Origin of the sequence: Actinophytocola gossypii, assembly GCF_025165815.1 — a bacterium.
GTDB lineage: Bacteria > Actinomycetota > Actinomycetes > Mycobacteriales > Pseudonocardiaceae > Actinophytocola > Actinophytocola gossypii.
The window spans coordinates 1-56,046 of the sequence record NZ_JAFFZE010000019.1; the positions used below are offsets into that span (position 1 = coordinate 1).

At 70.9% G+C, this 56,046-nt stretch carries 57 protein-coding genes (1 of these 57 only partly in view); 26 read left to right on the forward strand and 31 right to left on the reverse strand.

All coding sequences use genetic code 11. The annotated features are described in order from the left end of the window. From JT362_RS25325 to JT362_RS25375, 11 genes are all read right to left on the reverse strand, one after another. The coding region (locus JT362_RS25325; protein WP_260194239.1) for an ALF repeat-containing protein at nt 1-813 on the reverse strand (813 nt) is incomplete at its 3' end. Nucleotides 814-896: 83 nt separating this feature from the next. Then, nucleotides 897-2,681 carry a VanW family protein gene (locus tag JT362_RS25330; protein WP_260194241.1) on the reverse strand — a complete coding sequence of 595 codons (1,785 nt, stop codon included), beginning with the start codon at nt 2,679-2,681 and terminating at the stop codon, nt 897-899. A 60-nt stretch (nt 2,682-2,741) separates the two neighbouring features. Continuing rightward, nucleotides 2,742-3,035, reverse strand: coding sequence for a GroES family chaperonin (locus tag JT362_RS25335; protein WP_260194449.1), 294 nt, complete (start codon nt 3,033-3,035; stop codon nt 2,742-2,744). A 40-nt stretch (nt 3,036-3,075) separates the two neighbouring features. Further along, nucleotides 3,076-3,552: an SRPBCC family protein gene (locus tag JT362_RS25340; RefSeq protein ID WP_260194243.1), complete on the reverse strand. Its 477-nt coding sequence runs from the start codon at nt 3,550-3,552 to the stop codon at nt 3,076-3,078. A 186-nt stretch (nt 3,553-3,738) separates the two neighbouring features. Beyond that, nucleotides 3,739-5,943 (reverse strand): translocation/assembly module TamB domain-containing protein, encoded by a 2,205-nt coding sequence (locus JT362_RS25345; protein ID WP_260194245.1) that lies wholly within the window; start codon nt 5,941-5,943, stop codon nt 3,739-3,741. A gap of 20 nt (nt 5,944-5,963) precedes the next feature. Next, a complete protein-coding gene (locus JT362_RS25350; RefSeq protein WP_260194246.1) occupies nt 5,964-6,737 on the reverse strand; it encodes an amino acid ABC transporter ATP-binding protein in 774 nt (257 codons plus the stop codon). After that, entirely contained in the window at nt 6,734-7,552 is an 819-nt protein-coding gene (locus JT362_RS25355; RefSeq protein WP_260194247.1) for an amino acid ABC transporter permease, read from the reverse strand. The genes JT362_RS25350 and JT362_RS25355 overlap by 4 nt, the downstream gene beginning before the upstream one ends. A 76-nt stretch (nt 7,553-7,628) precedes the next feature. Further along, a complete protein-coding gene (locus tag JT362_RS25360) occupies nt 7,629-8,444 on the reverse strand; it encodes a basic amino acid ABC transporter substrate-binding protein (RefSeq protein ID WP_260194248.1) in 816 nt (271 codons plus the stop codon). 118 nt (nt 8,445-8,562) lie between these two features. Further along, nucleotides 8,563-9,669 (reverse strand): MFS transporter, encoded by a 1,107-nt coding sequence (locus JT362_RS25365; protein ID WP_260194249.1) that lies wholly within the window; start codon nt 9,667-9,669, stop codon nt 8,563-8,565. Between the two features lie 103 nt (nt 9,670-9,772). Then, nucleotides 9,773-11,203, reverse strand: coding sequence for a M20/M25/M40 family metallo-hydrolase (locus tag JT362_RS25370; RefSeq protein ID WP_260194450.1), 1,431 nt, complete (start codon nt 11,201-11,203; stop codon nt 9,773-9,775). A 15-nt stretch (nt 11,204-11,218) separates the two neighbouring features. Next, entirely contained in the window at nt 11,219-11,392 is a 174-nt protein-coding gene (locus tag JT362_RS25375) for a hypothetical protein (protein ID WP_260194250.1), read from the reverse strand. A gap of 458 nt (nt 11,393-11,850) precedes the next feature. Between JT362_RS25375 and JT362_RS25380 the strand changes: the two genes are divergently transcribed. From JT362_RS25380 to JT362_RS25405, 6 genes are all read left to right on the forward strand, one after another. Continuing rightward, nucleotides 11,851-13,056 carry a thiamine pyrophosphate-dependent dehydrogenase E1 component subunit alpha gene (locus JT362_RS25380; RefSeq protein ID WP_260194252.1) on the forward strand — a complete coding sequence of 402 codons (1,206 nt, stop codon included), beginning with the start codon at nt 11,851-11,853 and terminating at the stop codon, nt 13,054-13,056. After that, nucleotides 13,056-14,078: an alpha-ketoacid dehydrogenase subunit beta gene (locus JT362_RS25385; RefSeq protein ID WP_260194253.1), complete on the forward strand. Its 1,023-nt coding sequence runs from the start codon at nt 13,056-13,058 to the stop codon at nt 14,076-14,078. Before JT362_RS25380 ends, JT362_RS25385 begins: the two co-directional genes overlap by 1 nt. A 3-nt stretch (nt 14,079-14,081) precedes the next feature. Then, a complete protein-coding gene (locus JT362_RS25390; RefSeq protein WP_260194254.1) occupies nt 14,082-15,389 on the forward strand; it encodes a dihydrolipoamide acetyltransferase family protein in 1,308 nt (435 codons plus the stop codon). 133 nt (nt 15,390-15,522) lie between these two features. After that, complete coding sequence (locus tag JT362_RS25395; protein ID WP_260194255.1) at nt 15,523-15,912, forward strand: hypothetical protein; 390 nt, start codon at nt 15,523-15,525, stop codon at nt 15,910-15,912. Continuing rightward, nucleotides 15,854-16,885 carry a hypothetical protein gene (locus tag JT362_RS25400; protein WP_260194256.1) on the forward strand — a complete coding sequence of 344 codons (1,032 nt, stop codon included), beginning with the start codon at nt 15,854-15,856 and terminating at the stop codon, nt 16,883-16,885. Before JT362_RS25395 ends, JT362_RS25400 begins: the two co-directional genes overlap by 59 nt. Before the next feature lie 134 nt (nt 16,886-17,019). After that, nucleotides 17,020-17,808 (forward strand): hypothetical protein, encoded by a 789-nt coding sequence (locus JT362_RS25405; RefSeq protein ID WP_260194257.1) that lies wholly within the window; start codon nt 17,020-17,022, stop codon nt 17,806-17,808. A gap of 2 nt (nt 17,809-17,810) precedes the next feature. Here JT362_RS25405 and JT362_RS25410 read toward each other — a convergent pair whose 3' ends face one another. Next, nucleotides 17,811-18,104 carry a hypothetical protein gene (locus JT362_RS25410; protein ID WP_260194258.1) on the reverse strand — a complete coding sequence of 98 codons (294 nt, stop codon included), beginning with the start codon at nt 18,102-18,104 and terminating at the stop codon, nt 17,811-17,813. A 99-nt stretch (nt 18,105-18,203) separates the two neighbouring features. On the opposite strand from JT362_RS25410, the gene JT362_RS25415 reads away from it, so the two are divergent. Together JT362_RS25415 and JT362_RS25420 are read left to right on the forward strand one after the other, a co-directional pair. Further along, nucleotides 18,204-19,049: a helix-turn-helix domain-containing protein gene (locus JT362_RS25415; protein WP_260194259.1), complete on the forward strand. Its 846-nt coding sequence runs from the start codon at nt 18,204-18,206 to the stop codon at nt 19,047-19,049. Nucleotides 19,050-19,056: 7 nt separating this feature from the next. Next, entirely contained in the window at nt 19,057-19,233 is a 177-nt protein-coding gene (locus JT362_RS25420) for a DUF397 domain-containing protein (protein ID WP_260194260.1), read from the forward strand. Here JT362_RS25420 and JT362_RS25425 read toward each other — a convergent pair. After that, nucleotides 19,197-19,757 (reverse strand): SCP2 sterol-binding domain-containing protein, encoded by a 561-nt coding sequence (locus JT362_RS25425; RefSeq protein WP_260194261.1) that lies wholly within the window; start codon nt 19,755-19,757, stop codon nt 19,197-19,199. The two genes, JT362_RS25420 and JT362_RS25425, sit on opposite strands and share 37 nt — an antisense overlap. A 40-nt stretch (nt 19,758-19,797) precedes the next feature. Between JT362_RS25425 and JT362_RS25430 the strand changes: the two genes are divergently transcribed. After that, complete coding sequence (locus JT362_RS25430) at nt 19,798-20,433, forward strand: TetR/AcrR family transcriptional regulator (protein ID WP_260194262.1); 636 nt, start codon at nt 19,798-19,800, stop codon at nt 20,431-20,433. Nucleotides 20,434-20,602: 169 nt separating this feature from the next. Beyond that, nucleotides 20,603-21,172, forward strand: coding sequence for a dienelactone hydrolase family protein (locus JT362_RS25435; RefSeq protein WP_260194263.1), 570 nt, complete (start codon nt 20,603-20,605; stop codon nt 21,170-21,172). Here the strand turns inward: JT362_RS25435 and JT362_RS25440 are convergent. Together JT362_RS25440 and JT362_RS25445 are read right to left on the reverse strand one after the other, a co-directional pair. Next, nucleotides 21,141-21,992, reverse strand: coding sequence for a MaoC family dehydratase (locus JT362_RS25440; protein WP_260194265.1), 852 nt, complete (start codon nt 21,990-21,992; stop codon nt 21,141-21,143). The two genes, JT362_RS25435 and JT362_RS25440, sit on opposite strands and share 32 nt — an antisense overlap. After that, complete coding sequence (locus tag JT362_RS25445; protein ID WP_260194266.1) at nt 21,992-23,335, reverse strand: 3-oxoacyl-ACP reductase; 1,344 nt, start codon at nt 23,333-23,335, stop codon at nt 21,992-21,994. The genes JT362_RS25440 and JT362_RS25445 overlap by 1 nt, the downstream gene beginning before the upstream one ends. Nucleotides 23,336-23,444: 109 nt before the next feature. On the opposite strand from JT362_RS25445, the gene JT362_RS25450 reads away from it, so the two are divergent. Then, nucleotides 23,445-24,722 carry an acetyl-CoA C-acetyltransferase gene (locus JT362_RS25450; protein WP_260194267.1) on the forward strand — a complete coding sequence of 426 codons (1,278 nt, stop codon included), beginning with the start codon at nt 23,445-23,447 and terminating at the stop codon, nt 24,720-24,722. A gap of 3 nt (nt 24,723-24,725) precedes the next feature. Here JT362_RS25450 and JT362_RS25455 read toward each other — a convergent pair whose 3' ends face one another. Both JT362_RS25455 and JT362_RS25460 read right to left on the reverse strand, forming a co-directional pair. Continuing rightward, the gene (locus JT362_RS25455) at nt 24,726-25,223 is read right to left on the reverse strand and encodes a CHAP domain-containing protein (protein ID WP_260194268.1); all 498 of its coding nucleotides are present in this window, start codon (nt 25,221-25,223) and stop codon (nt 24,726-24,728) included. 77 nt (nt 25,224-25,300) lie between these two features. After that, complete coding sequence (locus JT362_RS25460; protein WP_260194269.1) at nt 25,301-26,002, reverse strand: CPBP family intramembrane glutamic endopeptidase; 702 nt, start codon at nt 26,000-26,002, stop codon at nt 25,301-25,303. 191 nt (nt 26,003-26,193) lie between these two features. Between JT362_RS25460 and JT362_RS25465 the strand changes: the two genes are divergently transcribed. Continuing rightward, nucleotides 26,194-27,390, forward strand: coding sequence for an ATP-binding protein (locus JT362_RS25465; RefSeq protein WP_260194271.1), 1,197 nt, complete (start codon nt 26,194-26,196; stop codon nt 27,388-27,390). A 120-nt stretch (nt 27,391-27,510) separates the two neighbouring features. On the opposite strand, the gene JT362_RS25470 is transcribed toward JT362_RS25465, so the two are convergent. After that, nucleotides 27,511-27,657: a hypothetical protein gene (locus JT362_RS25470; RefSeq protein ID WP_260194272.1), complete on the reverse strand. Its 147-nt coding sequence runs from the start codon at nt 27,655-27,657 to the stop codon at nt 27,511-27,513. Between the two features lie 250 nt (nt 27,658-27,907). On the opposite strand from JT362_RS25470, the gene JT362_RS25475 reads away from it, so the two are divergent. The 3 genes from JT362_RS25475 to JT362_RS25485 are packed head-to-tail and all read left to right on the forward strand — an operon-like array spanning nt 27,908 to nt 33,825. After that, the gene (locus tag JT362_RS25475) at nt 27,908-32,047 is read left to right on the forward strand and encodes a glycoside hydrolase family 38 N-terminal domain-containing protein (protein WP_260194273.1); all 4,140 of its coding nucleotides are present in this window, start codon (nt 27,908-27,910) and stop codon (nt 32,045-32,047) included. Next, nucleotides 32,044-32,856, forward strand: a complete 813-nt coding sequence (locus JT362_RS25480; RefSeq protein WP_260194274.1) for a peptidylprolyl isomerase — start codon at nt 32,044-32,046, stop codon at nt 32,854-32,856. The genes JT362_RS25475 and JT362_RS25480 overlap by 4 nt, the downstream gene beginning before the upstream one ends. A gap of 39 nt (nt 32,857-32,895) precedes the next feature. After that, complete coding sequence (locus JT362_RS25485; RefSeq protein ID WP_260194275.1) at nt 32,896-33,825, forward strand: bifunctional helix-turn-helix transcriptional regulator/GNAT family N-acetyltransferase; 930 nt, start codon at nt 32,896-32,898, stop codon at nt 33,823-33,825. 140 nt (nt 33,826-33,965) lie between these two features. Here the strand turns inward: JT362_RS25485 and JT362_RS25490 are convergent, their stop codons facing one another. From JT362_RS25490 to JT362_RS25505, 4 genes are all read right to left on the reverse strand, one after another. Then, nucleotides 33,966-34,544: a peroxidase-related enzyme gene (locus tag JT362_RS25490; protein ID WP_260194276.1), complete on the reverse strand. Its 579-nt coding sequence runs from the start codon at nt 34,542-34,544 to the stop codon at nt 33,966-33,968. A 214-nt stretch (nt 34,545-34,758) separates the two neighbouring features. Then, entirely contained in the window at nt 34,759-35,244 is a 486-nt protein-coding gene (locus tag JT362_RS25495) for a hypothetical protein (RefSeq protein WP_260194278.1), read from the reverse strand. A 55-nt stretch (nt 35,245-35,299) separates the two neighbouring features. Continuing rightward, on the reverse strand, nt 35,300-36,097 hold the full coding sequence (locus JT362_RS25500) for an ABC transporter permease (protein WP_260194279.1): 798 nt from the start codon (nt 36,095-36,097) through the stop codon (nt 35,300-35,302). Further along, entirely contained in the window at nt 36,097-37,071 is a 975-nt protein-coding gene (locus tag JT362_RS25505) for an ATP-binding cassette domain-containing protein (RefSeq protein WP_260194280.1), read from the reverse strand. The genes JT362_RS25500 and JT362_RS25505 overlap by 1 nt, the downstream gene beginning before the upstream one ends. An 80-nt stretch (nt 37,072-37,151) precedes the next feature. On the opposite strand from JT362_RS25505, the gene JT362_RS25510 reads away from it, so the two are divergent. Genes JT362_RS25510 through JT362_RS25520 form a run of 3 tightly spaced genes read left to right on the forward strand, consistent with a single transcriptional unit; the run spans nt 37,152 to nt 40,260 of the window. After that, nucleotides 37,152-38,273 carry a TetR/AcrR family transcriptional regulator gene (locus JT362_RS25510; protein ID WP_260194281.1) on the forward strand — a complete coding sequence of 374 codons (1,122 nt, stop codon included), beginning with the start codon at nt 37,152-37,154 and terminating at the stop codon, nt 38,271-38,273. Next, nucleotides 38,270-38,881 (forward strand): transcriptional regulator, encoded by a 612-nt coding sequence (locus JT362_RS25515; protein WP_260194282.1) that lies wholly within the window; start codon nt 38,270-38,272, stop codon nt 38,879-38,881. The genes JT362_RS25510 and JT362_RS25515 overlap by 4 nt, the downstream gene beginning before the upstream one ends. Beyond that, a complete protein-coding gene (locus JT362_RS25520) occupies nt 38,878-40,260 on the forward strand; it encodes a PEP/pyruvate-binding domain-containing protein (RefSeq protein WP_260194283.1) in 1,383 nt (460 codons plus the stop codon). The genes JT362_RS25515 and JT362_RS25520 overlap by 4 nt, the downstream gene beginning before the upstream one ends. Nucleotides 40,261-40,263: 3 nt before the next feature. Here the strand turns inward: JT362_RS25520 and JT362_RS25525 are convergent, their stop codons facing one another. From JT362_RS25525 to JT362_RS25565, 9 genes are all read right to left on the reverse strand, one after another. Further along, nucleotides 40,264-40,851 carry a histidine phosphatase family protein gene (locus JT362_RS25525; RefSeq protein ID WP_260194285.1) on the reverse strand — a complete coding sequence of 196 codons (588 nt, stop codon included), beginning with the start codon at nt 40,849-40,851 and terminating at the stop codon, nt 40,264-40,266. Nucleotides 40,852-40,894: 43 nt separating this feature from the next. Continuing rightward, nucleotides 40,895-41,116 carry a hypothetical protein gene (locus JT362_RS25530; RefSeq protein WP_260194286.1) on the reverse strand — a complete coding sequence of 74 codons (222 nt, stop codon included), beginning with the start codon at nt 41,114-41,116 and terminating at the stop codon, nt 40,895-40,897. A 100-nt stretch (nt 41,117-41,216) separates the two neighbouring features. Continuing rightward, the gene (locus tag JT362_RS25535; protein ID WP_260194287.1) at nt 41,217-43,040 is read right to left on the reverse strand and encodes a phosphoenolpyruvate carboxykinase (GTP); all 1,824 of its coding nucleotides are present in this window, start codon (nt 43,038-43,040) and stop codon (nt 41,217-41,219) included. Nucleotides 43,041-43,364: 324 nt separating this feature from the next. Further along, a complete protein-coding gene (locus JT362_RS25540; protein WP_260194288.1) occupies nt 43,365-44,114 on the reverse strand; it encodes a DUF6802 family protein in 750 nt (249 codons plus the stop codon). Between the two features lie 85 nt (nt 44,115-44,199). After that, a complete protein-coding gene (locus JT362_RS25545) occupies nt 44,200-46,038 on the reverse strand; it encodes a dynamin family protein (RefSeq protein WP_260194289.1) in 1,839 nt (612 codons plus the stop codon). Continuing rightward, a complete protein-coding gene (locus tag JT362_RS25550; protein ID WP_260194290.1) occupies nt 46,035-46,571 on the reverse strand; it encodes a nucleotide exchange factor GrpE in 537 nt (178 codons plus the stop codon). The genes JT362_RS25545 and JT362_RS25550 overlap by 4 nt, the downstream gene beginning before the upstream one ends. A 5-nt stretch (nt 46,572-46,576) precedes the next feature. Then, complete coding sequence (locus JT362_RS25555; RefSeq protein WP_260194291.1) at nt 46,577-48,157, reverse strand: dynamin family protein; 1,581 nt, start codon at nt 48,155-48,157, stop codon at nt 46,577-46,579. 3 nt (nt 48,158-48,160) lie between these two features. Then, nucleotides 48,161-48,610: a GntR family transcriptional regulator gene (locus tag JT362_RS25560; protein ID WP_260194292.1), complete on the reverse strand. Its 450-nt coding sequence runs from the start codon at nt 48,608-48,610 to the stop codon at nt 48,161-48,163. Then, nucleotides 48,607-49,521: a hypothetical protein gene (locus JT362_RS25565; RefSeq protein WP_260194293.1), complete on the reverse strand. Its 915-nt coding sequence runs from the start codon at nt 49,519-49,521 to the stop codon at nt 48,607-48,609. Before JT362_RS25565 ends, JT362_RS25560 begins: the two co-directional genes overlap by 4 nt. A 145-nt stretch (nt 49,522-49,666) precedes the next feature. Between JT362_RS25565 and JT362_RS25570 the strand changes: the two genes are divergently transcribed. The 8 genes from JT362_RS25570 to JT362_RS25605 form a co-directional block, all read left to right on the forward strand. Further along, nucleotides 49,667-50,821 carry a sensor histidine kinase gene (locus tag JT362_RS25570; RefSeq protein WP_446014137.1) on the forward strand — a complete coding sequence of 385 codons (1,155 nt, stop codon included), beginning with the start codon at nt 49,667-49,669 and terminating at the stop codon, nt 50,819-50,821. A gap of 18 nt (nt 50,822-50,839) precedes the next feature. Then, on the forward strand, nt 50,840-51,496 hold the full coding sequence (locus JT362_RS25575) for a response regulator (RefSeq protein ID WP_260194294.1): 657 nt from the start codon (nt 50,840-50,842) through the stop codon (nt 51,494-51,496). A 199-nt stretch (nt 51,497-51,695) separates the two neighbouring features. Beyond that, the gene (locus JT362_RS25580; RefSeq protein WP_260194295.1) at nt 51,696-52,661 is read left to right on the forward strand and encodes an ABC transporter ATP-binding protein; all 966 of its coding nucleotides are present in this window, start codon (nt 51,696-51,698) and stop codon (nt 52,659-52,661) included. 5 nt (nt 52,662-52,666) lie between these two features. Beyond that, a complete protein-coding gene (locus JT362_RS25585) occupies nt 52,667-53,428 on the forward strand; it encodes an ABC transporter permease (RefSeq protein WP_260194296.1) in 762 nt (253 codons plus the stop codon). A gap of 313 nt (nt 53,429-53,741) precedes the next feature. Next, a complete protein-coding gene (locus JT362_RS25590; protein ID WP_311202754.1) occupies nt 53,742-54,380 on the forward strand; it encodes a hypothetical protein in 639 nt (212 codons plus the stop codon). A gap of 77 nt (nt 54,381-54,457) precedes the next feature. Then, a complete protein-coding gene (gene trmB, locus JT362_RS25595; protein ID WP_260194453.1) occupies nt 54,458-55,090 on the forward strand; it encodes a tRNA (guanosine(46)-N7)-methyltransferase TrmB in 633 nt (210 codons plus the stop codon). A 48-nt stretch (nt 55,091-55,138) separates the two neighbouring features. Continuing rightward, nucleotides 55,139-55,771, forward strand: a complete 633-nt coding sequence (locus tag JT362_RS25600; RefSeq protein WP_260194298.1) for a TetR/AcrR family transcriptional regulator — start codon at nt 55,139-55,141, stop codon at nt 55,769-55,771. Beyond that, on the forward strand, nt 55,764-56,046 hold the 5' portion of the coding sequence (locus JT362_RS25605; RefSeq protein ID WP_260194299.1) for a PH domain-containing protein. Its footprint extends 206 nt past the window's final position; only the first 283 of its 489 coding nucleotides appear in the window; it begins with the start codon at nt 55,764-55,766; the stop codon falls past the right edge of the window. The genes JT362_RS25600 and JT362_RS25605 overlap by 8 nt, the downstream gene beginning before the upstream one ends.

The window sequence follows — 56,046 nt, forward strand, 5'->3', positions numbered from 1 at the left end:
CAGGAAGGTGTCGACCGAACCCTCGTCGAGCGCTTCCTGTGCCGCCGCCTGAACATTGGCGCCGGCACCCGGATCTCCCATCGTCCTGAGCACCGTACCGCGCAGATCCATCGTCCAATGGATCCTCCAGGTCGTCTGCAGGAACGCACGGATCTCATCCGCCGAACCCAACCTCAGCTGATCCTGCACAGCGCCGAACAATTGGGTCAACGATTCGACCCGAGCTTGAGCAGCGATCCGATTCGCCAGTTCACGAACCTCTAGATTCGACGCAGTATCCAAATCGATGACGAAAAACTCGCGAATGTCCGTGTATTCTTCGAGAGACCATCCGGCATCAAGCGCGCGGGCGACGTAGAGGCCGTGGTTGAGGAACGCCAGGAAGGTGTCGACCGAACCCTCGTCGAGCGCTTCCTGTGCCGCCGCCTGAACATTGGCGCCGGCACCCGGATCTCCCATCGTCCTGAGCACCGTACCGCGCAGATCCATCGTCCAATGGATCCTCCAGGTCGTCTGCAGGAACGCACGGATCTCATCCGCCGAACCCAACCTCAGCTGATCCTGCACAGCGCCGAACAATTGGGTCAACGATTCGACCCGAGCTTGAGCAGCGATCCGATTCGCCAGTTCACGAACCTCAAGATTCGACGCAGTATCCAAATCGATGACGAAAAACTCGCGAATGTCCGCGTACATGACCGCTTGGCACGTCGTCTCGTCCAGCCTTGACGATTCTTTTTGCGCCACCGCCGGTGACGCCGGGATCAACATGGCGAATACCAACAGCACGCTAGCCGGGATCTTCCATCGCATGTGAGTGTTTCCCCTATCCCAGTCGATACGTATGAAGGTACCGGCAGCGGGATGGCGGAAGCAACGACGCTACCGGCTCGCGCTCAGTCCGGTGGTTTGCAGACGATCTTCGGCTGGGGGTTGTAGCTGACCGTGCGGGTGTTCCGGCTGACCTCGGCTCCGGTGGCGGCGTTCCGGACGATCCGGGTGTCGCTGGTGGTGAAGCCCTGGGAGCCGTTGCTCGCGTGGCAGTTCTCCTTCGGGCCCTGCTTGGTCTCGGGCTCGGTGAAGTCGCTGCGGCCGCCGGTGATCGACTCGACCTCGTAGGTCTTGGTGCCCCAGAAGCGGACGGTGATCGAGCTCGGCGTCCAGATGGTCTGGATCGCGATGCCGGTCTCCGTGTCGTTGGTGAACTTCAGGTCGATGACGCTGCTGCCGTCGGGGTTCTGGAACACCGTGGCCTCGCGGGCGGCCGGGTAGCGGCTGATGTAGTAGCTGTGCTCCTGGTGCCCGGCGTCGGTCATCGCGGCGAAGTAGGCGGCGTTGTAGAGGGTGGTCGCGAACTGCGAGATGCCGCCGCCGACCGCGCGCCCGGGTGCACCGTCCTCGATGATGCCGGCCGCGACATAGCCCTGGGCCTCGGTGCGCGGGCCGGTGTGGCCGTTCAGGCTGAACGTGTCGCCCGGCTTGACGATCGCGCCGTCGACCTCCTCGGCGACCTGGCGGATGTTGACGCCGGAGTCGGGGGCGAAGCCGCCGGTGGTGAACTCGCTGATGACCTCCTTGATGCCCAGCTTGTTGGCCTCCTCGGTGGTCACCTCGGCCGGCCTCGGCACGTAGGTCGCGTCGATCTCCCGGTTCTCGGTCTGCTTGAGCACGTCCATCAGCGGGGCGAAGCTCTTCTTCCAGTCGATGCCCTTGCCGTGGACGCTCGGCGTGACGGTCGGCGAGCCGCCGCTGAAGACGATCTCGGCGTCCTTGCCCTCGATCTCGGTCGAGGCGAGCTGCGGCTTGCACGCCGCGACGACCTTCTTGTGGTTGAGCTTGGCGGTGAGCCCGCCGCCCTCCTCGGCGGGCGCGAAGGTCAGCGCGCGGGCGATGTGCTTCGGGGTGAGTGTCGCGTCCTTGCCCTCGCCGTGCACGGTCACCGGGCCGGAGACGGCGGGCTTCGCGATGTCCTCGATGGCCTGCTGGACGCCCTCGGCGGTGGTCTTCACCGGCGTCGTGTCGACGGGGAGCTCGACGGTACGGCCGGTCGCCCAGCCGTCGACGAGGGCCTGGCGGGCGCCGTCGGCGTCGAGCTTCTGGCCCTGCTTGGGCTCGATGGCGACCGGGGTGACGCCGTCCCACTTGATGCCGCCGTCGGCGGGCTCGCGGTCGGTCTCGGCGCGCAGTGCGTCGACGGCGGCGGTCAGCCTGGCGTTGTCTGTGGTGGTGACGATGCCGACCTCTTCGGTGGTGAAGAAGGAGGTCAGCCGGGTGATCGGGTTGAACGGCTGGTCGCCGGCGCGGTCGAGGGTGGCGACCCAGTCGATGGTGAGGCCGGCGTCGGCGGGTTTGAGCTGGGTGTCGACGTCGCCGGCGCTGATGCCGACCGGCTTGGTGAGGCGGGGCTCGATCTGGTCGCGGAGCATGGCCTCGGCGTCCTTGCGGGTCTCCCCGCCGACGTCGACGCCGACGACGGTGACCCCGCGGGGGACCTCACCGGTGCTGAGGATGAGGTCGACGCCGTAGAGGACGGCCAGAGCGCCGAACACCGCGCCGGCGATGAGGCCGGCCTTGCGCCGGGTCGACTTCTTCTTGACGTCGTCGCCGCCGGTGGGGGGCGGCGACGCGGGCTGGAGACGGACGGTGGGTTCATCGCCGGTCGGCGGTCTGCTGACGGGCATGAGCACGTCGGTTTGCTCCGCGTGCGACTTGGGCCACTGTGGCTCCACGACTCGTTCCCCTTACAGATATAAACCCGTGCCGTGCTCGGTGCGCTCGCTGGCGATGGCGTGGATGTCGCGTTCCCGCGCCACCAGGTAGGTCTGCCCCTGGACCTCGACTTCAAGTTGGTCTTCCGGATTGAACAGGACTCGGTCGCCGACCTTCACGTTGCGCACGTTCGTGCCGGCACCGAGCACGTCCCCCCACGCCAGCCGCCTCGCCATCTGGGCGGTTGCCGGGATGACGATGCCACCGGTGCTGCGCCGTTCCCCCTCCTCGGGAGTGAGCCGCACCAGCAACCTGTCGTGCAGCATCTGGATCTCGAGTTTGAGCTCTGGCACCGAGGAATGATAACTACCGGTCTCGCGTGCTGTTCTCCGCCGCCTGCTTGAGTTGCCGCAGCGTGCGCTCGATGTTCCGGCGGTTGCGCTCGGTGCGGTTGGACGCACCCGTGGCGATGTTCGCGAACGGGACGAACCAGGCGGGCCGGTGGTCCCAGGTGCTCTCCTCGACCAGGCACGTCCGCCCGGTGGCGACGATGTCGTACCGCCAGCGCGCGACCGGAATCCCCCGGAAGTCGACGTCGAAGGCGAAGCACTTGTCCCGGTCCACGGCGGTGACGGTGCCGGTGGTGGACCAGCGAAGCCACCCGCGCCGGTTCCGCCCGGCGAACCGCGCGCCGACGGCTGCCTCGACGGCACCGTCCAGCCAGGTGCCCCGCTCGAACTCGGGGGTGACGGCGGAGAGGTTGGGGATGTCGGTGACCAGCGCGTAGACGGTAGCCGCGGGCGCGGCGATCGCGGTACGAGCGGACGCGCTAGGTGCCTTCATGGCCGATCATTCAACCAGCCACACCCCCACCAAGACCCCACCCCCGCTGCTTCCCGTGAACCCCCTGTACGACAACCCCCACCCGTTCCCGGGGGCGTCCCGCCGTGCCAGTCTATCGGGGGTTTGGGCTGGTGGGGAGGGGTACGGGGGGTTGTGGACAAGTGGGGGGAGCGAATGGCGGGGTTGTCAGCTGGAGCGGCGGAGCATGCGGGTGAGGCCGGCGGCGACGGTGGTGGCGAGGATCCAGCCGCAGGCGATCAGGGACGCGGAGAACCACTGCAGCGTGCTGTTGAAGTGCCACTTGTTCTTGTGGCCGAAGTCGACGATCGGCACCAGGTGGTCGAGGGTGTACAGGAACGGGTTCCACACCAGGTTGTCGTCGGTGTTGGCCTCGGTGGGGGTGGGCATCAGGGCGAAGACCAGGGTGCCGGCGAACAGGAGCACGGCCAGGCACGTCAGCGCGCGCATGGGCTTGTAGCCGTACCCCACGACCGCTCGTTGCAGCAGGCTCCACAACCGCACGCCGGGGCTCAGCACCCGGTAGCCCTCCGCCAGCGCCGCGTAGCGCCACCGCTGCTTCTCGATCAGTACCTCGGCGGCGTGCTCCTCGTTCCCACTCGCTCGGAGCATCGTGGCGAACTGGTCGTACGGGCCGGGACGGTAGCTGCCGCCCATCGCCGTGCGGAGTAGGCGGAGGCGGCGGCGGATCTGGGCGTCATCGTCCAGTTCGATCGGGGCGGCCAGGGCGTCGTAGCGGAAGTCGTCGAGTTCGATGTGGCCGGTGGCGGCCCAGAACTCGTCGTTGTCGTTGAGGGAGGCGCAGCGGGCGTGGCGTAACGTGACTCGGCCTCTCGGTGGGACGGCCACGTCGAGGCGTAGGTCCTGGGTGATCAGGCCGAAGGCGTTGATCGCGGTGCCGCTGAGGCTCGAGCCGACCTCGGCGCCCTGGAACGTCGTCATCCGGCCGACCTCGGTGCGGCGGATGCGGATCTCGCCGTGGGTGGAGAACGACTGGCCCTCGCGTTCGCCGCGCGCGCAGACCAGGTCGCGGCCGATCTGGGCCACGCGCAGGTCGACCGAGGGCTTGCGGGAGCGGTCCCGGCGGTACCGGCCGGGGTTGACGAACCGGCTGGCCCGCAGGTCGACGTTGGCGCCGATCACCGCTTCCGGCAGCACGATCGAGCCGAACACGGTCACGCCGCGCACGTCGAGGTTGCCGCCGGTGGTGAACCGGCGACCTTCCAGTACGTCGCCGTTCCGGTTGCTCAGGATCGCGCCGTCCAGGACGACGCTGCCTCTGGCCCGGACGTCGACCACGCGGATCAGGCCGGCGATCCTGGACTCGCGGGCGTCGATGCCGCCGCTGATCTCGGTGCCGTCCAGGTGCAGGGCGCGCAGGGCGTACGGGCCGGGCGCCTTGCCCGGCACCTCCGCGAACGGCTCCTGGCCGTCCGACAGATCGATCGTCGCCCTGGTGAGGCGGACCGAGCCGCCGATCCTCGCGTTGACGATCCGGAGCGTTCCGCTGCTCTCCAGGCCCTGGTCGAGGTCGACGTTGCCGGACACCTGCACGCGGTCGGCGACCAGCGTCGCCCTCGGGTCGAAGAAGCGGTCCGGGCCGTCGGCGTCCTCGGTGGCCGGGGTCAGCTCCGCGCCGCGCAGGGACAGGTCGCTGTCGATCGTGGCGCTGGGGATGAACAGCAGTCCGGTGCAGCGGAACCGCCGGGCGGCGGACGGGGAGCACTGCAGGTTCCCGCCGACGTGCAGGCCGTTACCGTCGACCGCGAAACCGTCCGGGTTGTGCAGGTGCGCGCCGGCCAGGTTCACGTTGCCGCCGGTGCGCAGGCCGGGGATCCGCAGCTGCCCGTCGACCTCGAGGTTCGACGCCAGCAGGGCACCGTCGAGCTTGAGCCGGTCGGCGTGCAGGGCGTAGCCGCCGGGGTTGTGCAGGCGGCTGCCGGTCAGCTCCAGGGAGCCGCTGATCTCAGCGTCGGTCAGGTCGACGCGGCCGTGCACCCGGGTGCCGCCGATCAGCCGGACGTCGTTGTCGCTGTAGAGGTTGCGGCCCTCCAGGCCGGGCAGGTGGCATCCGGTGAACTCGACGCCGGCGAGCTTGGCCTGCCGCAGGTCCGGCGGGGTGTCGAACCGGCAGCGCACGAACTCCAGCAGGTGCGGGAACTCCACCGCGCGCAGGTCGACCTCGCCGACGATCCACCGGTCGGCGAACCGCAGCACCGGCGGCGTCGTCCCCCGGCGCCGGATGCGGCCGCCGATACCCGGCTCGAACTCCACGACCTGCCGGACGATGTCGACCGCCCGCGACCGCGCCCACTCCGGCGGCTGCTCCTCGAACGGGTCGAGCCGGCGCCCGTTGGTCGCTTCCTCCGTCATCGCCTACCCCCAGAAAACGGTCACTCCTCCGCGACGCGTGCCGGATTCAGCACGCGGGACAGGAACGTACGCGTGCGCTCCTCCCGCGGGGACCCGATGACCTGTTCCGGCGGGCCCTCCTCGACCACCACGCCGGCGTCCATGAACAGCACCCGGTCCGCGACCTCGCGGGCGAACTGCATCTCGTGGGTGACCACGAGCATCGTCATGCCCTCGTCGGCCAGCCGGCGCATCACGGCGAGCACGTCGCCGACCAGTTCCGGGTCCAGCGCGGAGGTCGGCTCGTCGAACAGCATCAGGTCCGGGTCCATCGACAGCGCCCTGGCGATCGCGACGCGCTGCTGCTGGCCGCCGGAGAGCTGGTTGGGCATCGCGCTCTCCCGGCCGTCGAGGCCGACGCGTTCGAGGTTCGCCAGTCCGATCTGCTCGGCCTCCGCCTGGCTGCGGCGGAGCACCTTGCGCTGTGCGATCGTCAGGTTGTTCAGCACGTTGAGGTGCGTGAACAGGTTGAACGACTGGAACACCATGCCGATCCGCCGGCGGGCCGCGTCGATGTCGACATCCGGGTCGGTCAGCTCGGTCCCGTCCACCACGACGGTGCCCGAGGTCGGCTCCTCCAGCACGTTCACGCAGCGCAGCAGCGTGGACTTGCCGGACCCGGACGGGCCGATGACGCACACCACCTCACCGCGCCCGACCCGCAGGTCGATGCCGCGCAGCACCTCGACCGGGCCGAACGACTTGTGCAGGTCGGTGATCTCGACCGCGACCTCGGTCGCCTCCGCCGTGCTCATGCCTTCACCTCGGTCGACTCGGGGGTGCCGATCTTCTTGCCGCCGGTCCGGCGCTCCAGGTACCGGGACAGGTAGGACAGCGGGATCGTGATGGCCAGGTAGCAGAGGCCGGCGACCAGCACCGGGGTCAGGCTGCGCGAGTCGTTCAGTGCTACCCGGCCGAACTGGGTCAGCTCGTACTCGGTGATCGAGGCGCCCAGGAACAGGGCGAGCGAAGAGTCCTTGGTCAGCAGGATCAGCTCGTTGGTCAGCGGCGGCAGGATGATCTTGAATGCCTGCGGGATGACGATCGTGACCATCGTGCGCGCGGGTGACATGCCGAGCGAGCGGGCCGCCTCGACCTGGCCCTTCGGCACGGCCTGGATGCCGGCCCGCAGGGTCTCGGCCATGTACGCGGAGGCGACGATGCCGAGCGCGATCATCAGCGCGACGTACTTGTCGAGGAAGGTGTTGAACGCCAGCGGGATGCCGGTACCGACGGCCAGGATGACCAACAGCGCCGGCAGGCCGCGGAAGAACTCGATGTAGATCCCGGCGAGCCAGCGGTACGGCCGCACGGTCGACAGCCGCATCAGCGCGAGCACGAGCGCGAGGCCCAGCCCGAACGCGAAGCCGAGCCCGGTGTAGATGAGGGTGTTGACCAGGCCGACCGTGATGACTTCCGGGAACAGGCTCGCGGCGACCTCGAGGTCGAAGAACGTGGTGCGGATCTTGTCCCAGTTGGCGGTGAACGCCACCACCAGGATGACCGCGATCAGGATGCCGTACTGCACCCAGCGGATCACTTTCGCGCGCTTGCGCTTGGACATGGCCATCGGGTGTCTCCTCGAGAAGTGGGCCGGGACGAACACAGGGGCCCGCGCGTTGCCGCGCGAGCCCCTGGCGGGCCGGCTAGTTGGCGTCGGGCTTGGTGCCGAACCACTTCTCGTAGATCCGGTCGTACTCGCCGCTCTCCTTGGTCTCGGCCAGCACCCGGTTGATCACCTCCAGCAGCGCGGTGTTGCCCTTGCGGACACCGATGCCGTACTGCTCGCCGGTGTCGAACTCGGCGACGACCTCGAAATCGGTCTTCTCCTTGACCCAGTCGTAGAGCACGCCGTTGTCGTTGATGGCGGCGGCGACGTCGCCGGACTCGACAGCGAGCAACATCAGCCCGAGGTCCTCGTAGTTGACGATCTCGGCGCCGGCGGCGTTCTCGTTGGCGTAGTCGTAGCCCGTCGTGGAGTTCTGGACGCCGAGCCGCTTGCCGGACAGGTCATCGAGACCGGTGATCCCCGAGTCCTTCTTCGTGACCAGCGCCTGGGTGGCGTCGAAGTACGGGTCGGAGAAGTCGATGTTCTGCTTGCGGCTGTCGGTGATCGTCATGCCGGCCGAGGAGAGGTCGCACTTGCCGGCGTTGAAGTCCGCTCCGGACTGGATCCCGTCGAACGGGGTGTCGACGACCACCTGCTCCACGCCGAGTTCCTCGGCCACCAGGTCCATCAGATCGATGTCGAAGCCGATGACCTCGCCGTTCTCCTCGTACTCGAACGGCTTGTAGGGCAGGCCGGTGCAGTTGGTCAGCTGGCCTTCGGCGACCAGCTGCACGCCGCTCTCACCGCCGCCGGCGTCACCGCCGCCGCCACTGTCACCGTCGCCGCAGCCCGCGAGCCCGATGGCCAGGGCGGGCACCAGCGCCCATACCTTTCGCGTGGGTCGACGCGTCACGGTGTTACTCCTCGTCACTCAGATCGGCTTGAGTGAGGGGCATACTGCCACTTCGCGCCGACACCGCCCAACACCAGCACTCATCGTTGCCTGCTCTTAACAGTCGTCGTGGACCGAGTCACTGCCGCCTGGTGCTCGCGACGAAGACGGCGGCGAGCAGGACGTACAGCAGCATCGCCACGGTCAGGCCGTGGTGGTCGGCGATCACCCCGATCGCGAGCGGGGTCAGAACGCCGAGCTGGGCGATCGCCTCGGCGACCGCGGACGTGGTGCCGGCCTGGCCGGGTCGCAGCGTCAGGTACCGCGCCTGCAGGACGATCCAGGCCAGGTTCACCGCGGCGCCGACCGCGGCGATGCCGAGGGCCGCGGCTACGACGTTGGGCACGAACATCAGGGTCAGGACGCCGGCCAGCAGGAGCACCGCGCACGGCCGCAGGCCGACCTTGCGCCGCTTGGTCCGGCTCGCCCACGCCGCCGCGGCGACCCCGCCCGCCAGGCCGGCGCCGGCGGCGAGGGTCGCGATCGCCGGGGTGAGGCCTGAGCCGGTGATGAGGAAGGCCACCGCGAACCCGACGAACGTGTCGTCGAAGGCGGAGATGACCGCGACGAGCAGCCCGGCGACGATCACCCGCCGGTCCTTCGCCACCTCGAGCAGGGCCCGCCACGGCTGGTGGTCGTCGTCCGGTTCGGCCGGGGACGGCAGCGGCTGGCTGGCCAGGAACAGGCCGTAGGCCACCATCAGCGCGCCGGCGGCCCAGAAGGCGGCACGCCAGCCGAGGCCGGTGCCGAGCGCGGCGAACAGGAGCAGCGGCCCGACCAGGTCGCCGATGGCGGCGAGCAGGTTGGACCGGGCGAGGGCCGGTTCGACGTTGTCGCCGGTGGTCTCGACCAGGGCGACCTCGACCGCGCGGACCATGGCGTCACCCGCCACGCCCATGACCACGACGGCGGTGAACAGGAACCAGAAGTCCCCGGCCATCGCGAACAGGCACAGGCCGACGCCGTAGCCGACGCCGCCGACGGCCGCCATGACGCGGCGGCTGACGTGGTCGGCGACGACGCCGAGCGGGGTCGCCAGCAGGCCGATGCCGGGGTAGAGCGCCAGCAGGAACCCGGCCTGCAGGTAGCTCAGGCCGACGTCCTGCCGGATCGACTCCACGGCGCCGTAGGGCAGGAACGCCACCGTCTCGTCGGCGAAACCGACGAGCAGCAGCGACGCGACCAACGCCGCCGGGAAGCGGGGGGCTAGGTCAGTTCACCATCGAAACCAGGCACGCATGATCGTCAGGCTAGCCGGGCGACGATGACCCCGGCCACCGAATTACCGCTCACCCCTCGGCGTGGGCGGCCAGGATCAGGGCGACGGCCTCGGTGACCCGCTTGGCCTGGCCGACGTGCAGCCACTCGTCCGGCACGTGCGGGTTGCTGTCCGAGGCGAGGGCGCCGGTGACGACGAACTGGGCCTCCGGGTACGCCTCGACCATCGTGCCCATGAACGGGATCGAGCCGCCGAGCAGCATCGGGCGCCACTGCCGGCCCTCGAAGACGGCGGTGCTCGCGGTGTCCAGCGCGGCCCGCAGCCACGGCGCGGTCGCCGGCATGTTCCAGCCGGGGCCGTGCTCGGCGCGGGACAGGGTGACCTGGGCGCCGTACGGGACGTCCGTGGTCAGGGTCTTGTGCAGGGCTTCCAGCGCCGCCTCGGGCGAGGCGGTCGGCGGGAGACGGAAGCTCAGGGTCAGCGTGGTCTCCGGGCGCAGGACGTTGCCGGCCTCGGCGGGCAGCGGCAGGCCGGCGGCGCCGATGATCGACAGCGTGGGGCGCCAGGAGTTGTTCAGGATCAGCTCGGCGTCGTCGTCCGCGGCTGGGCGCATGCCGGCGACCAGGGGGAACGCGGCGTGGGTGCCCGGCAACTCGGCCGCGAGTACCTCGACCTCGGCCAGCCGCTCGGCCGGGATCTCGCCGTGCATCTCGGGGATGAGGATCTCGCCCGTGGTCGCGTCCTCGACGCGGTCCAGCAGCTGGCGCATGATCCGGAACGAGCTGGGCACGATCCCGCTGGCGATCCCGGAGTGCTGCCCGGACTCCAGCACCCGCACGGTCACCGTCGTCGACACCAGGCCGCGCAGCGACGTCGACAGCCACAGCCGCTCGTAGTCCTGGCCGCCCGAGTCCAGGCACACCACCAGGGACACCTCGCCCAGCCGGTCCCGGTACTCGTCCAGGTACGCGGGCAGGTCCGGGCTGCCGGACTCCTCACTGGTCTCCAGCAGCACCACGCACCGCGCGTGCGACCCGCCCGCGGCGCGCACCGCCTCGATCGCCGCGGTGGCCGCGTAGCCGGAGTAGCCGTCGTCGGCGGCGCCCCGGCCGTACAGGCGGCCGTCGCGCAGCACCGGGGTCCACGGGCCGAGGCCCTCGGACCAGCCGCCCACCGGGGGCTGCTTGTCCAGGTGGCCGTACAGCAGCACGGTGCCGGCGTCGGGGCGGGCGGACGGGCCGGCGGGCACGTCGAACAGCAGGACCGGGGTCCGGCCGGGCAGCCGCAGGATCTCCGCGGTCGCGCCCTCGATCCCCCGGCCCACCAGCCAGCGGCGCACGTGCTCGACGGCCGCGTCGAGGTGGCCGGAGCTCGCCCAGTCGGCGTCGAAGATCGGCGACAGCGCGGGGATGGCGATCAACTCGGACAGGCTGGTCAGGATCGTGTCGTCCCAGGTCCGTTCGACTGTGCTGCGTACGAGTGCGGTGTCCACCCGCCCGATCCTGCCACGACGGACCTACCAGGCGTCCCGCAAGATCGTCGGCTCCGGCGGCTCCTCCCTCGGCTCCTCGTGAGCGGGCGGTCGGTCCGGCGCGGCGTCCGCGATGATGTCGTCCGCCGTGCGGACGGCCTCGGCCAAGGCTTCCTCCGCGGCACGCACCCGTGCGTCCCGCCACTCGTCACCCGACACGCGGGCCAGCGTAGGGATCGGGCGGTCGTCGACCGGGCCCCGAGCCGAAGCCGGTAGGCTTGATGTGACGCAGATCACTTTACAGTTTCGCAATGTGCGCCGTGCGGCCGGCGCGCGCCCCGGCGGCCCGGAGCGGGTGAGCCGCCGGGGACGACGGCGGCCGGGCTGAGCTGCCGCGTTCGCCGATCGTCGCGAGGAGGTGACGCGTCACCCGAATGCCACCCACTGACGCCCAAATGTCGGTTGTCCAACCGTTTTCGCAGCTCAGCGCGTTCCGGATGAGTGAGCACCGCCGATCGGACCTCACCGGATCGAGCTAGGCCGTGCCAGGATGGACGAAACCGTCAGCGCCACCGACTGCCTGGACCGGCCCTTACCCGGGCAGGCGACAGCCGGTGGCGCGGCCGTCAGCGGTCGTCACGAGCGAACGCCCGGCGTCGACACATATAGGAGTACGCATGTCGTCCCCAGAACAGTGGACGCACCCGGAACCGGGGGTTGGCCCGGCCGCCACCGCGGCCGCGCCGACCGCAGAGCAGGTGATCGCGGGTTTGCGCGCAACAAGCGAGGGTGGACCGGAGCTGGTCCAGCTCCTCACCCCGGAAGGTGAGCGGGTACCGAACCCCGAGTGGGACAGGTACGTCGCCGACATCACCGCCGACGACCTGCGCGGGCTCTACCGCGACATGGTCCTCACGCGGCGGATCGACCGGGAGGGCAACGCACTGCAGCGCCAGGGCCAGCTCGGCATCTGGGTTCCGCTGCTCGGCCAGGAGGCCGCCCAGATCGGCGCCGGGCGTGCGCTCAAGCCCCAGGACATGGCCTTCCCCAGCTACCGCGAGCACGGCGTCGCGTGGTGCAAGGACGTGGCCCCCAGCGACCTGCTCGGCATCTTCCGCGGCACCGACCACGGCAGCTGGGACCCGATCGCCAAGCGCTTCCACCTCTACACCATCGTGATCGGCAACCAGGTGCTCAACGCCGCCGGCTACGCGATGGGCCAGCGCTTCGAGGGCAAGGTCGGCGACGACGACGGCGAGGCCACCATGGTCTTCTTCGGCGACGGCGCCACCAGCCAGGGCGACGTGCACGAGGGCTTCGTCTGGGCGTCGGTGTACGACGCGCCGCTGGTGTTCTTCTGCCAGAACAACCAGTGGGCCATCTCCGAGCCGACCGAGCGCCAGTCGCGCCTGCCGCTCTACCAGCGCGCGCGTGGCTACGGCTTCCCCGGCATCCGGGTCGACGGCAACGACGTGCTCGCCACGCTCGCGGTGTCCCGCTGGGCGCTGTCCGAGTGCCGGCACGGCAACGGCCCGGTGCTGATCGAGGCGTTCACGTACCGGATGGACGCGCACACCACCACCGACGACCCGTCCCGCTACCGGCTGACCGACGAGCTGGAGGCGTGGAAGCTCAAGGACCCGATCGAGCGGGTGCGGGTGCACCTGGTCCGGCACGAGCAGGCGGACAAGGAGTTCTTCGACTCCGTGCAGGCCGAGTCCGACCAGCTGGCCGCCGAGCTGCGCGAATTCTGCGTCAACATGCCGGACCCGCCGAAGGAGCGGATCTTCTCCCAGGTCTACGAGGACGGCAACCCGGTGCTGGCGGCCCAGCGCGACACGTACCTGTCCTACGCGAGCGGCTTCGAGGGTGGTGACCACTGATGGCGACCCCGGTGATGAACCAGGAGCCCGGCGCGGCGGCGGCCCAGACCCGCACGGTGACGCTCGGCAAGAGCCTCAACCTCGGGCTGCGCGCCGCGATGGAGGCCGACCCGAAGGTCATCGTGATGGGCGAGGACGTCGGCAAGCTCGGCGGCGTCTTCCGGATCACCGACGGCCTGCAGAAGGACTTCGGCGAGCAGCGCGTGCTGGACACCCCGCTGGCCGAGTCCGGCATCGTCGGCACCGCGGTCGGTCTCGCGATCCGCGGGTTCCGGCCGGTGTGCGAGATCCAGTTCGACGGGTTCATCTTCCCCGCGTTCGACCAGATCGTCAGCCAGGTCGCGAAGCTGCACTTCCGCAGCCAGGGCAAGATCAAGGTCCCGATGGTGATCCGGGTGCCGTTCGGCGGCGGGATCGGCGCGGTCGAGCACCACTCCGAGTCGCCGGAGTCGTACTTCGCGCACACCGCCGGGCTCAAGGTCGTGTCCTGCTCGAACGCGGTCGACGCGTACTGGATGATCCAGCAGGCGATCCGCTGCGACGATCCCGTGCTGTTCTTCGAGCCGAAGCGGCGGTACTACGAGAAGGCCGAACTGGACGTCGACGCGACGCCAGACCCGCTGTTCGCCTCCCGGGTGCTGCGCCAGGGCAGCGCGGCGACCCTGGTCAGCTACGGCCCGTCGGTGAAGACGTGCCTGGAGTCGGCGGTCGCGGCCGCCGAGGAGGGCACCGAGCTCGAGGTGATCGACCTGCGGACGCTGTCGCCGCTCGACCTGACGCCGGTGTTCGAGTCGGTGCGCAGGACCGGGCACCTGGTGGTGGTCAGCGAGGCGCCGAGCGAGTCGTCGCTGGCGTCGGAGATCGCGGCGCGGGTGCAGGAGGAGTGCTTCTACTCGCTGGAGGCGCCGGTGCTGCGGGTGACCGGGTTCGACACCCCGTACCCGCCGTCGAAGCTCGAGGAGGACTTCCTGCCCGACCTCGACCGGGTGCTGGACGCCGTCGACCGATCGCTGGGGTGGTGAGGAATGCCCGACTACAAGGTGTTCCCGCTGCCCGACACGGCGGAGGGCCTGGTCGACGCGGAGATCCTGACCTGGCACATCAAGCCGGGCGACGAGGTCACGGTCAACCAGATCATCGTGGAGATCGAGACCGCGAAGGCCGCGGTGGAGCTGCCGTGCCCGTGGGCGGGCGTGGTCACCGAGCTGCACGCCCAACCGGGCGAGACGGTCAACGTCGGCACCCCGATCGTGACGATCGACGTCGATCCCGGCGGTGCCGCGGCGCCTGCCGGTGGTGACCAGAACGGCCAGGCGATGCTCGTCGGCTACGGCCCGAAGGCGGCGACCACGAAGCGCCGGGCCCGCAAGGCCGCTTCCGCCGACGCGTCCATCGCCACCGCCCCGCCGCCCGCGCCGGTGGAGCCGGCGCCCCCGGTGGTGCCCGACACCCCGGCGGCGTTGGTCGAGCCGGCCGCGCTGGTGCCGCTCGCGAAGCCGCCGGTCCGCAAGCTCGCCAAGGACCTCGGCGTGGACCTGCGCAGCCTCACGGGTACCGGTGACGGCGGCGTGATCACCCGCGCCGACGTGGAGCGGGCCGGGTCCGCCCCCCAGCCGGTGGCCGCTCCGGCCGGTGGTGCCGCTCGCGAACGCCGGGTCCCGGTCAAGGGCGTCCGCAAGATGACCGCCCAGGCGATGGTCGAGAGCGCGTACAGCGCGCCGCACGTGACGGAGTTCCTGACCGTCGACGTGACCCCGATGATGGAACTGCGCGCGAAGCTCAAGTCCCACCCCGAGTTCCGCGACGTGAAGATCACGCCGCTGACCTTCGCCGCGAAGGCCGTGTGCCTGGCGGCGAAGCGGACCCCGGACGTGAACGCGCTCTGGGCCGGTGAGGAGATCGTCTACAAGGACTACGTGCACCTGGGCATCGCGGCGGCGACGCCGAGGGGTCTGATCGTGCCGAAGATCCGGGACGCGGACGGGTTGTCGCTGCGCGAGCTGGCGGTCGCGCTGGAGCAGCTGACGGCGACCGCCCGCGACGGCAAGACTCCACCCGGGGACATGGTCGACGGCACGTTCACGATCACGAACGTCGGGGTTTTCGGGGTGGACACGGGAACGCCGATCATCAACCCCGGCGAATCCGCGATCCTGGCGCTGGGCGCGATCAAGGACATGCCGTGGGTGGTGGACGGTGAGATCAAGGTCCGGAAGGTCTGCCAGCTCGCGCTGAGCTTCGACCACCGCGTGATCGACGGCCAACAGGGCAGCCAGTTCCTCGCCGACGTCGGCGCCCTCCTCGCCGACCCGGCAATGGCGATCACTTTCTAGACGGAGTTCGACGAAGGCGCTCCCGGTTCAGCCGGGGGCGCCTTTGTTTTGCCCCTGAAAGGCCCCCGACCTTGCTAATCTGAGCACTGAGAGTCGTGATGCACACACTGTGTGCGTCGGATATGGGGGCATTGTGCAAGAAGGTTTCTCAGTTCACCTCGACACGCTCGCGTACTACATCGAGCAGGTCTCGACCGCCGCGGATTCGTACAAGGACATGGCTGTCCAACTCGAAGCGGGGAACATCGCCGTGGACACGCTGGTAGGAAAGCCGATCGACTCGGGCGGTCCGGGCGAGTTCACCGAAGCTTGCCGGACACTGCTCGGCAACTACGCCACGCTCTACAGCAGGGTTCAGCGAGTACACGCGGTGATCACCGCGCGGTTGAAGTACATCGAGACCGCGTTGAGCGACAGTCACAAGCTGTACGGCCAACTCGAGACCGACACCGCCGGCCGGTTCCATGACATCGCCGACCAGATCACGCCGCAGCGTCCGGGGGGCGATCATGGCGCCTCCTGATCGCGGTGACTATCCCCAGGATCCCGACTACGACAAGTACCTCGCGACGAACGGCCTGCAGGGCAATCCGACGCTCGGACACAACGCCGAGCGACTCGCGGCGTGGGTGGAATGGCTGCTACGGCCGGACCTCCACGACTACGACCGCACCGTGATCTACAACGACGGGACAAAGCGCGAAGAGCCGGGACGCGTCACCAAGGCCAGCCAGACCCCGGGAAGGATCGAACCGGCCGACCTGCCCTACGAGTCGGTGATCGAGGGCTACTACCTGTGGCAGTTCCTCAACTTCATGGTCGCGGTGTCCACCCAGGAAGTGGAACGACCGAGCAGTGTCCTGGCGACGAGCGCCGCCGCGATCAAGAACGTGTGGTGGTTGGGTGACGAGTACACGACCGTGCTCGCCACGCACTTTCCCGAGGACCACTGGACCGGAGAGGCGGCCCGAAAGGCGTACCAGTTCGTCGGAGACCTCCAGCGGGTCGCGAATCAGCTGAACAAGATCGCTGCCGAGTTCCATGACGTCGGCCCGCAATACGCTGTGATCATCAAGTCCCTGCGCAGGAATCTGGACACCGCGGCGGGTGAGCTGGTCAACGCGTTCGAGGAGAAGTTCCACTCGAAGCCTGAGGGCATCTCCCTGGACGTCATGGGTGTGGTGCTGGCGGGTCTGGCCGCCGGGACGGTCACCTACATGACAGCCGGCGGAGTCCTTCCGGTGGTGCAGGCCGCTGTCGGCGCGGCTTGGTCGGAGACGTTCATGCAGGCGACCAAGGGATTGCGCCAGGAGCAGCGCGGAACGGTCGGCGGCTTCTGGTGGCGGGACCTGGTGGAGTCCTACATGCGTGTCCAGGCCGACAACATGGCAGACGCCACGGCGGCGGTCACCGAGCTCAACCGGAAGGTCGAGGACCTGATCGCCCAGTTCGACGCCGCGAAGATCGACGAGTTCGTCGAGGAGCATTCGGCATGAGGCTTCGTCCACTGCTCGCCGTCGTCGTGGCTCTTGGCGTGGTGGGGTGCACCGCCGCGGAACCCGAGCCGGCACCTGACACCCGGACTCCGGCGACGAGTTCCGCCGTGCCAACGGATCGGGACGCGCGTGCCGTGCTGGCGGCGCTGCGGCGGATCGACCTGTGTGCCGCCGTCGACCCCGGTGTCGACTCGCGGTTGACCTCGGCCGATCCGTTCTCCTGTGATGTGGCGACGACGCCGAACCCGGTCAAGATCACCGTGGTCACGTCGAGTCCGGCGAGCCGCAGGGCGATGTCCGCACGCACTGTCGCCGACGCCAAGGCCTATGTGACGCGCGAGCCCGGTCTCAACTGCCGAGTCGTGCTTCCGGTGAGCTTCGAGATCGGGGTTAGCGTGGACGCGCTCGGCACCCAGCCGAGCAGCGCACTGTGCGATCCGGCCTTGCGTGTCGCGACCGTCCTCGCGACGGCGCTCGCCGATCCGGTTCAGGACGAGGCGAGCTGGGACGCGTGCGGCGCGGTGCGGGCAGCTGTCGCCGAGCGTGAACACGAACAGGTTGTTCCTGTCGCCATGGACTTCTGTCACTTTCCGGACGGCTCATCTCAGCTGCGGCTGAGGTACGAGACGGCACCTGAGTACGCGGAACGCGGTGCCATCGGTGACACCACCGTGTGGATCGACGAAGGCGAGTTCGCCGGCGAGCGCGGCTGCTTCGTCCATTGGAGCCTCGGGTCATCGCGCACGTCCTATGCCTCGCCGGATGCCGAGTTGCTGGCGTCGGTCTCGGCGGACACGTGTCCCCGGGCGAAGGAGCTCGCGGAGACGATGGTGCCGGTGCTGGCGAAGCCGCCGCCGGACGATGTGACGCCGCAACGGCCGTTGCTGTACGGGCCCGACGAGCCTGACCTGCCGGGTGGTTGAGGTCATGCCTCCGGCCAGGTTTCCGGGGTGGGGTCGATCCAGGCTATGCGGGCGTGGAGGGTGCGGTTCAGGAGGCGGAGCAGGTGGTCGGCGGAGCGGAAGGCGCCGTGCAGACCTAGTTCGGGTAGGTGGGTGAAGGCGTAGTCGGGGAGGGCGAGGCCCCAGCCGAGCAGGGCGGCGTCGGTGCCGTCCGGTGCGATGGCGATGACGACGAAGCGTGCGCTCGGTGATGTCGCGGCCCATTCCGTCAGGAGGGCGACGCATTCGTCGGGAGTGTATTCCTCGGTGGGTTTCATGGCGGTCACGTTGGCACGTTCTGTTTATGTCTCCAATTCTGAGACAGGGCACACGATCGTGTCATTTTTGTCCGGGGGGCATTCTGGTGGGATCTTCCTATGGCGGACAAGTACGGTGCGTCGCGGGCACGCGCGTTGGCGAACGAGTTGCGGGAGCTTCGGCGGGCGGCCGGGCTGACGACCCGGCAGGCCGCCGACGCGTTGGGGATCTCGTCGGCGAGTCTCAACCGGAACGAGCTGGGGACGAGGAAACCCGGCTCGGAAGAGGTGTCCGCGCTGATGATCGTGTACGGAGTCACCGGTGTGGCGAGGGAACGGGTGCTCGCGCTGGCCAGGGCGGCGAACCCCGCGGGCTGGTGGGAGACCGGTCAGAACGCGCTACCGAGGCAACTGCCCACGCTGATCACCTTCGAATCCCAGGCCACCCGGATCATTCACTTCCAGCCCTTGGTTGTGCCCGGTCTGCTGCAGACGCACGCCTACATCCGTGCGCTGATGGAGGCGTCCGGCGTGTCCGATGCGGACACCGAGGCGCGCGTGTCCGCACGAGCTGGACGACAGACTGTGCTGACCCGCAGGAGGCCCCCGCGTTATCAGGCGATAATCGACGAAGCAGCACTGCGACGCCCGTTCGGAGGTCGCGCGGTGATGGCCGAGCAGCTCCGCCGGATCATCGAACTGGCCGACCTGCCACACGTGACAGTGCAGGTGATCCCGTTCGACCGAGGCGGCTATCCGCTCTACGGACCGTTCCTCCTGCTGGAGTTCGACAAGGCACCGGCGATCGTGCACCTGGAGCACAAGCAGGCGTCCGGGTTCCTGGACCAGCCAGAAGACACCAACCCGTTTCAGCCATTGGCCGATACGCTGAAGGCCGTGGCGCTGGAACCCGCGGACACCAGGGAACTCCTGGCCACTATCGCGGCCGACTACGACAAGAAGTGAGACAGACATGGAGTGGCGCAAGTCCAGCTACAGTTCCGAGACCGCCGACTGCGTCGAGGTCACGAACCGCGCCACCCGACCCACCGTGGGCATCCGGGACTCCAAACGGCCGGAGGGTGGGCACCTCGTGGTTCCGCGGGCGGCGTTTCAGGGGCTGTGTGACGGTTTCGGCAGGTCGAAGTAGTTGATCAGGCCGGCGGCGAACGCGAGGTCGCCCCGCACCTTCACCTTGCCGCGCATGAACAGCATGACCACCCGCGCCGTGCCGGTGACCGCGCGGAGGAAGTCGACCGGGGACAGGGTGAGGGTCACGCGGGCGTCCGCCGTGGGTTCGCGGCCGCTCGTGCACGTTCCGGCGTCGATGACGGTCTCGAAACGGTCGTAGCCGCCGTCGCCGGTGCCGCCGGTGAAGCGCCAGTGCACCACCGCGCGCAGGGTCGCCGCGCGGGCCGGGTCGAGGTGCTCGCGCATGCGGCGGAAGACCTCGTCGAGGACCACGTGCCGCAGGTGCTCGTGGGCCATCAGCAGTTCCAGCTGGCTCGTCGACGCGCGGGAGACGAACCAGACGAACGTCTCGGTGCGCATCGTCGCCAACTCGATCCCGGTCCCGACCCGGCCGAGCATGTCGAGCACGTCGATGAGCTGCACGAACTGCGCGTCGTCGAGGAGTTGGGGATCGACGGAGCGGGCGAACGCGTCGATGTCCACGGGGGCCACCGTATATCTACTTGCGAGTAAAGTTCCGGGCATGAGCGTGGACGAGCGTCGGCGGGTCAAGCGGTTACCCCGCGAGGTGCGTGAACGGCAGATCCTCGACGCGGCGGTCCGCGTCTTCTCCGCGCACGGCTACCACAACGCCTCGATGGACGAGGTCTCCGACGTCGCCGGCGTCTCCAAGCCGATGATCTACGCCTACCTCGGCTCCAAGGAGGACCTGTTCGCCGCGTGCATCCACCGGGAGTCGGCGAACCTGCTCGACGCGGTCGCCGGCGGTGTGCCGCTCGACCTGCCGCCGGACATGCAGCTGTGGCACGGGCTGCGCGCGTTCTTCGACTACGTCGGCGAGCAGCGGGCGAGCTGGCGCGTCCTGCACCGGCAGGCGATCTCCCAGGGCGGCCCGTTCAGCGAGGAACTCCTGGCGATGCGGCGCCGGGCGATCAGCCTCGTCGACACGTTGCTGGTCCGGACGGCCACGAAGAAGGGCCTGGACGACAACGCGACCGAGGCGCTGGCGGCCGCGCTGGTCGGCGCCGCGGAGTCACTGGCCGACTGGTGGCTGGACCACCCGGAGGTGCCGAGCAAGGTCATCGCCTCCCGCCTGATGAACCTGGCCTGGATGGGCTTCGGCGACCTGGTGGAAGGCAGGGTGTGGAGTCCCGCGTAGGCGACACCATGTGGCATGGTGCTCTCGATTGGAGGCGGCGTCCCCGTCAGCGCGCCCGCTGCCGGTGTTCACTGGCGGGCGGTACTGGACGCCGAGCAGATGGACGTCGCGATCTACGAGCAGCATCGCGGATCGTTCGAAGTGACTGGCCGACGGGAGTGCGCGGGCGATGGCTGAGGTTGTGCTGTTCCACCACGCTCAGGGCTTGACGGCCGGGGTGCGGGAGTTCGCGGACGAGTTGCGGCGGGCGGGGCACGTCGTGCACCTGCCGGATCTGTACGAGGGGCAGACCTTCGCGACTCTGGACGAGGGGATCGGCTACGCGAAGCGCACCGGGTTCGGCACGGTGCTGGAGCGGGGGCTCGCCGCGGTCGACGGGCTTGGGGACGCGCTGGTGTACGCGGGGTTCTCGCTCGGGGTGATGCCGGCGCAGCGGCTCGCGCAGACTCGGGCGGGGGCGCGGGGCGCGTTGTTCTTCCACTCCTGCCTGCCGGTGTCGGAGTTCGGGGACGGGTGGCCGGCGGGCGTTCCCGTCCAGGTGCACGGGATGGACGGGGACTCGTTGTTCGTCGACGACGGGGATCTGGACGCGGCTCGGGAGCTGACCGGGACCACCGAGGAGGCCGAGTTGTTCCTCTACCCGGGCAAGGAGCATCTGTTCGCGGACTCCTCGCTGGAGTCCCACGACCGGGCGGCCACCGCGCTGCTCACGCGTCGGGTGCTGGAGTTTCTCGGCTGATCGTGCCGGCCAGGTGCGGCTTGCCCTTCTTCGGGTCGTGCAGGGTGAAGTGCCAGCCGTCCGCCGACGGGGTGGCCTGGAAGGCGACCTTGGCGGGTAGGAGGACGGGGAGCTTGAACCGGACGTCGACGGTGTACGCGTCGGGGAGGCGGCCTTCCAGCGCGGCAACGCACCTCGCCTTCGTCCACATGCCGTGGGCGATGGCGCGGGGGTAGCCGAACATCCTGGCCGTGAGCTTGTGCAGGTGGATGGGGTTGCGGTCGCCGGAGACGTCGGCGTAGCGGCGGCCGGTGTCCTCGGGGACGCGCCAGATCGCCGTGGGGGACGGCGGTGGCTCGCGTCGTTCGGAGCGGTCGCCGGAGCCGCCGCCCCGGCGGAGGTAGGTGCTGACGTCGGACCAGACGGGCTCGCCGGCGACCACGGCCTCGGAGACCATGTCGAACTGCTGGCCTCGCGGGTGCTGGCGCAGGTTGGTGACGTGGACGCGCAGGTCCGGCTGGTCGGCCAGGGTGAGGGGGCGGGTCTGGGTGATGCGGTTGGCGATGTGCACCGAACCCGCGAGCGGGAACGGGAAGTCGGGGGCCGCCATCAGCTTGATCTGCAGGGGGAACGTCAGCACGTGCGGGTACGTGGCCGGCAGCTGGTCGGTGAGGCGGAAGCCGCAGACCCGGGCGTACGCGGCCAGGTGCTCCGGGTCGAGCGCGACCGCGGGCAGGGTGTACGACGTGTCGGGCAGCTCGCCGCCCTTGCGGCGGAAACCCGTGAGCACCGCCTTCGGGTAGAGGGCGGCCAGGTTGGGGGACTCGCGCAGCTCGGGCATCACGCCCCCAGCAGGCTCTGGCCGCACACCCGGACCACGTTGCCGTTGACCGCGCCCGAACCGGGGCCGGCCAGCCAGGCGATGGTCTCGGCGACGTCGACGGGGAGGCCGCCCTGGGACATGCTGTTCATTCGGCGTCCGGCCTCCCGGATGAACAGCGGCACGGCGGCGGTCATCTTGGTCTCGATGAAGCCGGGGGCGACCGCGTTGATGGTCGCGCCGCGTTCGGCGAGGGTGGGGGCAAACGTTTGCACCATGCCGATGACGCCGGCCTTGCTGGTGGCGTAGTTGGTCTGGCCGACGTTGCCGGCGATCCCCGCGATCGAGGACACCCCGATGATCCGGCCCTCCGCGCGCAGCGTGTCCGACGCCAGCAGCGCGTCGTTGACGGCGAGCTGGCTGGCCAGGTTCACCGACAGCACGGCGTCCCACGCCTCCGGCTTCATCTTGCCCAGGGTCCGGTCGCGGGTGATGCCGGCGTTGTGCACGAAGACGTCCACGCCGCCGTGGCGTTCCTCGAGGTGGGCGGCCAGGGTCTCGGGGGCGTCCTCGGCGGTGATGTCCAGTTGCAGGGACGTGCCGTTGATCCGGTTCGCCACCGCGGACAGCTCGTCGCCCTGGGCGGGGATGTCGAGGGCGACGACGTGTGCGCCGTCGCGGGCCAGGACCTCGGCGATGGCCGCGCCGATACCCCGGGCGGCACCGGTGACCAGGGCGACCTTGCCGGCCAGCGGGTGGTCCCAGTCGTCCGGCTCGGCGGTCGTGGTGGCGTGCGTGCCGATGCGGACGACCTGGGCGTCGACGTACGCCGACCGGCCGGAGAGCAGGAACCGCAGGGTCGACTCGACCGACGACTCCGCGCCGGGGGCGACGTACACGAGCTGGACGGTGGCGCCTCGGCGCAGCTCCTTGCCGACCGAGCGGGTGAAGCCCTCGAGCGCGCGCTGGGCGACCGCCGCGCGCGGGTCGGCGACCGTCTCCGGGGGCGTGCCGAGCACGACCACGCGCCCGCAGGTGCCGACCGAGCGGATCAGCGGGTGGAAGAACTCGTGCAGTTCGCGCAGCCGGGCGGGGTCGTCGATGCCGGTGGCGTCGAAGACCAGGGCCGCGTACCTGGCCTGCTCGCCGTCGGCCGGCTGGGTCAGCACCTCGATGCCGGCCGACTTGAGGACCGGAACCACGTCGAGTCGGCCGTCGCGGGCCGCGCCGACCAGGGCCGGGCCGTTCAGCGGCGGGTCGCCGAGCCGGTACCGGCGCAGCGGCGTCGGGTTGGGCAGGCCGAGCCGGCGCACGACCAGCCGGCCGACACCGGACCGGGCAAACTGCTGATAGCGGTCGGTCATGTTGCTCCGCTTCCGTGTTCGGGGCCGCACTCGACGGCGAGCCTACTCGCGAGTAGGTTGGGAGTGCCAGCCGGAAGGTCAGTCGATGAGATCGGGGTGGGAGTCGGGGATGGATCAGGTGCGTAGGGTCGCGATCGTCGGCGGCAACCGGATCCCGTTCGCGCGGTCGAACAGCCGCTACGCGACGGCATCGAACCAGGACATGTTCACCGCCGCCCTCGATGGTCTCGTGAGCCGCTTCGGGCTGCAGGACGAGCGACTGGGCGAGGTCGCCGCGGGCGCGGTGCTCAAGCACAGCCGGGACTTCAACCTGGCGCGGGAGTGCGTGCTCGGCTCGCGGCTGTCGCCGGAGACGCCGGCCTACGACGTGCAGCAGGCGTGCGGGACCGGACTGCAGGCGGTGCTCCAGGTGGCGAACAAGATCGCGCTGGGGCAGATCGACTCGGGCGTCGCGGGCGGGGTGGACACCGCCAGCGACGCGCCGCTCGGGGTGAACGAGGACCTGCGGCAGATCTTCCTGTCGCTGAACCGGGCGCGGTCGGTCGGCGCGCGGCTGAAGGCGCTGGCGAAGCTGCGGCCGGGGCAGATCGTGCCGGACATCCCGCGCAACGCCGAGCCCCGGACCGGGCTGTCCATGGGTGAGCACGCGGCGATCACCGCCCGCGAGTGGGGGGTGAGCCGGGAGGCGCAGGACGAGCTGGCGGCGGCGTCGCACCAGAAGCTCGCGGCGGCCTACGAGCGCGGGTTCTTCGGCGACCTGCTGACCCCGTACCTGGGGCTGACCCGGGACCAGAACCTGCGGCCGGACTCGACGGCGGACAAGCTGGCGAAGCTCAAGCCGGTGTTCGGCGGTGCCGAGGGGACGATGACCGCCGGCAACTCGACGCCGTTGACCGACGGGGCCTCGACGGTCCTGCTGGCGTCGGAGGAGTGGGCGGCGGCGCGGCGGCTGCCGGTGCTGGCGTACCTGACGTACTCGGAGACCGCGGCGGTGGACTACGTGCACGGGCGCGAGGGGCTGCTGATGGCGCCGGCGTACGCGGTGCCGAGGATGCTGGCGCGGGCCGGGTTGTCGTTGCGGGACTTCGACTTCTACGAGCTGCACGAGGCGTTCGCGTCGCAGGTGCTCGCCACGCTGGCGGCGTGGGAGAACCCGGACTTCTGCAAGTCGCGGCTCGGGTTGGACGAGCCGCTCGGGGCGGTCGACCGGTCGCGGCTGAACGTCAACGGCTCGTCGCTGGCGGCGGGCCATCCGTTCGCCGCGACCGGCGGGCGGATCGTGGCCACCCTGGCCAAGCTCCTGCACGAGAAGGGATCGGGCCGGGGCCTGATCTCCATCTGCGCGGCGGGCGGCCAGGGGGTCACCGCGATCCTGGAGGCCGCGTGATGCCTAGCCCTGCGGGACCTGGGCGTCGCTCCAGCCGAGGTAGTTGACGAAGTACCCCTTGTCGGCGCGGTGGCCGATGGCGCCGGCGACGCTGGTGGAGTAGAAGCCGCCGTTGCCGTCGGAGATGCCGACGTGGCCGTACTGGCTGGTGTTCCAGTACACGAACGCGCCGCGCGGGGCGTTCCAGTCGCCGGGGTGGGCCTTGCCGACGCTGACCGCGCCGTTCCAGTGCGCGATGGCCGACGGCCAGACGCCGGTGGTGCCGTAGGCGTTCTCCACGGCCATTTCGCAGTAGCCTTCCCAGCCGGTGGCGCCGGCGTGGTTCTCCATCCACTGGATGGCGCCCTCGATGGTGCCGTCGCCCGGATCGGCCTGGACGGCGAGCGCCGGCGCGGGCGCGGGTGCGGCGGTGGCGGTCCCGGTGAGCGGGACGATGGCCATCGCGGCGGCGGTGAGGCCGATCGCGGTGGCGCGGGCCAGTTTGCTCAGATACCTGTTCACAAGGTCTCCCCGACGAGACAAATTTTCCAACTGACGGTTCTGCACGTTACCGTCCGCGCTCGCCCGGGACCAGAGCGTCAGGCGAGAGCGAGGCCGAACATGGCCCAGTCGTTGAGGATGTGCGCTCCAGCGGCGACCAGGATGTTCTTGGTCCGGAAATAGGCGAGCAGCAGCACCAGACGCGCGGTGCCGATGATGACGAAGCACTGGACGAGGTTCCAGTCGTAGGTCGGCAGGTGCGCGACGCCGAAGATGACGGCCGTCGCGAGCCAGGCGACGACGACCGCGGTGCTCCGGGACAGGGCGAGCCGGTGGTGCAGCCAGTACAGCAGCGCGAGGAACGGCAGCACGCTGAACAGTTCCTCACCGAAGAGTTGGGGGACCATCGCGAGGAAGGTCAGGATCCGCTCGCCGGTCGGCATCTTCGCGAGGTCGTCGCCGAGGGGGTTGGCGGCGAGACCGGCCGCGTGCAGCAGCAGAACGCCGAGGACGAGCATGATGACGAGGTTGAGCAGGGCGAACAGGACCATCGTGCCGAGGTCGCGAAACCGGAGCCGGCGGAAGATGGCCGTCCAGTGGCCAGGGACGACGCGGGCGTAGACGACGAGCGGGATCGCCACGAAGAGGATCGCCCGCGTCCAGACCCCGAGCAGGCCCGGCACGGGAAGCGCGATGAGCGCGGCGAAGCCGAGCAGCACGCCGAGCAGCACGATCCACCAGCGACCACCGGTGACGAGCGCGGGCCGGCCGTTGTAGAACGGGAAGTCGTCGTCGACCATTCCGCGACCCTTCTCCGACGAAAAGCCCAGGTAGAGAGCGTAAGCCAGGTGGAAGGGGACCGGTAATCGAGATGTATCGACGATTATAGATGATTCGCTATACAGTCCGAGAAATGCGTACCGGCGACACGCCGGTCGGGGTTTCTGACGCAATATCGGGTTCTCGCTAGAAACCTCGATACGGTTCGATCGTGGACCCTGTGCGCAATCCGTTCGCTCCCGGTGCCGGGCAGCGGCCGCCCGAGCTGGCCGGGCGGGAGAAGGAGGTCCAGGCCTTCGACGTCGTGCTCGAGCGGGTGGCTCGGGGACGGCCGGAACGGAGCCTGGTACTCACCGGCCTGCGCGGCGTCGGCAAGACCGTGCTGCTCGGCGAGCTGAGGTCGATGGCCGTGCGCCGCGGCTGGGGTGCGGGGAAGATCGAGGCCAGACCGGACGCGGGGCTGCGCCGGCCGTTGTCCGCGGCGCTGCACCGGGCGGTGCGGGACCTGGCCGTGCGGCATCGGGCGCCGGACCGGGTGGAGCACGTGCTCGGGGTGCTCAAGGCGTTCGCGCTGCGGGCCTCGCCGAGCGACTCGAAGCTGCGGGACCGGTGGCAGCCGGGCATCGACGTGCCGCCGACGCAGGGGCGGGCGGACTCCGGGGACATCGAGATCGACCTGGTGGAGCTGTTCACCGACGTCGCCGAGCTGGCGCAGGACGTCGGCACCGGGGTCGCGCTGCTGATCGACGAGATGCAGGACGTCGTCGGCGACGACATCTCCGCCCTGTGCGCGGCCTGCCACGAGCTGTCCCAGTCGGGGGCGCCGTTCGTGGTCGTCGGCGCCGGGCTGCCGCACCTGCCGGCCGTGCTGTCGGCGAGCAAGTCCTACTCCGAGCGGCTGTTCCGGTACGTGCGGATCGACCGGCTGGACCGGACCGACGCCGACCGCGCGGTGCTCGCGCCGATCTCACGGGAGGAGGCCGGGATCACCGACGAGGCGCTGGACGCGCTGTACGACGCGGCCGGTGGGTACCCGTACTTCATCCAGGCCTACGGCAAGGCCGCCTGGGACGCCGCGGCCAGCGACCCGATCACCGTGGAGGACGTCGCCGTCGCGGCGCCGGAGGCGGAGGGTGAGCTGGCCGTCGGATTCTTCGGGTCGCGCTACGAGCGGGCCACGCCGGCCGAGCGGGAGTACCTGCGGGCGATGGCCGAGCTGACCAAGGGCAAGACCGACGAGGGCGCGGCGACCTCGGACATCGCCACGCATCTTGGGCGCAAGCCGTCGTCGCTGTCGCCAGCGCGGGACTCGCTGATCAAGAAGGGGCTGATCTACTCCGCGGAGCGGGGGCGGATCGCGTTCACCGTGCCGCACTTCGGGCGGTACCTGCTCACGATGGACGACTAGTCCCGGACAAATGGAAACCCCGTAGTGCTGCCAGGTCGGGGGTCCGCCAGCACTACGGGGTCAACCGGTTCATCGTGGCCGGGTCGGGAGGCGTTACACGGCCACCGAAAAAGTTTCCGGCTAGCGCGGCAGCATGTGCTGGCGCTGCGCCATGAGCACGATCTCGTCACGCATGGCCGGCGTCGTCGCGTTGGCGATCGCGTGGTTCACCGCACGACGATTGCGGGCCTCGACGCGGCGGGCTCGGATCTTCGCGGCGATGTTCATTGCACTCCTTCGACAGGGCTCCTGCTGGTTCCTCCAGCACTGAGCATTATGCCTGTTCCAACACCCGATTGCCGACGATTATTCGGTGAGGTGCGGCACATACCGAAGATTCACCGGAGCCTTCCTGGAGACGTCCGGACATCGCGAAGTATCCAACCGTCTAGTTCGATCACTAGACACATGTAGAGAACCGCATCGCATCGATGCGCATGGTTGTGCCCTCGGGGGGCGGGCCACCAAGGTGCGTGACATGGCTGCTGTCTCCGTGGAGTCGACCGAACTGTTCGTCGGATCGGTCGTCAGTCCGTCGCAGGTTGTCCGGGTGTCCTTCGCCGGCGGTGGTACCGCGCGTGTGCACGTGGAGGGAAACCGCGTCGCCACACCGGTTCCGGTCGAGCTCGCGGTGCGCGGGGAAGTGACCGTCGAGGTCGGGGTCGACACCGGCGACGCCGCCCCGGGCGAGCGGCTGCCGGCGCGCGCGGTCGTGATGTCCGAGGGCGACCGGGCCGAGGTCGACTTCGACCTCGTGGTGGCCGAGCCGGGCTGGACGATGCACATGGTCAGCCACTTCCACTACGACCCGGTCTGGTGGAACACCCAGGCCGCCTACACCGTCTCCTGGGACGCCCTGGACTTCCCCGGCTCCCCGCGCGGCGCCCGGCAGCTCGCCGGGTTCGACCTGGTACGCGCGCACCTCGACCTCGCGCTCGCCGAGCCGGAGTACCGGTTCGTACTGGCCGAGGTCGACTACCTCAAGCCGTACTGGGACACCTTCCCGGCCGACCGCGAGGTACTGCGGCGGCTGGTCCGCGAGGGCCGGGTCGAGGTGCTCGGCGGCACCTACAACGAGCCGAACACCAACCTCACCGACCCGGAGACCACCGTGCGGAACTTCGTGCACGGCATGGGCTTCCAGCGCGACGTGTTCGGCGGCGACCCGGCGACCGCCTGGCAGCTCGACGCGTTCGGCCACGACCCGGCGTTCCCCGGCCTCGGCGCCGACGCCGGGCTGACCTCGTCGTCCTGGGCGCGCGGGCCGTTCCACCAGTGGGGGCCGATGGCCGGCAACGGCGACCAGACGCGGATGCAGTTCCCGAGCGAGTTCGAGTGGGTGTCGCCGTCCGGGCGCGGCCTGCTGACCTCGTACATGACCGACCACTACGGCTCCGGCTGGAAGCTCGACTCAGCGCCCGACCTGGAGTCGGCGTGCGCGGCCGCCTACCGGGTGTTCCTCGAGCTGCGGAAGGTCGCCGGAACGCGCGAGGTGCTGCTGCCGGTCGGCGGGGACTACACGCCGCCGAACAAGTGGGTCACCCAGGTGCACCGGGCGTTCGCGGAGAAGTACGTGTGGCCTCGGTTCGTGTGCTCGCTGCCGAGGGACTTCTTCGCCGCGGTGCGGGAGAGCTACGCCGCGCGCGGGGTCTCCCCCACGCCGCAGACCCGCGACATGAACCCGATCTACACCGGCAAGGACGTCTCCTACATCGACACCAAGCAGGCGCAGCGGGCGGCCGAGGTCGCGACGCTGGAGGCGGAGGCGTTCGCCGTGTTCGCCCGGCTGCTCGGCGGTTCGCCGTACCCGGACGCGGCACTGGCGAAGGCGTGGGTGCAGCTCGCGTACGGCGCGCACCACGACGGGATCACCGGCTCGGAGTCCGACCAGGTGTACCTGGACCTGGTCACCAGCTGGCGGGACGCGCACGACCTGGCGGTCGACGTGCGGGAGCGGGCGCTGGCGGTGCTGTCCGGGCAGGTGTCGGCGGTGCCGGGCGACGGGGTGCCGGTGGTGGTGTGGAACTCGCTGAGCCATGCGCGGACCGACGTGGTCACGGTGCGACCGCCGGAGCCGCTCGGGCCGGGGGTCGAGGTGGTCGCGGCCGACGGGTCGGTGCTGCCGTGCCTGGTCACCGACGGCGGGGTGACGTTCCTGGCCTCGGACGTGCCGTCGATGGGGTGGCGGGCGTACCTGCTGCGCGCGGCCTCGCTCGACGAGCGGGGGTGGACCGCGGTCGACGGTTGTACGGCGTCGTCGGATCGGTTCCGGGTGACCGTCGACCCGGCGCGCGGGGGCGGGGTGTCGAGCCTGCTCGACCGGGGCCGGGAGCTGATCGCGGCCGGGCGGGTCGGCAACGAGCTCGCGGTGTACGAGGAGTACCCGCAGCACCCCCGGTTCGGCGAGGGGCCGTGGCACCTGGTGCCGAGCGGACCGGTGGTGACCTCGGCGGCGTCGGCGGCCTCGGTCCAGGTGGCGCGGTGCCCGCTCGGGGAGCGGATCACGGTGTCCGGGTCGGTGGGGCCGGTCCGGTACACGCAGACGATCACGCTGTGGCACGGGGTGTCCCGGGTGGACTGTGTGACGACGGTGGACGAGTTCACCGGGTCCGACCAGCTGCTGCGGGTGCGCTGGCCGTGCCCGGTGCCGGGCGCGCTGCCGGTCAGCGAGGTCGGCAACGCCGTGGTGGGGCGCGGGTTCGGGCTCGTCGACGTGGACTCGGCGGTGCATCCGTGGACGCTGGACAACCCGGCGCACACGTGGTTCGGGTTGTCGTCGGCGGCGGCGCTGCGGCTGGCGGACGGGGAGCTGCGGCCGATCGGGGTCGCGGAGATCGTGGTGCCGTCGCTGGACGAGGCGGCGCCGCTGGTCCGGGAGCTGGCGGTGGCGTTGGCGCGCTGCGGGGTGACCTCGACGGTGTCGGCGGCGGACGGCGCGCGGTACGGGGACCTCGGGGTGGACTCGAACCTGCCGGACGTGCGGATCTCGGTGGGCGGGGCGGAGGTCAACGCGTTCACCGCGGAGGTGGTGGACCGGTACGGGGAGGTCGGCGACGGGGTGGCGTGGGTGCCGCCGGAGAAGCCGCTGGGTGAGGTGTGGCAGCCGAGCGCGGACCTGAAGGACGCGCGGGCGCTCGGCGTGCTGGTGCTGTCGGGTGCGGACCTGCCGGGGCTCGTCCGATCCGTTGTGGACGATCTGGCGGACCGGATCGTCGAGGTGGGGTCCGGGGATCCGGGCCAGGAGTCCTATGTGGAGCGGACGGTGGCGGTGCTGAACCGGGGGCTGCCGGGGTTCGCGGTGGACACGTCCGGGACGTTGCACGCGTCGCTGCTGCGGTCGTGCACCGGGTGGCCGTCCGGGGTGTGGATCGACCCGCCGCGGCGGACGGTGCCGGACGGGTCGAACTTCCAGCTGCAGCACTGGACGCACGAGTTCGAGTACGCGGTGGCCGCCGGGGACGGGGACTGGCGGGCGGCCGGGATCGCGGCGACGAGCGCGGAGTTCAGCCGGCCGCTGCACGCGGTGGTCGGTTCGGGGTCCGGCCTGCCGGTGTCGGGGTCGCTGGTGGCGGTCGAACCGGCGGACCGGGTGCGGGTGGCGGCGGTGAAGGCGGCCGGGAACCCGCTGGTGCGCGGGTCGGCCGCGGTGGCGGATCCGCGCGACGGGGTGGCGTTGCGGCTGGTCGCGCACACCGGGGATCCGGTGACCGCGCGGGTGTCGTCGGACGCGGTGTCGTTCTCGGCTGTCGCGGTGGCGAACCTGCTGGAGGAGCGCGGTTCCGGGTTGTCGTCGCTTTCGGTCCCGATCGAGGGGTGCGACGCGGTGACGGTGCTGGCGCGGCCGTCCTGGTCCGATGTGGCCGGTCCGGCGATCGGGGTCGAGGCGGAGCCGGCGGGGCCGCTGTTCGCGAAGTACTGGCTGCACAACCGGGGGCCGGCGCCGCTGGGCGGGCTGCCGCTGGCGGTGCACCTGGCGCCGACGCTGGCGGACGTGGTGCCCGGCGGGTCGGTGTCGTTGGATCTGACGGTGGCGTCGGACAGCGTGGACGCGGAGTTGGCGGGTCTCGTGCGGTTCGCGGTGCCGGACGGGTGGGTGGCGGTGCCGGACGAGGTGCCGTTCGGACTGCCGCCCGGGGAGCATCTGGCGACGTCGGTGACGGTGACGGCACCGGCGGGGGTCGCGGCCGGGCGGTATCCCGTGCGGGCGTCGGTGGAGCCGGTCGGGTCGCTGCCGGCGAGCTGGCGGCAGGCGGTGGAGGACGTGGCGATGGTGAGCGTGGGGGCGCCGGTCGGGGACGGAGTGTTGCGGCTGGTCGGATCGCCGTCGGCGGTGCGGGTGCGGGCCGGGGAGACGGGCCGGTTGGCGGTGCGGGTGGCGTCGTCGGCGGGGGCGCCGGTCGCGGTGGAGGCCGCGGTGGTGAGTCCGTGGGGGACGTGGGGTCGGGTCGGGCCGCGGGTCGTGGGGGCGGAGGTGGCCGGGGGCGGCGAGGTCGAGCTGGGGTTCGACGTGACGCCGCCGGCGGGGGCGCCGGCCGGGCGGTGGTGGGCGCTGGTGCGGGTGGCCGGCGCGGGGCGGTTGTTGTACTCGCCGGCGGTGGCGTTGGAGGTGGTGGCGTGAGTGGGAATCTCGGTGTCCGGGGTACGCCGGCGGGGCGGTCCGGGGCCGTCGCGTGGGTGGACGGGGAGGTCGTCGAGGTCGCGGAGGTGGATGGGCGGGAGGCGGCGCTGCGGAGCGGGCGGTTGACGGCGTCGCTGCCGCGGGCCGGGTCGAGTGAGGGGCGGCAGCTGCGGCGGTGGATCGTGCAGGTGCTGGCGGCGGAGCGGGTGGTGGTTCGGGAGGCGGCGGCTCGCGGGATCGACGGGGGTTCGGCGCCGGCGTTGGGTGAGTTGGTGCCGGATCGGGCGGGGATGCTCGGGGTGGGGAGCGTCGCGGCGGACCTGTTGGCGCGGAGTGCGGTCGCGCGGGCGGTGTTCGTCGGCGTGACCGGGGACGTCGAGGTGGGTGACGACGTGGTGGCCCGGTACTGGCGGGCGAACCCGGAGGAGTTCCGGGTGCCCGAGCGACGGGTGGTGCGGCACGCGATGGGCGACGCCGACCCGGTGGCGCGACCGGCGCGGACGGTGCGGCGTGGGGAGCTGGGCGGCGTGCTGGGGGACGCGGTGTTCGGTGCCGGGGCCGGCTCGGTGGTCGGGCCGGTCCAGGACGCGGTGGGGACGCATCGGGTGCTGGTGGTGGAGGTGCTGCCGGCGCGGACGCTCGGGCTGGACGAGGTCCGGGAGGACGTGCGAGCGCGGTTGCTGCTCGGCGCGCGGCGGCGGGCGTTCACGGCCTGGCTCGACCGGCGGATGGCGGAGTCGGTGCGGTTGGCCGACGGCTTCGAGCACCCCGGGGATCCCGGACAGCCCGACAACACGCACCGACACTGATATGCTTGCCGTTGTCAACCAATTGTTTCACGGGAAACCATGGTGACAATGTCCACTCCAGATCGCGTCTCCGCTGTCAGGGCGTTCAACCGCAGCTACACCACGTTCCTGGGCGCCCTGGACGAACACCTGCTGGGTAGTACCTACTCATTGACTGAAGCAAGGATTCTCTTCGAACTCGGCCAGCGCGACGAGACCGAGCTGACCGAGTTGCGCCAGGCCACCGGGCTCGACGCCGGATACCTGAGCCGCCTGCTGGCCCGGTTCGAGGAAAGCGGCCTGCTGCGCCGCGAACGTTCCACCGCCGACGCCCGCCGCCAGCGGATCCGCCTGACCCCGGCCGGCCGGGACACGTTCCGGACCCTCGACGAGAAGTCCGCGCGCCAGATCCGGGACCTGCTGTCCGGCCTCACCGAAGACGAGCAGCACCACCTGGTTGAGGCCATGGAGATGATCCGCCGCCGGCTCGTCGACGCCGGCCCGCCGGTCACCCTGCGCGCACCGAACCCGGGCGACCACGGGTGGGTCGTCGAGCGCAACGGCGCCCTCTACGCCGGCGAGTACGGCTGGACCGGCGAGTACGAGGCACTGGTCGCCAGGATCGTCGCCGACTACCTGACCGAGCACGACCCGGTGCGCGAGGCGTCGTGGATCGCCGAACTGCGCGGCGAGCGCGTCGGCGCGATCTACTGCGTGCGCAAGGACGACGTGACCGCGAAGCTGCGGCTACTGCACGTCGAGCCGAGCGCGCGCGGCGCGGGGGTCGGCACGCTGCTCGTCGACGAGTGCGTCCGGTTCGCCCGCCGCTCCGGCTACCGGGCGATGGAGCTGTGGACGGTGTCGTTGCTCGCCCCGGCCAGGCGGATCTACGAGCGCGCCGGGTTCCGCCTGGTCGAGGAGGACACCGCGGACCGGTTCGGGCACCGCCTCACCGGACAGACCTGGCGGCTGGAGCTGACCGCGCGGTAGGCGGCCCCGACAGCCAGCCGCCCGCGCGCACCGGAACGGCAAACAGGCAACGGTGGCGCGGCCACGCGGACCGGGTGCTAGGCACGCGGCAGGCAGCCAAAACAGAGCCGATGACGCGGCCCGCACGCCCGGACCGGGCGCTAGGCGCGCGGCAGGCGGCCCATCAGGTAGAACTCGTCGTTCGGGCGCAGGGCGGTGAGGTGTGCGATCCGGTTGGAGAGGGCGAACAGCGCGGTGATCGCGCCGACGTCCCAGATCTCGTCGTCGGTCAGGCCGGCGTCGCGGGCCGCGTCCAGTTCGTCGGAGCTGAAGGTCGACGGGTCGACCGCCAGCGCCAGGGCCAGGTCGACGATCGCCCGCCGGCGGTCGTCCAGTTCGACGGTCCACGGGTTCGTCGCCACGTCGTCGGCGATGCGCGGGTCCTTCGCGCGGATGCGCAGGATGGCGCCGTGCGCGACCACGCAGTAGGTGCAGCTGTTCGCGCCCGAGGTGGCGACCACGACCAGCTCGCGCTCCGCCTTCGACAGGCCGGAATCGCGTTCCATGACGGCGTCGTGGTAGTCCATGAACGCGCGCAACTCGGCCGGGCGGTGCCCGAGCGCCAAGAACACGTTCGGCACGAAGCCCGACTTGTCCGCCACCGCCGCGACCCGTTCCCGCAGATCGTCGGGCAGCTCGTCGAGCTCGACCACCGGGAACCTGCTCACCTCGTCAGCCACACCCACCACGTTAGTCCCGCGGCTCCCGTTGATCACCAGAGTCATCCCCACCACTGTGGACAAAACACGGACGAACGGGTGAACGGAAGGTGTCCGCGCCGTTGTCGAGGGCCTCCACCCACAGGGAAGCTCCACAGGCTGTGCACAGTCCCATCCACAACCTGTGGACAACTCTCGTGGACAACCCCTTGCGGAGGCCGGGAGGTGGGGCCGGCTAGCGCCGGGCGAGATCGCGGACGAGGTGTGCCCGGCGTAAACCATGCCGGCGCAGGTGGCGCAGGTCCTCGGCGGTGTCGTACATGAGCTGCCGGTGGAAGTAGTTCACGTGCTCAAGCACCGCGAACAGCGCGAAGCCCAAACCCGGCCAGGTGCCCGCCCCCGGGTCGGCGATCACCGAGTAGCCGGTGAACAGCGACCCGACGGCCAGTACCGGCACGTTGGCCACGCGAGCGACCGCGAAGGCCCCGGCATGGGGCAGGCGCGGGTCCTGCGCCGCGAGCTGCCGACGCTTGGCCGACCAGTATCCGGCTCCCTCCAGGAGGAGCACGGCGAACAACGCGAAGCCAACGCCGTTCGCCACCGTCACCGGGAAGTCGAGCACGCCGAACCAGATCACGGCCTGAAGCGGAATGTTGATCAGCTCCCACGCGGCCAGTGACCGCAGTCGCCGCCGGATCCAGGTCCGGGAGCGATGATCCATTCGCGCACTATGTCATGCGCTCCGGCCGGCATCTCCGCCCGACCTCGGGCGGGTCTCATTGCTGACGGCTGTAGGCGCGGACCGCCAGTGGGCAGAACACGACGAAGAGGATCGCGCACCAGATGAGCGTGGTGGTGACGCTGTCGCCGACCGGGGTGCCGTCGAGGAGGGCGCGGCAGGCGTCCATGGCGTGGCTGACCGGGTTGATCTCGGCCCAGGTCCGGAGCCAGCCGGGGAGGGTCTCGACCGGAGCGGCCAGGCTGGTGCCGAGTTGCAGGGGCAGGAAGCTGATGAAGCCGATCGCGAGGACGACCTCGGCGCTCCTGACCAGCACGCCGACGAACACCGTCACCCAGCTGAGGCAGAAGCCGAACGCGATGGCCAGGCCGGCGGCGGCGAGGGCGGCACCGAAACCGCCGGCGGCGCGGAAGCCGAGCAGCGCGCCGAGCGCGAAGAGGACCGCGACGGCGATCAGGTAGCGGACGAGGTCGGCCAGCACCGAGCCGAGCAGGGGCGCAACCCGGCTGATCGGCAGGCTGCGGAACCGGTCGGTCACGCCGTTCTTGAGGTCGAGGTTGATGGCGGTGCCGGTCGAGACCATCCCGGCGAGGCCGGCGCCCATGACGAGGATGCCGGGGAAGAGGTACTGGACGTACTCGGCGGTGGAGCCGGCTACCGACCCGCCGAACAGGTACAGGAAGAGCACCAGGAACAGGGCGGGCGTGATGATCCCGTTGATGATCGGGCCGGGGTTGCGGGCGGTCTTGGCGAGGCTCCGTCGGGCGAGCACGAGGCTGTGCCGGCACCAGGCGAACGGCCTGGTACGCGGTTGTTCGAGGCTGGTGGCGGTCATCAGGCTGCCTTCGTCGGTTCGTGCGGGTCGTTGGCGGTGGTGCCGGGTGCTCCGGTCAGGGCGAGGAAGACCTCGTCGAGGCTCGGCAGGCGCAGCGACAGTTCGGAGACGGCCACGCGGTGTTCCCGCAGCCGTGCGGTGATCTCGAAGAAGTCCTCGGCGCCGGCCACGGGCACGACCAGTTCGTGCCGGGAGGAGCGCTCCGGTGTCCGGTCCGCGACGTCGGCCAGTACCGCGGCGGCCGTGCCGGTGTCGGCGGGGTCGTCCACGCGCACCACGATCGTGTGGCCGCCGACCTGGCGCTTCAGCTCGGCGGGAGTACCGGAGGCGATGACCCGGCCGTGGTCGATCACGGTGACGGCGTCGGCGAGGGCGTCGGCCTCCTCGAGGTACTGGGTGGTCAGCAGGACGGTGACACCATCGGCGCGCAGGCCGCGGATCAGCTGCCACAGCTCGTCACGTTTGCCCGGATCCAGGCCGACCGACGGCTCGTCGAGGAAGACGACCTCGGGGTGTCCGACCATGCTCGCGGCCAGGTCGAGGCGGCGGCGCATGCCACCGGAGTAGCCGGCCACCGGCCTGCCCGCCGCCTCCTCCAGACCGAAGCGGGCCAGCAACTCGCCCGCGCGCAGGCGCGCTCGCGGTCGAGGCAGGTCGAGCAGCCGGCCGATCATCACCAGGTTCGCCAGCCCGGTCAGCTCCTCGTCCACACTGGTGTGCTGGCCCGACCATGCGATCCGCCCGCGCACCCGTCCCGGCTGGCGAACCACGTCGAAACCGGCCACCGACGCTCGCCCGCTGTCGGGACGCAGCAGGGTCGCGAGGATGCGGATCACCGTCGTCTTACCCGCACCGTTGGGCCCCAGCAGGCCGTGCACCTGCCCACGCGGGACGGCCACGCTGACCCCGTCCAGCGCGGTGACCTTGCCGAAGCTCTTGGCCAGGCCCTCGGTCTCGAACCCGTGTTCACTCACCGCGACCTCCTCCTTTCACATGTCGTCATCATCTGGATTTTCACTGTATCCTAGTGATCGGAGTTCGTGGAAGGAACGTGATGGTTCGACTGACCCGCGCGCAGCAGCAGGAACGCACGCGCGCGTCCGTGCTGGCCGCGGCGCGGACGGAGTTCACCGAGCACGGCTACGGGCCGGCGAAGGTCGACCGGATCGCCGAGCGGGCCGAGCTGACGCGGGGCGCGGTCTACTCGAACTTCCCGAGCAAACGCGCGCTGTACCTGGCGGTGCTGATCGACCTGGTCGAGAACGCCGCCGCCGGTGCGCCTTCGACGCCGCCGAGGTCGCCGGTCGACGCGCTGGGCGGGTTCGCCCGGGCCTGGCTGGAACGGCTGCCGCTGGCCGACGACACGACGTCCGGCGGGCGCCTGCGGCTCCGCTCGCTGGACGGCGTCCTCGATGACGGGCACGGACGCGAGGTGCTGGCACAGATCGTCCGGCTGGAGACCCTGCTGCTCGCCATCGCGCTGGAGTCGTGCGAGCCGGCGCGTGCGGAACCGGTGCGTCGGGTACGGCTGGCCGCGCTGGTGCTGACGCTGCTGGACGGCGCGTCCCGCCTGGCCGAGACCGCACCGGGGTCGATCGACCCCTTCGACGTGGCACGCGCGTGTCAGCACCTGGCCGGAATCGACCTCGCCGACGCCTGGGCGCCGCCGCACCTGCCCTACGTCGCCCCCGCGCGACCGTGCCGGGACACCTGGGATCCCCCCGACGGCCTCGCGGACCGGATCAGCGGGAACCCGGTCCACCTCGGCGCCGACGGCCTGGTCACGGTGCTGGGAGCCGGGCGTCTCGGCGCCGCCGAGGAAGCCGTGCGGTCCGCACCTTCCGGCGAGCAGGTAACGGTGGTCGTCGTCGTGCGCGATCCCGCCGAGACCGGGCGGCTCGTCCGGCTCAGGATCGCCGACCTGACCGGATGTCTGCGGCGGGTGTTCCCCACTGCCGCGTTGCCGCCCCTGCGCCTGCTGCTCGACGAGCACGGCACGGTCGCCGCCGCGCTCGGAATCCCGGTTCCCGACGACGAGGCCGACGACGAGACCGAGGCCGCGGTGCGCGTCCGGGACGGCGCGATCGTCGCCCGCGCCCACGGTCGGGGCGCGGCCCATGCCGCGGCGACCGCCCATGCCCCGAACACCACGCAACCGAGGAAGACCCGACGATGACGCATCCCGATCCGCACCTCCTGGTGCTGCACGCCCTTCGCTACGTCGGCTTCGCCGGCTCCGGCCGCATCGCCGCCGCGACGGGGCTGCGCGAGTCCGATGTGGAGTCCGAGCTGATCGACCTCGCGGTCGCCGGTCTCGTCACCCACCTGCCCGGCGACTTCGGCGGATGGGGACTGACCGACACCGGCCGCGTCGCGGACGCCGAGCGGATCACCGACGAACTCGAGTCGGCCGGTGCCCGCGCCGCGGTGACCAAGGCGTTCGACGACTTCCTCGTGCTCAACCCGGAACTGCTCGACCTGTGCACGGCGTGGCAACTCCGGTCCCTCGACGGTGTGACGACCGTCAACGACCACAGCGACCCGGCCTACGACGCCCGCGTCCTCGACCGGTTCGCCGAGTTCCACGAGCGTGCCGTCGTCGTCTGCGCCGAACTGTCCTCGGCCCTGCCCCGGTTCGGCCGTTACCGGACCCGCCTCGGCGAAGCCCTCGATCGCGCCAACTCCGGCGCGTTGGAGTACGTGGCCGACGGCACCGAGTCGTACCACGCGGTGTGGGCCCAGCTGCACGAAGACCTGCTCGCCACCCTGGGAATCCCGCGATGAGGTGGATCCGCCCGCTCTCCGCCCGGACCGACGAACCGGTCGAGCTGGTGGGCGGCAAGGCACACGGTCTCACCGTCCTGCACCGGCTCGGGTTGCCGGTGCCCGCCGGTTTCGTCGTCACCACGGAGGCGTGTCGCGCGTTCCGCCGGGACGGCAGGTTGCCCGACGGGCTCGGCCACGAACTCGCGACCGCCGTCGCCGACCTCGAAGCCGCCACCGGACGGGAGTTCGGCGGCGCCCAGGACCCGTTGACGGTGTCCGTCCGTTCCGGGGCGGCCGTGTCGATGCCCGGCATGATGTGCACGATCCTCAACCTCGACGCGGCCCGGCGGCTGGAGCGGGCGGTGGCGGCCGTGTTCTCGTCCTGGGACACCCCGCGCGCGCGGACCTACCGCGAACTGCACGACATCCCGCACGATCTCGGCACGGCCGCGATCGTCCAGGCGATGGTGTTCGGGAACCGCGACGACCACAGCGGTACCGGAGTCGCGTTCAGCCGCGATCCCAACACCGGCGCGAACGTCCCGTTCGGTGACGTCCTGTTCGGACACCAGGGTGATGCCGTCGTCTCCGGCGGCACGCCGACCCGGCCGCTGCGCGAACTCGCCGACCGGGAGCCAGGGGTGTGGACCGGTCTGCTCGATGCGCTGAGCCGGGCCGAGGGCCACTACCGCGACGCGTGCTATGTCGAGTTCACCTTCCAGTCGGGCGAACTGTGGCTGCTGCAGGTGCGGCCGGGCCGGTTCGTCGGAGCCGCCGCCGTCCGCGTCGCCACCGACCTCGTCGACGAGCGCGTGCTCGGGCGGAACGAAGCGCTGCTCAGGGTGTCACCGCACCATCTCCGGCACGTCCGCACACCGCGAATAGCCATGACCGAGGAGGTCGACATCCTGGCCAGGGGGCTGGGCGCGTGTCCCGGTGTCGCGGCCGGCCGGGTGGCGACCACGGTCGACAGCGCGGTACGCATGGCGGCCGAAGGCCCGGTCGTCCTGGTGCGTCCGGAGACCTCGCCACAGGACATGAGTGGCCTGGCCGCCGCCACCGGCATCGTCACCGCCCGCGGCGGGCCGGCCAGCCACGCCGCGGTCGTCGCACGGGCGATGGGAAAGCCGGCTGTCGTGGGGATCGGCGACCTCGACGTCGACACGACCTCGGTGCGCGCCGATGGACGCACCATCGGCGAGGGCACCATGGTCACCATCGACGGGACCAGCGGCGACGTCGCCCTCGGCCGCCCCCGCGTCGTCACGTCCGCGGCGGACGCGCACCTGCACCGGCTGCTGGAGTGGGCCGACGAGGTGTCGGGGAACCACACCGAACGCGACGAGGCCCGACGCCTCAGCGCCGCCCAGGCCGTCCTCCGTCGCGACCAGCGGTGAGGGTCACGGCCGCGCGCCGGGCCCGAACCCGGTCCACCGCAGCTCGGCCGGAAGGTGGCCCATGTCGTTGTAGGACAACAGGGTCGGTGCCAGCCCGGCGCGGTACTCGATCGCGGTCAGCGCCGTGTTCCCGCAGCTGAGCCCCAGCCACCGCACGGCCGGCGCGTCGAGGGCGTGCCGCACCAGCCAGGCCACCGGGTAGGCGTGGGTGATCAGGACCTCGTGGGTCTCGGTGTCGGCGGGACGGGCGAACCTGGCGATCAGCGCCTCCGCGCCGCGCGCGCCGGAAGCGGCTTCCTCGGCGTCGTACCCGTCGAAGAACCCCGCCCACGCGGGCGGCGGATCGTCCGGCACGAACGGCACGTGGTCGATCAGCTCGGCCGCTTCCCGCACGGCAGTGCTCGGCAGGTGCTCGCCCACGATCCGCGCGCACGCCGCCGCCCGAGGCAGCGGGGAGTGCCACACGGCATCGATCGGCAGACCCGCCAGGCGCTCGCCGAGCAGTTCCGACTGCCGCCGCCCGACGTCGGTCAGCTCGCCGAACGGGTCCGCGGCGCCGTGGCGCACCGCGTACACATGTCGAGTCGCCACCAACTCAGCATATGTACGACATCCCGATGTTCACAACATCCGATCAGCGGCCGACGCGGTGGTGGTGGGTGGCGAGGTGGTCGCCGACGATCAGCAGGCAGGCCAGGCAGCGCGGGCCCGCGTGGGTTCTGGTCAGGCGGTTGTACGGGACACTGTGCGTGCAGGCGGCCTCCACGAAGCTCGCGGGGCGGTCCGACCTCGCGAAGGCGTGCAGGCGTTCGTCGTAGCGGGACAGTTGCCAGATCCACTTGTCGCACTCGGACATGCGGGTGGGACCGCGCGACCTTCCGGCGATGATGCAATTTGCATAACGAACGGCCAGGGACCACTCGAACGAGTGACCCCTGGCCGTCCGCGGTCAACCCTCAGGCGAGGCGCTGCTTGAGCACCTCCAGCTCCTCACGCAGCAGCGTCGGGAGCTTGTCGCCGATCTTGGCGAACCACTCCTCGATCATCGGGATCTCCGCGCGCCACTCGTCGGCATCGACGCGCAGGGCCGCCTCGATGTCGTCCTTCGACGCGTCCAGGCCCGAGAGGTCCAGGTCGTCGACGGTCGGCACGTAGCCGATGGGGGTCTCCTGCGCGGCCGCGGTGCCCTCGATGCGCTCGATGGCCCACTTCAGCACCCGGGAGTTCTCCCCGAAGCCCGGCCACAGGAACTTGCGGTCGTCCCCGCGCCGGAACCAGTTCACGTAGAAGATCTTCGGCAGCTTCGCCGCGTCCGCCCGCTTGCCGGTGTCGATCCAGTGCTGGAAGTAGTCACCCGCGTGGTAGCCGATGAACGGGAGCATCGCCATCGGGTCGCGCCGGACCACGCCGACCTTGCCCTTGGCGGCCGCGGTGGTCTCCGACGACAGGGTGGCGCCCATGAACGTGCCGTGCTGCCAGTCGCGGGACTCGGTGACCAGCGGGATCGTGTTCGCCCGGCGGCCGCCGAAGAAGATCGCCGAGATCGGCACGCCCTGGGGGTCGTCCCACTCCGAGGCCAGGATCGGGCACTGGGACATCGGCGTGCAGTACCGGGAGTTCGGGTGCGAGGACGGCTCGTCCGAGTCCGGGGTCCAGTCGCGCTTCTTCCACGACGTCAGGTGCGCGGGCGGCTCGCCCATGCCCTCCCACCAGATGTCACCGTCGTCGGTCAGGGCGACGTTGGTGAACAGCGAGTTGCCGCGCTCGACGGTGCGCATGGCGTTCGGGTTGGTGTGGTAGTCGGTGCCGGGCGCGACGCCGAAGAAGCCGGCCTCCGGGTTGACCGCGTACAGCCGGCCGTCCTCGCCGAAGCGCATCCAGGCGATGTCGTCACCGAGCGTCTCGACCTTCCAGCCGGGGATCGTCGGCTCCAGCATCGCCAGGTTGGTCTTGCCGCACGCGCTGGGGAACGCGGCCGCGACGTAGTGCACCTTCTGCTCGGGCGAGATCAGCTTGAGGATCAGCATGTGCTCGGCCAGCCAGCCCTCGTCCCGGCCGATCGCCGAGGCGATCCGCAGCGAGTAGCACTTCTTGCCGAGCAGCGCGTTCCCGCCGTAACCGGAGCCGTAGCTCCAGATCTCCCGCTCCTCGGGGAAGTGGGTGATGTACTTGGTCTCGTTGCACGGCCACGGCACGTCCTGCTCACCCGGCTCCAGCGGCATGCCGACCGAGTGCAGGCAGGGCACGAAGTCACGCTCGGTGCCGTCGGCGTCGACGAACTTCTCCAACGCCTTCGTGCCCATCCTGGTCATGATCCGCATCGAGGTCACGACGTAGGCCGAGTCGGTGATCTCCACGCCCAGCATCGGCTTCTCCGCCGACAGCGGGCCCATGCAGAACGGGATCACGTACATCGTCCGGCCACGCATCGAGCCGCGGTACAGCTCGGTCATGATCGACTTCATCTCGGCCGGGTCCATCCAGTTGTTGGTCGGACCCGCGTCGGCCGGGTCGACCGAGCAGATGAACGTCCGCTCCTCCACCCGCGCGACGTCGTCGGGGTCGGACGCGGCCCAGAACGAGTTCGGCTTCTTCTCGAGACGGGTGAACGTGCCGGACTCCACGAGCTCGGTGGTCAACCGGTCCCACTCCGCGTCGGAACCGTCGACCCAGACCACCTCGTCCGGCGTCGTCAGCTCGGCCACCTCGCGAACCCATGACAGGAGTCGCTGGTGCGTTGTCGGTGCGTTGTCCACACCTGGAATTGCCACTGCCGTCATCTCGCTTCGTCTCCTGACTGACGCCGAAAACCAGAACAGGACCCCGCTGTCCTGCCGCGCCGTGCGCGCTGTCGGACCTCGGCGTCCTGCGTGAACGGCGAAAGCCCCGTCCGGAGTCTCGGACGGGTCATGCCGCGTTGGGGATACGAAGAGGTTAACCAGCTGAACGGGAATCAACCGAACCCTGACGAGTCTCGTGCGTCACAGGACCGATTCGGGAATCGATTCAGCACACGAATGCCCGTCGAATGACCCGGACGAACAAAACGATCCCGGCGGAGACGCCCGCCGGGATCGTTTGTGTTGACCGATTTCGAGAAGGATTCAGCGCTCCGCCCACACGGCGTCGGCGCCGCTGGTGGAGTCGGGGGTGTAGGAGCCGTCGGCGGAGATCTGGCCCTCCTCGACGACGGTCCACTCGTCCTCGCCGGTGTGCTCGGCCACCGTCACGTCGCCGTCCTGCTCGATGATGACCGCTTGGTCGGCGTCGCCGTCACCGTCGACGTCGGTGAACGCGTAGGTCGTGCCCTCGGCGTCGGTCACCACCGCGGTGTCCGACACGCCGTCACCGTCGGTGTCGTAGGTGGCCGGGCCGGCGTTGACGTCCTCGCCGGGCAGGTCGACCTGCATGTCGCCGCCGGCCGAGGTGTCCGTGGACGTGTCGGTGGAGGTATCCGAGACGTCGGTGGCGCTGGTGTCGGTGTCGGTGTCGGACGAGGAGCCGGTGGCGTCGTCGGCGCCGTCGCCGGTCGGGGTGGGCAGCGAGTCGACGCTCTCCTCGTGCCACTCGCCGGTGGACTCGTCGTACTCGGCGCCCGCGACGACGTTGCCCTGCTCGTCGTACTGCACCGCGACGTCGGCCTGGCCGTCACCGTCGGTGTCCGCGAAGGCCATGTACTCGCCGGTCTCGGTCTCCACGAGAGCGGTGTCGTTCTGGCCGTCACCGTCCAGGTCGACGTTCTCCTCGACCATGTAGTCCTCGCCGTCGATCTCGACGGTGAGCTCGTCCTGGCCCGCGTCGGTGTCGGTCGCGGTGGTGTCGTCGTCGGTGGTCGTGCCGTCGTCCACGTACACGGGTAGCCCCCTCTTTCGCGCCAAGGTGTCTGTAGGTATGACTGGCGGCGTGGCCCGTCGGTTCCCGCCGCGCGGGAGAGAACTCTCAGGCGCGGTCGCGCACCGACCGGATGCCGGCGAGCAGCTTCTCCGCGCGGTCCCGCCCCGAGGTCACGTCCGTCAGCCGCTTGTTTACCACGGCGAGCCGCTTCTGGCGCTCGGCGGTATCGAGCCGCAACGCCTTGTCCACCTCGCGGAGTTCGTCCTCGATGCCCGAGATCCGCTTGCCGAGGGCCTCGTCGAGCGCCAGCGCGAGCTGGGACTCCGCCTCGATCAGCTGCTCGGCCACCAACTGGTCCAGCGTGGAGCGGGCGTCGGCGATGGACTCGGTGAGCCACTGCTTCATGTGCTGCTTGTCCGCGGTGTGCTTGCGGGTCTTGGCCAGCCACCAGCCCGCGCCGAGCCCGACCATGATCGTCGGCACCAGCAGGATGGGCGCGGCGACCGCGCCGGCCAGCGGCAGCAGCGCCATCTTGCCCGCGCTGAACCCGCCGGTGACACCCATGAACACGAGCAGCTTGTCCTCGGCGGTCGGCGGCCGCTTGTCGGCCTGCCGCACGATGATCGGTGAGCCGCCCGCCCTGGCGAACTGGCCGCGGATGACCTCCAGCTCGTCGGGTTTGAACAGCTCGCCGAGCACGGTCTCGGTGACCTGGTTGAGCCGGTAGGACACCGACTGGCTGATCCGGCCGGACACCATCTGCAGCGCGGCGTCGACCTGCGCCGGCAGCTCGCGCAGCTTGTCCTTGTCGGCGACGTCGATGGCCTGCCGGAACCACGACTGCACGTCGCGCATCTGCCGGGCGACCTCGTGGTTGTTCTCCACCCTGGTGCGCTGGATCTCACTGCGCATCCGGACCTGCCAGCCCTTGGTGGACGAGCGGCGCTCGGTGGTCAGCTCCTCCTTGCGGGCCCGCAGCGACTCGGCCTCCTCCTCGCCGGTGGACAGCGCGCGGCGCTCGCCCTCCAGCCGGACGTTGAGGGTGCCCAGGGCGCTGGACAGGGCACGCATGGTGTTGGCCTCGCCGAGCATCACCGACCGGCCGACCAGCAGGTCGGTGAGCGCGGTGCGCAGCGCTGGCACCCCGGAGCGTTCCTCCAGCATGGCGACGGCCTCGGCGTTGGGCGCCTTGCCGGCCATCTCGTACATCCGCGCGGACACCGGGTGGAACGGCGCGCCGGCGAAGCGGGGCGCGTGCTCGGCGAGCAGCGCCTGGTCGGCCTCGAGGACCTGCCGCCAGCCGCGGTAGGCGTCCACCTTGGACAGCGCGAACACGACGGTCTCCACCCGCTCGCCGACGTTCGCCAGGAAGTTCAGCTCCCCCAGCGTGAACGGCGCGGAGGCGTCGACGACGAACAGCAGCGCGGTGGCCGACGCGGCGGCCTCGGCGGCCAGCTCGCCGTGCACCGAGTCGAGCCCGCCGACGCCAGGGGTGTCCACGATCGTCAGCTTCTCCAGCAGCTCGACCGGACCGTCGACCTCGACGTACCGGGGCGGCAGCTGGCCGGGGGGCAGCTGGTGCGCGGCGGACACCCAGTCGATCAGCTCGGCGAGGTCGACCGGCACCGGTGCGAGCTGGCCCGGGTAGCAGGCACGGGCCTCCCACTGCTCGGCGTGGCCGAACACCAGGTAGGTCGCGGTGGCCACCTCCGCGTCCACAGGGGACAGTCCCGGCTGCCCGAGCAGCGCGTTGACCAGGGAGCTCTTGCCCCGGTTGGTCTCGCCGACCACCACCGCCGACGGCGAGCCGCGGCGCTTGGCGCGGATCTCCTCGACCCACTTCGCCGCGTCCGGGTCGGCCTCGCGGAGCAGGGTGAGCAGCTTCTCCCGTGCCTGCGCGACCTGTTTGGGTAACGAGAGTTGCTGCTTGGCCGGGGCGGTCACGACGGTTCCCGGTTGTATACGGTGACGATGGGGGCGCGGAGCAGTTCGCCCCGGTCGGAGAAGCCGACCACCTCGGTCTCGGCGACCAGTCCGTCGAGGCTGGCGTCGGCGGTGGCGACGGTGCCGCCCGCCTCGTGGTGCGCCGGGTCGAACCGGACGCCGTCCGGGCGCACGGCGGACACGCCGACGCCGGCGAGACCCTCCTCGATCCGCTCGGCCACGCCCGCGCTGCGGGCCCGGTCGAGCGCGTACAGGCACAGCGCAACCAGCGACCGGCGCTCGGCCAGCGCGACCTCCAGCGCGCCCGACGCCGGCACGACGTCCGACGCGGTCGGCTCGCCGGATGGGTCGCCCTCGAAGTCACCGCCCGCGACGACGCCGTCGGCCGCGATGCCCGCCTGCGGGCCGACCCGCCGCTCCGGCGGCTGCCCGGCGCCGCGGGCGGCGTCGGCGATCACCGAGGCCTTGACCTCGATGGTCGACTCGGTGCCGTCGCCCTGCTCGTCCTTGTTGCGCTTGAACCAGGAAGCCATGTCCCTCACCCCGCCTGTTCGCGAAGTTGTTGCCAGATCAGGAAGTATGCGCGGTGCACGACGTGCGCGACCCGGCTTTGCGCGGGTGTGGCACCGAACGATGCGAACGAGCGCCACCAGCCGGCCCGTTCCAGGGCGTAGGCGGACAGCTCCTTGTGCGGGCGGCCCTTCATGCCGAGCTGCTCGCCGATGTCGGCGCTGCTGCCCACCCGCAGCACCTCCTCGGCCAGGTCCTCGGGCATCGCGACCGCGCCGGAGGTGACCAGGGTGAGCGCCTCCAGCAGCCGCAGCTGGTGCGCCTCGGGCTTGGCGAGCAGCACCTCGATGGCGTCGTGCACCCGCTGCCGCTCGCCGGGGTCGCCGGAGGCGTGCGCTAGCGCGGTGACCGACGCGAGCGCGGCGGCGGCCTTGATGCCGTCGGCTCTGGCCCGGAACACCGCGTCGAGCCGGGCACGCACGCCGGCGAGGCCGGAGGCGCCGAGCAGGGTGCGGCGCAGCGAGCCCGCGGTCAGCTCCGGGTCGGCGCGCAGCGCGTCGACCGCGACCCGGATGCCGTAGAGGTCGAGCTTCTCCAGGAGTCTGCTCCTGGTGCCGGCCGGCACGTCGCACTCCCAGGTGGTGAAGATGTCCGCGGACATCAACATGGTCTCCCACGTCGCGTCATCCAAAGTAGACAGTTGACGGAGGGCGTCGGCGTCGGCGGAGGTGAATCCGCCGGACTCGGCCGACTCGGCGAGCAGGCCGATGACCGGGATGACGTCGGCGACGCGGGGCTTGAGGGTCTGCGCCTGCTTCTCGGCGAGCAGGCTGGCGGCCTTCCACACGTCGCCGTCGGAGCCGGTGACCGACTCCGGGGTGATCGTGTCGGCCTTGTTCAGCACGGCGATCGCGTTCACCGGGCCGGCCTCGCGGCTCGCGGTGGCCGCGGTGAACGCGGCGAGCGCCTGCTGGTCGTCGGCGCGCACGCCCTGGGTGACGACGTAGAGCACGGCCTCCGCGCCGGCGACGGCGTTGCGGGAGGTCTGGTCGAGCTCGTCCGGCTGGTCGGCGTCCTTGTCACCGTCCTCGTCCGGCTTGCGGTGCTTGGCGGCGCCGAGGAGCTGCTCGGTGCGCTTGACCGAGGCGTCGTCCAGCGAGCCGAGGCCCGGGGTGTCGATGACGGTGAGGTCGCGCAGCACCGCGTTGGTGAGGTACGCCTCGAGGTGGGAGACCTCGTCGAAGTTCACGTCGAGGTCGTTCGGGATCATGCCGGTGGCGTCGAACGGCAGCACCTGCTTGCGACCGTCGTCGAAGACCAGCTCGACCCGGTCGACGGTGCCGTACTGGAACCGGGTGACCAGGCGGGTGCACTCGCCGACGTCGGTGGGCGCGACCCGGCGCCCGATGAGCGCGTTGACCAGCGTCGACTTGCCGGACTTGATCCGCCCGGCGACCGCGACCTGCAGCGGCGCGGACAGCCGGCGCAGCACCTCGCGGAACCCGGCGGCGGTGCGCGCGGACACCTGGGGTTGCAGCCGGGTGCACAGGTTGGCGACGGCTGCCGACAACGGACCGGCGAGGTGCTGCTGCTCGGTAGCCGTCGTCACGTGTCAACTCCCCTCGAGGCGGCCTGCCCCCGAATCGTGCCATGACCGGCCGGCGGCCCGGGCCGGGTCCTCGGGTTCTCCTGGTACACCGGCCGGCCAGGCCGCGAGCACCGCCGCGGCGGCCGCGTGCGCGTCGACGCCGAGGGCGTGGGCGTTGGCGGCGTACTCGGCGGCCGCCGCACCGAGCGGGTCGGCCGGACCGGCCGGGACGGCCGCGACCACGGTGCCGGCCCGGCGGGCGGTGCGCAGCACGCCGTCGGCCTCCAGCTCCCGGTAGACCCGGGCGACGGTGCCGGCGGCGAGCCCGAGGTCGCCGGCGAGCTGACGGATCGCCGGGAGCCGCGCACCGACCGGCAGCGCCCCGGTCCGCACCAGGTGCAGGAGCTGGTCACGCACCTGGCGGAACGGCGCCACCCCGCTGTCCGGGTCGACGACGATGCGGGGAGCGCTCATCCGGCGTGTGCGAGCGACCGGCGGGACGGCACGGCGAGCCACATCCAGCACACGAGCGCCGCCGCCAGCACGACCAGCATCAGGGCGTTCATGACGTCGCCCAGGCCCGGGTTCAGCCAGTCCGGCCGCTCCGGCAGCGGCTGACCGTTGGACACGTTCAGGTCGGTCAGGAACACGATCCGCTGCGCGGCGGCGTTCGCCGCGACGCCGAGCCAGCCGATCCCGACCGCCACCGCGACCCGGGCGGTGCGGGCGCGCAGGGCCGCGTCGACGGCGGCGTCGGGGACCGCCGGTCGCCGCACGGCGAGGTGCACCAGGGTCGCCACCACGACCAGGCACAGCACCGCGCTGCCGAGGGTGAACCACCCGGTGTCGTTCGTCATCTCGGCGCGGTAGTCGGCGGAGATCCACCGCTGGTCGTCGTTCGGCGGCAGGGCCGCGGCGTAGGCGTCGGCCCACGTCTGCCCGGCGATGGCCAGCCAGGACAGTCCCACCGCCAGCACGGCCGGCACGGCGAACGCGACCACCCCCCAGCGTGGCACCAGGTCCTGCCAGCGGCGCGGCCCCAGCGAGGCGAACCGCACCCCGCTCACCGGGCGCAGCGTCGCGATCAGCTCGGCGATCAGCATGGCGGCCAACAGCGGGACGAAGATCCCGATCACCGTGCCATCCGCCAAGGCGGGCACGACCAGGTCGGCGAGCGTCGGCACGACCACGAACAGCACGACCATCAGCCGCCTGCGCTGCCACAGGTACCGGACCGCCTCGGCGACCTGCTGCCCGGCGGGCTCCGGGACGCCCCAGTTCCGCAGCAGCCGGGTGCCTCCCTGCCGGGTCGGCCACAGCACCACCAGCATCACGACGATCGCGATGACCGTCGGCAGGAACGTGTTCGAGAGCCAGTGCTGCACGCGCCATCACCCCGTTTGTACCGGAAGCTTGATACAAAGCTAGCACGGCATCCACCCACGGGCTGACCGAGGATGCGACCGCGGCGGGACGCCGGGGAGCGGCCGGGCCGTTTACGCTCGAACCGTGCGGCGCCTCAGCATGTGGATGAAGGGGCACCCGATCGTCGGGGACAGCCTGATCGCTCTGGTGATCCTGCTGTTCGACGTGATGATCTACGTGGCGGCGGCGTTCGCCCCGGGGATGGACCCGGAGCCGTGGTACATCGGCGTGCCCATCGTCGTCGGTGTGGTCGCGCCGATGGTGTTCCGCCGGAAGTACCCGGTGGCGGCGGCGTTCCTGACGTTGCTGTGCGGCATCCCGCACGCCGTGTTCGAACTCGGCGTGGCGAGCTTCGCGACCGCGTGCATCGCGCTGTACACCCTGGTCGTCTACGTCGGCCGCCGGCAGGCGACGGCGTTCCTGGTGGCCAACGCGCTGATCACCGGCATCCAGACCCCGCTGCAGTACGAGGACCGCGAGTCCGTGGTGCTGACCCTGATCATGGCGGCGATGCTGCTCGCGCTGTCCTGGCTGCTCGGCGAGTTCGTCGGCGCTCGCCGGGCCTACCACGCGGAGGTCGAGCAGCGGCTCTCGCTGCTGGAGGTCGAGCGGGACCACCAGGCGCGGATGGCGGTGGCCGAGGAGCGGGCGCGGATCGCGCGCGAGCTGCACGACGTGGTCGCGCACGCGGTGAGCGTGATGGTGGTGCAGGCCGACGGGGCCGCCTACGCCGTGCACGGCAACCCGGAGCTGGCCGACGGCGCGGTGCGGACGATCTCGCAGACCGGCCGGGAGGCGCTGGCCGAGCTGCGCCGGCTGCTCGGCGTGCTGCGCAGCGAGGACGAGGGCGGCGGCCGCACCCCGCAGCCGGGCACCCAGTCGCTCGCCGAGCTGGCCGAGCGGGTGCGCGGGGTCGGGCTGCCGGTCCGGCTGGAGCTCGTCGGCGACCTGGACGAGCTGCCGACCGGCATCGGGCTCGGCATCTACCGGATCGTGCAGGAGGCACTGACCAACTCGCTCAAGCACGCCGGCCCCGGCACCCAGGCGCTGGTCCGGGTGGAACGCACCGCCGACACCGTGGAGCTGGAGATCTCCGACGACGGGCGGGCGGCGATGCGCACGCTGGTCGGGGTGGCCGGCGGCAACGGGCTGATCGGCATGCGGGAGCGGGCGCTGGTGTTCGGCGGCAGCCTGGAGGCCGGGCCGAGCGCCGACGGCGGCTGGCAGGTCCGGGCACGGCTTCCGCTCACGACGGACTGAGCCGCTACCTTGGGCCGCGTGATCAGGGTGGTGCTGGTCGACGACCAGGAGCTGATGCGGGCCGGGTTCCGGATGGTGCTCGGCGCGCAGGAGGACGTGGAGGTCGTCGGCGAGGCAGGCAACGGCGCGGAGGCCGTGGAGCTGGCCGCGTCGCTGCGTCCGGACGTGGTGCTGATGGACGTGCGGATGCCGGTGCTCGACGGCGTCGAGGCCACCCTGCGGATCACCGAGCGCGGTCTGGCCAAGGTGCTCGTGATGACCACCTTCGACCTCGACGAGTACGCCCTGTCCGCGCTGCGCAACGGGGCGAGCGGGTTCCTGCTCAAGGACACCCCGTCGGCGCACCTGGTGGACGCGCTGCGCTCGGTGGCCAGCGGCGACGCGGTCGTCTCGCCGAGCGTCACCCGCCGCCTGCTCGACCGGTTCCTCGGCGCGGCCGGCGGGCAGCTGCGGGACGCGGCCGTGCTGGACGTGCTGACCGACCGGGAGCGCGAGGTGCTGCTGCTGATCGCGCAGGGCCTGTCGAACACCGAGATCGCGCGGAAGCTGTTCCTGTCCGAGGCGACGGTGAAGACGCACGTCGGCCGGGTGCTCGCCAAGCTCGACCTGCGGGACCGGGTGCAGGCGGTCGTGCTCGCCTACGAGACCGGCCTGGTGCGCCCCGGCGAGCACTGAGGTCGGGGATCCCCCTACCTGAGTCCGACCGCGAATCAGGGTCGACTCAGGGTGTCAACCGATTCCGCCAGCCTTTCGGTTGACGGAGGCTAGTCCCGGAAGTTGACCCGGACTGGGGACCACGGGTGGACGTGCGGGGACACGTCGCGCCAGCACCATTGGCGGCAACGGGGACGAAGACCTGAACCAGGGAGAGAGCATGATCGAGGCACATGGCCTCACCAAGCGATACGGGAAGACGGTCGCGGTCGACGACCTGTCGTTCACCGTCCAATCCGGACGGGTCACCGGTTTCCTCGGCCCGAACGGCGCCGGCAAGTCCACCACGATGCGGATGATCCTGGGGCTGGACGCGCCCACCGAGGGCAGCGTCCGGATCGACGGCAAGCGGTACCGGGAGCTGCACAACCCGCTGCGGGTCGTCGGCGCGCTGCTGGACGCCAAGTGGGTGCACCCGAACCGCTCGGCCCGCGCGCACCTGCGCTGGCTGGCCAAGTCCAACCGGATTCCCATGTCGCGGGTGGACGAGGTGCTCGACACGGTCGGCCTGACCAACGTGGCCAACCGGCGGGCCGGCGGGTTCTCGCTCGGCATGTCGCAGCGGCTCGGCATCGCCGCCGCGCTGCTCGGCGACCCCCAGGTGCTGCTGTTCGACGAGCCGGTGAACGGCCTGGACCCCGAGGGCATCCTGTGGATCCGCCGGTTCATGCACCGGCTGGCCGACGAGGGCCGCACGGTGTTCGTGTCCAGCCACCTGCTCTCCGAGATGGCGCTCACCGCGCAGGAGCTCGTGGTGATCGGGCGCGGCAAGCTGATCGCGCAGTGCAGCACCGAGGACTTCGTGGCACGGGCCGCGGAGAACAAGGTGACCGTGCGCAGCCCGCAACTCGGGCTGCTGCGTACCGCCATCGGCCAGCAGGGCGCGACCGTCCGGGACGAGGGCGACAGCCTGGTCGTGTCCGGAATGGACATCGCCGACATCGGCGAGCTGGCCGCGGCCAACGGCGCGGTGCTGCACGAGCTGAGCGCGCAACGCGGCTCGCTCGAGGAGGCCTTCATGCAGCTGACCGGCGACTCAGTGGAGTACCACGCCTCCGGGACCGACGCCGACACCGAGGCCGCGCTCCGGGCCGCGGCCGCCGACCTCCAGCCCGCTGGGAAGTGACGACCATGACTCTGCTCGCCGTCGAACGCATCAAGCTGTTCACCACTCGCTCGCCGATGTGGTGCACCGTCGCCGCCCTGGCGATCACCATCGGCTTCGCCGCGATGATCGCCGGGGTCGACACCGAGAACCTGCCGACGATCGCCTCCAGCCAGTTCAGCTACAGCTTCGGCCTGGTCGTGATCATGGTGATGGCCACGCTGGCGATCACCACCGAGTACCGCTTCGGCACCATCCGGGCGACCTTCCAGGCCATCCCGAACCGGACCGCCACCCTGCTGGCCAAGACGACCGTGGTGGCCGTGTTCGCCGCGGCGGTCGGCGTGCTCGCGTCGTTCGGCTCGGTGGCCGTGTCCAAGCTGATCCAGCCGGAGGCCGACCTGGCCATCAACACGGCCTTCGAGTGGCGGGCGACCGCCGGCGTCGGCCTGGTCTACGCGGCGGCCGCGGTGTTCGCCTTGGCGATCGGCGTCCTGGTCCGGCAGTCGGCCGGCGCGGTGGCGATCGTGCTGATCTACAGCCAGCTGGTGGAGAGCCTGGTCGCGCTGATCCCGAACATCGGGACCGACATCCAGAAGTGGATGCCGTTCTACGTGGCCAACAAGTTCCTCACCGGGGACCCGGACCCGACCACCCGGGCCGTCGCCGAGGGCCCGCCGCCGTCGGCCGCGACGCTGAGCCCGTGGTGGGCGCTGGCCTACTTCGTCGCGATCGCCGTCGCGCTGCTCGCGGTCTCGCTGTTCGCCGCGAACCGGCGGGACGCGTAGGGAGAACCAACGCCGCGCCGGCCGGGACGCCGTGGGGACGTCGCACCGGCGGCGCGGCAGCCAGGGGATGAGCCCGGGTCACCTCTTCGGGGGAGGTGACCCGGGCTCTACGCGTGCTGGTAACGATTTGTCGCCGATTGTCGATACTCCGCATGGACGGGGCCACGCGCAGTACACCAGCCGGCGCGATTAAGACCACGTTAAGCCATCGTGACCCCGGACACAGCAAGCGGACATATCCTCGGTTCTCGGGTCATATCGACATGGGGGGGTCCGGCTAACTGCATATGTGGGTGTCCTTGGAGGTGGACTTGTGACGGTGGTTGACACCGGCCCGTTTCCCGAAGCCGCCACTCCGGCGGCGGTAGAGCAACGACGCTCGTCCAACCCATCGTCCAACTCGTCGTCCAACTCGTCTTCCCCGCCCAGCTTCGACGGCGTCCGGGTCGAGCCCCTGATCGGGCTGCAGTGGTCCCAGGCCATCGAGATGTGGGGCGCCGAGGACGCCACGACGCCGGCCGAGACCCGGCGGGCGTGGCTGCACCGGGCGCCCGAGGCGCAGGTACTGGCGCTGTACCGGACCATCCGCGCCGCGGACCCGCACGCGCCGGCGCCCTGGTGGCTGCGCGCGGTGGCCGCCGGCACCCTGACCTCCCGCGCCGAGGGCTTCGCGGTCGAGGACCGGGTGGCCAAGCTGTTGTCCGCGCGGCCGGGCTGGGTGTTCGTGCCGTGGGCGACCGAGGGCTCGTCCGGGTACTGGGAGTACGTGCCGTCCGAGCGCAAGCTGACCGAGCCGGGGATGCCGACGACGCTGATCCTGACCGCCCGCCATGCCGGTTGGATCGACGTGCTGCGCGTGCACACCGGCGAGACCCCGGCCCCGGTGGCGGTCGCCGGGCTGCCCGACCTGCGCGCGAACCTCGCCCACATCGAGTCGATGGGGCCGGTCTAACTAGGCTCCTCCGGGTGGACGCACCCGACCTGACCGGCCGCCGAACGGTGGTCAGCTTCGTCAACCGCAGCGGCCGGATGACCGTCGGCCAGGCCAGGGCGTGGGAGCGGCACTGGCCGCGGCTGGGCCGGGAGGTCACCGAGCTGCCGCCCGGGCCGGTCGACATGGCGGGCTGGTTCGGCCGCGAGGCGCCGGTGCTGCTGGAGATCGGCTCCGGGATGGGTGAGACCACCGCGCGGCTCGCGGAGGCGGCGCCGGAGCTGAACTACCTGGCGGTCGAGGTGTATCCGCCGGGGCTCGCGCAGCTGATGATGCGCGCGGAGGAGCTGGGCCTGTCGAACCTGCGCCTGCTGCGCGGGGACGCGGTGGTGCTGCTGGAGCGGCACGTGCCGGCGGGTTCGCTGCACGGGGTGCGGATCTTCTACCCGGACCCGTGGCCGAAGAAGAAGCACCACAAGCGGCGGCTGGTGCAGCCGTCGTTCGTGGCGTTGGTGGCGTCGCGGCTGGAGCCGGGTGGGCGGGTGCACCTGGCGACCGACTGGGCGGACTACGCGGACCAGATGCTCGAGGTGCTGTCCGCCGAGCCGCTGCTGCGCAACGTGTACGACGGCTGGGCACCGCGTCCGTCGTGGCGGCCGTTGACGAAGTTCGAGAGCCGGGCCGAGGAGGCCGGGCGGGTGAGCCGGGATCTGATCTTCGAACGCCGGTAATGCCCGATTTCTTGCGACTTGCCTGTTCGCTTGGCTAGAGTTTTGGTCGTGCGACCAGAAAACCAGTCGGGCGAACAGACCCGCTCGTTCATCGAGCAGGCGCGGCGTGCGCAGATCGTGCGCGCGGCCGTGGAGACGATCGCCGAGCTGGGGTTCGCGAAGTCGTCGTTCGTGCGGATCGCCGGCCGGGCCGGGATCAGCCCTGGCCTGATCTCGTACCACTTCGCCGGCAAGGACGAGCTGATCGCGCAGGTCGCGGCGGACATCGGCGCCGCGATGAACGAGGCGATCGAGGAACGCGCGGCCGGCGCGCGGAGCTACCTGGACGCGCTGCGGGCGATGATCCGCGGGCTGGTGCTGTTCTGCGCCGAGCACCGGACGGAGATGTACGCGCTGCGCGAGATCGCCGAGAACGCGCCGGCCAGCGGCGGGGCCGCGGTCGACCGGAACGTCTCGGTGGACCAGCTCGCCGGGCTGCTCCGGGAGGGCCAGGAGCACGGCGAGTTCCGCGCGTTCGACCCGCACCTGATGGCGGTCACGTTGAACGCGGCGCTCGAGGCGGCGCCGAGGGAGTTGTACTCCCGGCCGGAGACCGACGCGGGCCGGTACGCCGAGGAGTTGGCCGAGACGTTCGCACTGGCCGTGCGGCGTACCGGCCGCGGACGGAGGAGACATGGCTGAGGTTCTGGTCGCGCCCCGACACCGGGTGGAACGACGGGCGATGGGCTGGTGGGCGTTGCGGGCGGCCGCGGTGACGGTGGTGGTGGGCGGGGTGCTCGGGGTGGGGTACCTGCTGATCACGCCGTGGCGTGGGGTGCTCGGGCCGGTGCTGCTGGTGGCGCTGGGGGTGGGGCTGGTGCACCTGGTGCTGGCCCCGCCGTGGCGGTACGCGGTGCACCGGTGGGAGGTGACCGGGGAGGCGGTGTACGTGCGCAGCGGGTGGTTCGTGCGGGAGT

What these genes read in the sequence shown, in the direction of transcription:
- JT362_RS25560 (WP_260194292.1), bottom strand. Translation starts at nt 48,610, where the DNA reads ATGAGCGCTCCCCGCATCGTCGTCGACCCGGACAGCGGGGTGGCGCCG.
- JT362_RS25440 (WP_260194265.1), bottom strand. Translation starts at nt 21,992, where the DNA reads ATGCCCGAGCTGCGCGAGTCCCCCAACCTGGCCGCCCTCTACCCGAAG.
- JT362_RS25390 (WP_260194254.1), top strand. Translation starts at nt 14,082, where the DNA reads ATGCCCGACTACAAGGTGTTCCCGCTGCCCGACACGGCGGAGGGCCTG.
- JT362_RS25345 (WP_260194245.1), bottom strand. Translation starts at nt 5,943, where the DNA reads ATGACGGAGGAAGCGACCAACGGGCGCCGGCTCGACCCGTTCGAGGAG.
- JT362_RS25335 (WP_260194449.1), bottom strand. Translation starts at nt 3,035, where the DNA reads ATGCTGCACGACAGGTTGCTGGTGCGGCTCACTCCCGAGGAGGGGGAA.
- JT362_RS25340 (WP_260194243.1), bottom strand. Translation starts at nt 3,552, where the DNA reads ATGAAGGCACCTAGCGCGTCCGCTCGTACCGCGATCGCCGCGCCCGCG.
- JT362_RS25420 (WP_260194260.1), top strand. Translation starts at nt 19,057, where the DNA reads ATGGAGTGGCGCAAGTCCAGCTACAGTTCCGAGACCGCCGACTGCGTC.
- JT362_RS25515 (WP_260194282.1), top strand. Translation starts at nt 38,270, where the DNA reads ATGACGCATCCCGATCCGCACCTCCTGGTGCTGCACGCCCTTCGCTAC.
- JT362_RS25470 (WP_260194272.1), bottom strand. Translation starts at nt 27,657, where the DNA reads ATGAACATCGCCGCGAAGATCCGAGCCCGCCGCGTCGAGGCCCGCAAT.
- JT362_RS25435 (WP_260194263.1), top strand. Translation starts at nt 20,603, where the DNA reads ATGGCTGAGGTTGTGCTGTTCCACCACGCTCAGGGCTTGACGGCCGGG.
- JT362_RS25415 (WP_260194259.1), top strand. Translation starts at nt 18,204, where the DNA reads ATGGCGGACAAGTACGGTGCGTCGCGGGCACGCGCGTTGGCGAACGAG.
- JT362_RS25495 (WP_260194278.1), bottom strand. Translation starts at nt 35,244, where the DNA reads ATGGATCATCGCTCCCGGACCTGGATCCGGCGGCGACTGCGGTCACTG.
- JT362_RS25520 (WP_260194283.1), top strand. Translation starts at nt 38,878, where the DNA reads ATGAGGTGGATCCGCCCGCTCTCCGCCCGGACCGACGAACCGGTCGAG.
- JT362_RS25385 (WP_260194253.1), top strand. Translation starts at nt 13,056, where the DNA reads ATGGCGACCCCGGTGATGAACCAGGAGCCCGGCGCGGCGGCGGCCCAG.
- JT362_RS25550 (WP_260194290.1), bottom strand. Translation starts at nt 46,571, where the DNA reads ATGGCTTCCTGGTTCAAGCGCAACAAGGACGAGCAGGGCGACGGCACC.
- JT362_RS25530 (WP_260194286.1), bottom strand. Translation starts at nt 41,116, where the DNA reads ATGTCCGAGTGCGACAAGTGGATCTGGCAACTGTCCCGCTACGACGAA.
- JT362_RS25330 (WP_260194241.1), bottom strand. Translation starts at nt 2,681, where the DNA reads ATGCCCGTCAGCAGACCGCCGACCGGCGATGAACCCACCGTCCGTCTC.
- JT362_RS25510 (WP_260194281.1), top strand. Translation starts at nt 37,152, where the DNA reads ATGGTTCGACTGACCCGCGCGCAGCAGCAGGAACGCACGCGCGCGTCC.
- JT362_RS25460 (WP_260194269.1), bottom strand. Translation starts at nt 26,002, where the DNA reads ATGGTCGACGACGACTTCCCGTTCTACAACGGCCGGCCCGCGCTCGTC.
- trmB (WP_260194453.1), top strand. Translation starts at nt 54,458, where the DNA reads ATGACCGTCGGCCAGGCCAGGGCGTGGGAGCGGCACTGGCCGCGGCTG.
- JT362_RS25380 (WP_260194252.1), top strand. Translation starts at nt 11,851, where the DNA reads ATGTCGTCCCCAGAACAGTGGACGCACCCGGAACCGGGGGTTGGCCCG.
- JT362_RS25535 (WP_260194287.1), bottom strand. Translation starts at nt 43,040, where the DNA reads ATGACGGCAGTGGCAATTCCAGGTGTGGACAACGCACCGACAACGCAC.
- JT362_RS25350 (WP_260194246.1), bottom strand. Translation starts at nt 6,737, where the DNA reads ATGAGCACGGCGGAGGCGACCGAGGTCGCGGTCGAGATCACCGACCTG.
- JT362_RS25410 (WP_260194258.1), bottom strand. Translation starts at nt 18,104, where the DNA reads ATGAAACCCACCGAGGAATACACTCCCGACGAATGCGTCGCCCTCCTG.
- JT362_RS25400 (WP_260194256.1), top strand. Translation starts at nt 15,854, where the DNA reads ATGACATCGCCGACCAGATCACGCCGCAGCGTCCGGGGGGCGATCATG.
- JT362_RS25445 (WP_260194266.1), bottom strand. Translation starts at nt 23,335, where the DNA reads ATGACCGACCGCTATCAGCAGTTTGCCCGGTCCGGTGTCGGCCGGCTG.
- JT362_RS25450 (WP_260194267.1), top strand. Translation starts at nt 23,445, where the DNA reads ATGGATCAGGTGCGTAGGGTCGCGATCGTCGGCGGCAACCGGATCCCG.
- JT362_RS25585 (WP_260194296.1), top strand. Translation starts at nt 52,667, where the DNA reads ATGACTCTGCTCGCCGTCGAACGCATCAAGCTGTTCACCACTCGCTCG.
- JT362_RS25475 (WP_260194273.1), top strand. Translation starts at nt 27,908, where the DNA reads ATGGCTGCTGTCTCCGTGGAGTCGACCGAACTGTTCGTCGGATCGGTC.
- JT362_RS25430 (WP_260194262.1), top strand. Translation starts at nt 19,798, where the DNA reads ATGAGCGTGGACGAGCGTCGGCGGGTCAAGCGGTTACCCCGCGAGGTG.
- JT362_RS25500 (WP_260194279.1), bottom strand. Translation starts at nt 36,097, where the DNA reads ATGACCGCCACCAGCCTCGAACAACCGCGTACCAGGCCGTTCGCCTGG.
- JT362_RS25355 (WP_260194247.1), bottom strand. Translation starts at nt 7,552, where the DNA reads ATGGCCATGTCCAAGCGCAAGCGCGCGAAAGTGATCCGCTGGGTGCAG.
- JT362_RS25485 (WP_260194275.1), top strand. Translation starts at nt 32,896, where the DNA reads ATGGTGACAATGTCCACTCCAGATCGCGTCTCCGCTGTCAGGGCGTTC.
- JT362_RS25580 (WP_260194295.1), top strand. Translation starts at nt 51,696, where the DNA reads ATGATCGAGGCACATGGCCTCACCAAGCGATACGGGAAGACGGTCGCG.
- JT362_RS25570 (WP_446014137.1), top strand. Translation starts at nt 49,667, where the DNA reads ATGAAGGGGCACCCGATCGTCGGGGACAGCCTGATCGCTCTGGTGATC.